Raw genomic sequence first — 57333 nt, 5'->3', positions numbered from 1 at the left:
GTGGAGACGGTGGTCAAGCGCGGCTACCGGCTCGCCTGCGAGTACGAGGCGGGGATGTGAAGCCCACCCTTGTCCTGGCCGCGCACGGGACCCGCAGCGCCGCGGGGGAGGAGACCCTGTCGGCCCTGACGCGGACGGCCGCCAGAGCCCGTCCGGGGCAGCGGGTCGAGCTCAGTTACCTCGAGATCAGCTCGCCCCTGCTGTCCGACGTCCTCGACGCCGTCCGCGGCCCGGTGGTGGTGGTCCCGCTGCTGCTGGCCGGCGGCTACCACGTCCACATCGACCTGCCCAACGTCATCGCCGAGCATCGGCCCGACGCCGTGGTGGCCGGCTGGCTCGGCCCGCACCGGCTGCTGACGTCCGTGCTGGCCCGCAAGCTGGCCCGCGCGGGGCTGCGCGCCACCGACGCCGTCGTGCTCGGCGCGGCCGGCTCCTCCGACCCGGCCGCGCTCGCCGACGTGCGCGCCGCGGCGCACCAGCTCGCGGTACGCCTGGCCCGCCCGGTCACGGCGGCCTTCGCCTCGGCCGGCTCCCCGTCGCTCGAGGAGGCCATGGAGCGGCTCGGCTCGACGCCGGCCGCCCGCGTGGCGATCGCCTCGTACGTGCTGGCGCCCGGCTACTTCCACGACCGTCTGGCCGCGGCGGGTGCCGGGCTGGTGAGCGAGCCGCTGGGTGCCGACCCGGACGTGGCGGCGCTGATCTGGCACCGCTACGACGAGGCCCTGCGCGGCCGCCGCGCCATGCCGCAGAGCGCCCAGGCGTCGTCGCGACACTAGGAGCCCGGCGACCGCGGAGATCGGCTCGGGACGTCAGGCGACCGCGGTGGTGACGGGCTCCAGGCGCAGCTCCCGCACGATCTCCACCGCGCTGGCCTCGCGCGTCGGGCTCGTGTCGGCGCCGACGAGCATCTCGATGTAGGCCCGGTGGAAGCAGCCCGCGATCAGCAACCGGGCGCTGGCCTCCGGGTCGACGTCGGAACGTATCCGCCCCAGCCGCTGCTCGGCCGCCAAATAAGCGGCCAGCGGTGCGGTCTCGGCGTGGGGCCCGAGCCCGTTGTCGCGGATGGCCTGACGGAAGCGGACGGTCACGTTCGGCGACGTGAACGCGGGCAGCGCCGCGCCCTGCACCTCGATGTAGTAGTCAATGCCCGATCGGGCGACAGGAAGGAGATTGTCTGATACGCACCCTTTCCCGATACGATGGGAAAGATCGTGGAGAATGCTGAGCCAGAGCGGGAGCCGGTCCTGAAGCAGGGCAAGGAAGTGGTCCACGGGGCCGCCGGTGCGGTCCTCCCGGACTGAGACGGCCATCTCCAGGATGCGCCGCCGGGTGTCCTGACTTCGTTGGTGCGGATCTACATGGGAAGTCGCCATGGCGTGCCTAACGTGCGCGGTCAGTGGGTAGGCATCACGGCGCGAAGCCGAGTTTTTCGCGATTTATCGGGGTAGCTGGCCTTTAATCTGGGGTCCCAACTTCGGTGCAATCTTGTATGGTCACCGATTATTACCCGAAAGCGTGAAAAATTGTCGGTTTTAATCCCTGAGGGTTAGCTGTCAGTGTCGCGGCAGGCGAGGCAGGCGTTGTCCTCGTGGCGTCAGCTGTCGGTGTCGCGGTCCCGACGCCGCAGGTAACGCTCGAACTCGGCCGCGATCGCGTCCCCGCTGGCCTCGGGCAGCTCGGCGGCGTCCTTGCGCTCCTCCAGCTCCTTGACGTACTCCGCCACCTCGGTGTCCTGGGAGGCCAGCTCGTCGACGCCGCGCTCCCACGCGCGGGCCTCCTCGTCGAGGTCGCCGAGCGGCATCGGGATCTCGAGCACGTCCTCCAGCCGGCGCAGCAGCGCCAGCGTCGCCTTCGGGTTGGGCGGCTGGGCCACGTAGTGCGGCACCGACGCCCACAGCGAGATGGCGTCGAGCCCCGCCTGGCCGAACGCGTGCTGCAGCACTCCGACGATGCCCGTCGGGCCCTCGTAGCGGCTCAGCTCCAGGTTGGTCGAGCGGGCCAGCGTCGCGTCCGTCGCGCCGCCCAGGATGGGCACCGGGCGCGTGTGCGGGGAGTCGTTGAGCAGCGCGCCCAGCATGACGGCCAGCTCCACGCCCAGCTCGCGGCAGATCTCGATGATGTCGGCGCAGAACGAGCGCCAGCGCATGTTGGGCTCGATGCCGCGCAGCAGCACGATGTCGCGCTCCGCACCGGCCGGCCTGGCACGCAGCAGCCGTGTCGTCGGCCACATGATCGACTGCGTCAGCCCGTCGTTCATCTCGACCACGGGCCGGGTCACCTGGAAGTCGTAGTAATCGTCCGGGTCGAGCGCGATGAGCGGCTCGGCCTTCCACGCGGACTCGAGATGGGCGATCACGCCGCTGGAGGCCTCGCCCGCGTCGTTCCACCCCTCGAACGCGGCAATGAGCACCGGGTCGACGAGCTCGGGGAGCCCTTCGAGCTCTATCACGTGTCGCCTCCTCTCGCTGTTGTCGATGGTCGCGACCGCTTCGGCACTCGTTGGCTCGTTCCTCGCTCTCTCGCGCCGACTCTCGCGCCGAGCTCCTTCGCTCCATTGTCCCGCTAAGCCTATGCGGTAAGGAGCCATCGGCGTCACCGATCTCCGAACGCCCGGCTCCCCGCATCGTGCGGGCCTTCCCGCCCGGGACGTCCGTGAACGCGGACCCGCCCAGCCCGCCGCCTCCTGCGCCTTGGGCGCACATGTTCGCCCAAGGCGCAGACCGCCATCCCGCTTCGCATCCATCACTCGTCCCGGCGGCCCGGCGGAGGCAGGAGCCCGCGTCGTCAGCCTTTGCCGTCGGTGGTGTGCACGATCAGCACGTCGCATGAGGCGCGGTGGGACACGCCCGAGGGGACGGATCCGAGCAACCGGCCGGCCAGGCTGTTGAGCCCGCGGTTGCCCACCACGATGAGGTCCGCGCGGTGCCTGCCCGCCAGGGAGATGAGCACGTCCACGGCCTCGCCCTGCCCGGTGGCCAGGACCACGTCGCCGGCGCCCGCCGCGACGGCGTGCTCGCGTGCCGCACGCAACGCGTCATCGGCCGGGGTGGAGCCGCTCACCTTGTACGCGAGCTCGCCGAGCCGATCAGCGGCCGCCGCCCGCTCGCTCTCCCTCATGGGCAGGTAGGCGCAGGCCAGGACAAGTGTGGCGCCGGTCGCCGCGGCCAGGGACGCCGCTGCGGACACGGCCCGGAAGGAGGAGGCGGAACCGTCGGTGCCGACGAGCACGGTGCGGTAGGCCATCGGAGACCTCCTATTGGACGCTGCGTTCAATGAACGGTTTGCAGCCTAGCGCCCCGCCCACCTGCCTTTCCAAACCCACCCCCGCGGGGCCGGCGCACGTGCCCCAAGCGCCGACCCGCTCGGATACCCGCCCGCGTGCTGTGTGCCCGGGCGCGCCGTCCGTCTGGGCGCGCTGCCCGTGGGTGTGCTGTCCATCTGGGCGTCCGGCCCGTCCGTGGAACCTGTCTCGAAGGGTGAGCGCCGAGCATGCATCAGCGCCCTCGATGGGACAGCGCGCCTCTTGCGGGCAATCCACCGCTGACTGGGCAGGACCTTCGGGTGACTCGCCGTGGCGGGACGGCCACCCCATCCGGCGACGAAAGGCAGAAAAGCGATCTACTCGCCCCGGCCTGAGCGGCGGCCCGGAGCGCAGCCGATAAGCTCTACGCCATGAGCGTCTTCCCGTCCTTCCGAGAAGTGTTGTCCCAACGCGTGATCGTCGCCGACGGCGCAATGGGCACGATGCTCCAGGCCCAGGACCCGACCCTCGACGACTTCCACGGTCACGAGGGTTGCAACGAGGTGCTCAACGTCACCCGCCCCGACATCGTCAGGGGCGTCCACGACGCCTACTTCGCCGTCGGCGTCGACTGCGTCGAGACCAACACCTTCGGTGCCAACCTCGCTGCCCTTGGCGAATACGACATTTCCGACCGGGTCTTCGAATACTCCGAGGCGGGCGCCAGGATCGCCCGTGAGGCCGCCGACCACTGGTCCACGCCGGACCAGCCGCGGTTCGTGCTCGGCTCGATGGGCCCCGGCACCAAGCTGCCCACGCTGGGCCACATGCCCTACGCCAGCCTGCGCGACGCGTACCGCGACAACGCGGCCGGCCTGATCGCGGGCGGCGCCGACGCTCTGATCATCGAGACCTGCCAGGACCTCCTCCAGGTCAAGGCCGCCGTCATCGGCGCCAAGCGGGCCGCCGAGGCCTCCGGACGGGACATCCCGATCATCGCCCAGGTCACGATCGAGACCAACGGCGCGATGCTGCTCGGCTCCGAGATCGGCGCCGCGCTGACCGCGATCGAGCCGCTCGGCGTCGACATCATCGGGCTCAACTGCGCGACCGGCCCGGCGGAGATGAGCGAGCACCTGCGCTACCTCGCCCGCCACTCGCGCCTCAAGCTCAGCTGCATGCCCAACGCGGGCCTGCCGGTGCTGACCTCCGACGGCGCCTACTACCCGCTGTCGGCCCAGGAGCTCGCCGACGCGCACGACACCTTCACCCGCGACTACGGCCTGTCCCTGGTCGGCGGCTGCTGCGGCACCACCCCCGAGCACCTGCGCCAGGTCGTCGAGCGGGTCCGCGGCAAGCAGGTGGCGCCGCGCCGCCCGCACCCCGAGCCGGGCGCGTCCTCGCTCTACCAGACCGTGCCGTTCCGCCAGGACACCTCCTACCTGGCCATCGGCGAGCGCTGCAACACCAACGGCTCCAAGGCCTTCCGCGAGGCCATGCTGGCCGGCCGCTGGGACGACTGCGTGGAGATGGCCCGCGACCAGGCCCGCGACGGCGCCCACATGCTCGACCTGTGCGTCGACTACGTCGGCCGCGACGGCGTGTCCGACATGAAGGAGCTGGCCTTCCGCTTCGCCACCGCCTCCACTCTGCCGATCATGCTCGACTCGACCGAGCCGGCGGTGCTGAAGGCCGGGCTGGAGATGCTCGGCGGACGCGCCGCCGTCAACTCCGTCAACTACGAGGACGGCGACGGCCCCGACTCCCGCTTCCAGAAGATCATGCGTCTGGTGCGCGAGCACGGCTCGGCCGTCGTCGCGCTCACCATCGACGAGGAGGGCCAGGCGCGCACCGCCGAGTGGAAGGTACGCGTCGCCACCCGCCTCATCGAGGACCTGACCGGCAACTGGGGCATGCGGGTCGAGGACATCATCGTCGACTGTCTCACCTTCCCCATCGCCACCGGGCAGGAGGAGACCAGGCGCGACGGCCTGGAGACCATCGAGGCCATCCGCGAGCTCAAGCGCCGCTACCCGGGCGTGCAGACCACGCTGGGCCTGTCCAACATCAGCTTCGGCCTCAACCCGGCCGCCCGCATGGTGCTCAACTCGGTGTTCCTCAACGAGTGCGTCAACGCCGGTCTCGACTCCGCCATCGTGCACGCCTCCAAGATCCTGCCGATGGCGCGCATCCCCGACGAGCAGCGCCAGGTCGCGCTCGACATGGTCTACGACCGCCGTCGCGACGGCTACGACCCGCTGCAGCGCTTCATGGACCTGTTCGAGGGCGTCGACGCCGCCGCCATGCGCGCGGGCAAGGCCGAGGAGCTGGCCGCGCTGCCGCTGTGGGAGCGGCTCAAGCGACGCATCATCGACGGCGAGCGCAAGGGCCTGGAGGCCGACCTCGACACGGCGCTCGACCAGCGGCCCGCCCTGGAGATCATTAACGAGGTGCTGCTCGACGGCATGAAGACCGTGGGCGAGCTGTTCGGCTCCGGGCAGATGCAGCTGCCGTTCGTGCTGCAGTCGGCCGAGGTCATGAAGGCCGCCGTCGCCTACCTCGAGCCGCACATGGAGCGCGTCGAGGGCGAGACGAAGGGCCGCATCGTGCTGGCCACCGTCAAGGGCGACGTCCACGACATCGGCAAGAACCTCGTCGACATCATCCTGTCCAACAACGGCTACCAGGTCGTCAACCTCGGCATCAAGCAGCCGGTGTCGGCCATCCTGGAGGCCGCCGACGAGCAGAAGGCCGACGTCATCGGCATGTCGGGCCTGCTGGTGAAGTCGACGGTCATCATGAAGGAGAACCTGGAGGAGATGAACTCCAGGGGCCTGTCGCAGAAATACCCCGTGCTGCTCGGCGGTGCCGCCCTGACCCGCGCCTACGTCGAGCAGGACCTGGCCGAACTGTTCGAGGGCGAGGTGCGCTACGCCCGCGACGCGTTCGAGGGGCTGCGGCTGATGGACGCGTTCATGGCGGTCAAGCGCGGCGTCGCCGGCGCGACGCTGCCGCCGCTGCGCGAGCGGCGCGTCAAGACCGGCGCCGTGCTCACCCGCACCCCGGTCGAGGAGCTGCCCGCCCGCTCCGACGTGGCCGCCGACAACCCCGTGCCGGCGCCGCCGTTCTACGGCGACCGCATCGTCAAGGGCATCTCGCTGAACGACTACTCCGCCTTCCTCGACGAGCGGGCCCTGTTCCTGGGCCAGTGGGGACTCAAGCCCACCAGGGGCGGCAGCGGGCCCGGCTACGAGGAGCTGGTCGAGACCGAGGGCCGGCCGCGGCTGCGCATGTGGCTGGAGCGCATCCAGACCGAGGGCCTGCTGGAGGCGGCCGTCGTCTACGGGCACTTCCCGTGCGTCAGCGACGGCGACTCGCTGATCGTCCTTGACGAGGACGGCCGGGAGCGCACCCGCTTCACGTTCCCGCGCCAGCGCCGTGACCGCCACCTGTGCCTGTCGGACTTCTTCCGGTCCAAGGACTCCGGCGAGGTCGACGTGGTCGGCTTCCAGGTCGTCACCATGGGCTCGAAGATCGCCGAGGCCACGGCCGAGCTGTTCGCCAAGGACGCCTACCGCGACTACCTGGAGCTGCACGGGCTGTCGGTGCAGCTCACCGAGGCCTTGGCCGAATACTGGCACGCCCGGGTCCGCGCGGAGTGGGGCATCGGCGGCGACGAGTCGCTCGACGACATGCTCAAGGTCAACATCCAGGGTTGCCGCTACTCGTTCGGCTACCCGGCCTGCCCCAACCTCGAGGACCAGGTGCAGCTGTTCCAGCTGCTCGATCCCGAGCGGATCGGCGTCACCCTGTCGGAGGAGTTCCAGCTCCACCCCGAGCAGGCCACCTCCGCCCTGGTCGCCCACCACCCCGAGGCCAAGTACTTCAACGTCTGACGCGAGACGGCCGCCCCTCGGGCGGCCTTCCCGCCGACCGCCCGGGTTGTGGATCGCCCGGGTTGCCGGCCGGCGTCCCCCGCTGACCGGCCGCGCCGCTGACCGGGTGCGCCGCTGACCGGGTGCGCCGCTGACCGGGTGCCCCGGCCTGTCGGCGGTGTGTGCTGCCGGTTGTGTGCGCTGTAGGCCGGGCCGCCCCGGCCGGCACGCCGGCGGTGGGCGTCATCGGCGGTGCGCGCCTGGCTGGTCGCTTCGCTGGCCGGTGGCGCCGCGGCCAATCGTCCGCGGGCCGGCCGTGCTGCCGGTGTGTGCGTTATAGGGGCCGCCCCGCTGGCCGGCCGCGACGTTGGCAGGTCGTCCCGCCGGCTGGCTGTGCGCGCCATCGGCTGCGCGCATTGGACAGTCGCGCTGTTGGCCGGGCTGCCCCGACTGTCCGGCGCCCCGGTCTGTTGGCGGCTGTGCGTGCCGCTGGCCAGTTGTGCTGTCGGCCGGTCGCCGCGCCTACCGGGTCCCCGGCCCATCCGTGGCTGTGCGCCCTGTCGGCCGGGCCGCCCTGTCGGCCGGTGCATGGCCGGGCCCGTCCTGTTGACGTCGGCCGGTGGCAGCCTCCACAGGCCCGCCGCTGGACCGGGCCGCCCCGGTCCGTCGGCGGCTGACGTGCCGTCGTGGGTGACGGACGCCCGGATCGGCGGACGAGTCGCCCGGCCGTCCCTGGCCACAGGCGTGCTCGCCGGAGCGGTGTTCGGAGCGGTCGGCACGCCGAAGACGGCGCCGGCGCTCGCACGTCGCCTCCCGCCGGAGGCCCTTGTGAGGGCGGGCCTCTGCTCGTCCGCTGCCGGGGCCCTTGCCGGGGCGGGCCTCGTCCTCCTCCGGTTTCTTGGCCGGAGGCCCTTGCCGAGGCGGGCCTTCGTTCCTCCGCCTCCCCGCCGGAGGCGTCCACCGGGGTGGCGTTCGGTCTTTCGCCACCCGGCCGAACGTGTTCACCCGGGGAACGCGACAATGGCGTGCACGACTCTTACCGATCGGGGGCATATGGAAGCCGTCTTCTTCGACATGGACGGGCTGCTGGTGGACAGCGAGCGGGTCTGGCTGGAGATCGAGACCGAGGTGATGGGCCGGCTCGGCGGGCAGTGGACGCCCGAGCACCAGGCCCACCTCGTCGGCGGCTCCATGGAGCGGACGGTCGGCTACATGCTGGCCGTGTCCGGCTCCGGCGTGCCCGGCGCCACCGTGCGGCAGTGGATGCTCGACGGCATGGTGGCGCGCCTGTCGGACGGGGTGGAGGTGATGCCGGGCGCCTCCGAGCTGCTGGAGGCCGTACGGGCCGAGGGGGTGCCCGTGGGGCTCGTCACGTCCTCGCTGAAGGAGATCGCCGACGCGGTGCTCACGAGCGTCGGCAGGGACCGCTTCGACGTCGTGGTCACCGCTGACGACGTCTCCCGTACCAAGCCGGACCCGGAGCCGTACCTGACGGCCGCGAACCTGCTCGGTGTGGAGCCGGTCCGCTGCGTCGTCCTGGAGGACTCGCCGAACGGCGTGGCAGCGGCCACCGCCGCCGGCTGCGCCGTCGTGGCGGTCCCCGGCCTCCTGCCCGTCGAGCCGGCCCCCGGCCGGATGGTGGTCTCCTCCCTGGAACGGGTCGCGGTCGCCGACCTCAGGGCTCTCCTGACCTTCTGAGGGCCCGTCCCCTAAGGGAAAAGTGGTTCTCGCGGAGGAGGCGACCGGGCGTTCGCGTGCCAGGATGGAATGACGAGACACACATTGAGGGGGCGGCATATGGACATGTTCAACCAGCTCGCTTCGCTTTGGCTGCCGCTGTGTGCCGGTGCGACCGTCGCCGGGCTGGTGTTCAGCTTCATGACGTTCCGCCGCAGGGGGGCGGCCTCGGGGCTGCGGGTGGCGGCATGGGCGTTGCTGCCCATGGCGGCCTACCTGACCGGCGCGTTGCAGACGCTGTGGACCATCGGCACGACCCTGGTGGGGTTCGTCACCGGACTGGTGCTCAACCCGCTGGTCTGGGCCGGCGTGGCGGTCACGGGGCTGTCGGTGGTGCTGTTCGTCGTGTCCGGGGTCCTGCGCGGCAGGAAGCTGTCCGCGGGCAGGAAGAAGTCCGCTTCTGACACTCCGGCGCAACATTCCGTTAAGCCTTCAGCGAACAAGCCGGCCGCCGCGACCAAGCCTCAGCCGGCCGTGAGCGCACCCAAGACGGCGAAGAGCGACGACGACTTTTCGGACATCGAAGAACTTCTCAAACGCCGTGGTATCAGCTGAATCGGGCTTGTGTCACAGTTCTGAGACCTAAACCGGACGTGCCCCAGACATTCCGTTCAAGATCAACACGAATGAGTTTCGCATCAATCACAGATAAGCCACATTGCTGCCTGAGGGACTGGTCAGCGCAGCTCAGGCCATAGATTCTGCCTCCTGAGGTCGCGACTCGCGGTCTAAAGTCAACTCCAATAGACAGCGTCGTCTGGATCCAGGGGGCTATTTCGCATGACCGCGCCGCTAGACGTTTCCGGTTCCGCGGCAGAAGCGCATCCGGAGTCGGTGCTCGCGGGAGCCGGCAAGGCCATCCAGGGGCGATCCCTCACCAGGATCGCCTGGATGCGGCTGAGGCGGGACAAGGTCGCGCTCGCCGGTGGTGTCTTCGTCGTCTTCCTGATCCTGGTGTCGATCTTCTCCTCGCCGATCATCGCCGCCTTCGGGCACCCGCCGCTGGAGTTCCACCAGGACGCCATCGACCAGAGCACGCTCCTGCCCAAGGGCACCTTCGGTGGTGTGAGCAGCGAATACCTGCTCGGCGTCGAGCCGGTCAACGGCCGTGACATCTTCAGCCGCATCGTCGCCGGCGCCGGCATCTCGCTGCTGATCGGCTTCCTCGCCACCCTCGTGTCCGTGCTCATCGGCACGGTCCTAGGCGTTCTGGCAGGCTACTTCGGCGGCTGGGTCGACCAGGTCATCGGCCGGATCATGGACGTCTTCCTCGCCTTCCCGCTGCTGGTCTTCGCCATCGCGCTGGCCGGGGTCGTCCCCGACAAGGGGTTCGGCCTGGAGGGCAATGGGCTGCGCGTGGCGATGCTCGTCTTCATCATCGGGTTCTTCAGCTGGCCCAGCATCGGCCGCATCGTGCGCGGGCAGACCCTGTCGCTGCGCGAGCGGGAGTTCGTGGACGCCGCGCGCAGCCTCGGGGCACGCCACGGCTACATCCTGTTCCGCGAGGTGCTGCCCAACCTGATGGCGCCGATCCTGGTCTACGCGACCCTGCTCATTCCGACCAACATCCTCTTCGAGGCCGCGCTCTCGTTCCTGGGCGTCGGCATCAACCCGCCGACCCCGACCTGGGGCGGCATGCTGTCGGAGGCGGTGCGTTTCTACACACTCCCGCACTTCGTGCTCTTCCCGGGCCTGGCGATCTTCGTTACCGTCCTGGCGTTCAACCTGTTCGGCGACGGGCTGAGGGACGCCTTCGACCCGCGCGCGCACTGAGCTTCGCCAACGCTCCATCCCCCATCTCACTAACAAGGGGTTAGTCAATGAGAAGGAAATCCGCACTGGCGGCAGCCGCGACAGCGGCGCTCGCCTTGGTGCTCTCCGCCTGTGGCGGAGGCGGTGGCCAGCCGCAGCCGGCCCAGACGGCCACTGGTGGTGGCGCCGCCGCGCAACCCGCGGCGAACATCGCCCTGAGTCAGGTGTTCAACGCTTCGACCAAGAAGGGGGGGACGCTGAAGGCGGCGCACTCCTCCGACTGGGACAGCCTCGACCCGGCCGACACCTACTACGGCTACTCCTTCAACTTCGGCCGCCTCTACTGGCGGACGCTGACGATGTACAAGCCGGGACCGGGCCCCGAGGGCGCCACCGTCGTGCCGGACCTGGCCGAGGGCCTCGGCCAGCCGAGCTCCGACGGCAAGACCTGGACGTACAAGATCAAGAGTGGTCTGAAGTACGAGGACGGCTCGCCGATCACCGCCCAGGACGTGGCGTACGCGGTGGCCAGGTCGTTCGACAAGGAGACCTTCACGCACGGCCCCTCCTACCTCAATGAGCTGCTGGACTGGCCGAAGGACTTCAAGGGCGTCTACAAGACCCCCGACGTGGACTACAAGTCGGCCGTCGAGGCGACCGACGACACCACGGTCGTCTTCCACCTGAAGAAGCCGTTCGCGTCGATGGACTACATCGTCCAGATGCCGATGACGGCCCCGGTGCCCAAGGCCAAGGACACCGGCGCGAAGTACCGCGAGCACGTGATCTCCTCCGGCCCGTACAAGTTCGAGAGCGTCCAGGCCGGCAAGAGCCTGGCGCTGGTCCGCAACGACCAGTGGGACGCGGCGACCGACCCCAACCGCCCGGCGCTGCCGGACCGCATCGAGGTCCAGCTCAACGTCAACGCCGATGACCTGGACAACCAGCTCATCTCCGGCAACATCCACCTGGACGTGCCGGGCACCGGTCTGCAGCCGGCCGCGCTGGGCAAGGTCCTGCCGGACCCGGCGCTGAAGGCCCGTACCGACAACCCGGTCCTGCAGCGTCTGTGGTTCGTGTCGGTCATCCCCGACACCAAGCCGCTGGACAACCTCGACTGCCGCAAGGCCGTCATGTGGGCCGCGGACCGCGTCGCCAACCAGACCGCCTTCGGCGGCCCGGTCGCCGGTGGCGACATCGCCACGAACGTCATGCCGCCGCCTATCAAGGGCCAGCAGAAGTTCGACCTGTACCAGACGCCGGAGAACAAGGGCGACGTCACCAAGGCCAAGGAGGCCCTGACGGCCTGCGGCCAGCCCAACGGCTTCTCCACGACCATGTCCTTCCGCTCCGACCGGCCGCGTGAGAAGGCGCTGGCCGAGGCGATGCAGCAGGCCCTGGCCCGGGTCGGGATCAAGTTGACGCTCAAGGGCTTCCCGGCGTCCAGCTACTTCTCCGACTACGCCGGCAACGTCGAGTACGTGAAGAAGAACGGCATCGGCCTGGCCGCCCACGGCTGGGGCTCGGACTGGCCCGACGGCTACGGCTTCCTGCAGGCCATCGTCGACAGCCGCACGATCCGCCCGGCGGGCAACTACAACCTCAGCGTGAAGAACCCTGAGGTGGACAAGCTGATCGACCAGGCCTCGGCGGAACTCGACGCCACGAAGCGCGAGCAGCTCTGGGTCGACGTGGACAAGAAGGTCATGGAGGACGCCTCCATCCTTCCCGTGGTCTGGGCCAAGGCCCTGCTCCTGCGCGGCCAGGGCGTGACGAACATCGCCTACAACGAGGGCCAGCAGGCGTACGACTACATCTTGCTCGGCGTCCAGTAGGCGAGATTCGGGGATCTAACGAAGGCAGGTGAAGGCGGGAGCGGCCTGGCCCGGCGACGGGCCGGGCCGCTCGGCCGGTAGCGGTGCTCACATACATCATCAGACGTCTGATCGGCGCGATCGCGATGCTCATCGTGATCAGCATGGTCACGTTCGGTATCTTCTACATCGTGCCCCAGTGGGCCGGGGCCACGCCGGAGGCCCTCGCCTCGCGGTACGTGGGCCGCGCGGCCACACCGGAGACGGTGCACCTGGTCGCCGAGAAGCTCGGCTTCTACGACCCGGTGGTCGTGCAGTACGGCCGGTTCCTCAAGAGCCTCGTCTTCGGCGCCCAATACGACTACGGCGCGGGGGTCGAGCAATGTCCCGCACCGTGCTTCGGTTATTCCTTCATCAGCGGCCAGCCCGTCTGGCCGGACCTGGTCGACCGGCTGCCGGTGACCTTCTCCCTGGCCATCGGCGCCGCTGCCATTTGGGTGGCGGTCGGCATCGGCGTGGGCGTGCTGTCCGCGCTGCGCCGCGGCAGCTTCTTCGACCGCCTGTCGATGGGCACCGCGCTGGCCGGCGTGTCGCTGCCCATCTTCTTCACCGGCATGATCACCCTGGTCTTCTTCAGCTACGGCCTGGGGTGGACCGCGCCCGGCGGCGCGTACGTCCCCTTCACCCAGAACCCGGCGCTGTGGGCCTACGACCTGCTGCTGCCGTGGATCACGCTGGCGTTCCTGTTCGCGGCCGGCTACGCCCGGCTCACCCGGGCGGGGATGCTCGAGACCATGGGGGAGGACTACATCCGCACCGCCCGCGCCAAGGGCCTGCGCGAGCGGGAGGTCATCGTCAAGCACGGCCTGCGCGCCGCGCTGACGCCGATCCTCACCCTGTTCGGCATCGACTTCGGCCTGCTCATCGGCGGCGCCGTACTCACCGAGACCACCTATACTCTGCCCGGGCTCGGCCAGTACGCCATCCTGGCCATCAGGAACCAGGACCTGCCGCAGGTCATGGGCGTCGTCCTCATGGCCGCGCTGTTCGTCGTGATCGCGAGCCTGATCGTCGACATGCTCTACGCCGTGGTCGACCCGAGGGTGAGGTTGTCGTGAGCTTCCTTGACGTCAAGGATCTGAAGATCCACTTCCCGACCGACGACGGTCTGGTCAAGTCCGTCGACGGGCTGTCCTTCAGCGTCGAACGCGGCAAGACCCTGGGCATCGTGGGCGAGTCCGGCTCCGGCAAGAGCGTGACCAGCCTCGGCGTGCTCGGCCTGCACAAGGGGGGCCGCGCCAGGCTCTCCGGCGAGATCTGGCTCGACGGCGAGGAGCTCATCGGCGCCTCCGCCGAGCACGTGCGTGGGTTGCGTGGCAAGAAGATGGCGATGATCTTCCAGGATCCGCTGTCGTCGATGCACCCCTTCTACACGGTCGGCCACCAGATCATCGAGGCCTACCGCATCCACCACAAGGTCACCAAGCAGGTCGCCCGCAAGCACGCCATCGACATGCTCGGCCGCGTCGGCATCCCCGAGCCGGCCAGGCGCGTCGACGCCTACCCGCACGAGTTCTCCGGCGGCATGCGGCAGCGCGCCATGATCGCGATGGCGCTGTCGTGCGACCCTGAGCTGCTCATCGCGGACGAGCCCACCACCGCGCTCGACGTGACCGTCCAGGCGCAGATCCTCGACCTCATGGTCGACCTGCAGCGCGAGTTCAACTCCGCGCTCATCATCATCACCCACGACCTGGGCGTGGTGGCCCAGGTGTCCGACGACATCCTCGTCATGTACGGCGGCAAGTGCGTCGAGTACGGCTCCGCCGACGACATCTTCTACCGCCCCGAGCACCCCTACACGTGGGGTCTGCTGGGCTCCATGCCCCGCCTCGACCGCGAGCCCACCGAACGGCTGCTGCCGATCAAGGGCTCCCCGCCGTCGCTGATCAACGTGCCGCCCGGCTGCGCCTTCCACCCCCGCTGCCCGTACGCCGAGCGCACCGAGGGCAAGGCGGACACCGAAGTACCCGCCCTGGCCGAGACCGAGGGCGGTCATCTGGTGCGCTGCCACATGAGCAGGACCGAACGGCGGAGCCTGTGGGAGACCGAGATCAAGCCAGTGCTGGAGACCCAGTGAGCGAAACCGAGCTGCTTCTTTCTGTGCAGAACATGGAGAAGCACTTCCCCGTGACGAAGGGCCTGTTCAAAAGGCAGGTCGGCGCGGTCAAGGCGGTCGACGGGATCAGCTTCGACGTGTTCAAGGGCGAGACGCTCGGCCTGGTGGGCGAGTCCGGCTGCGGCAAGTCCACGACCGGCCGGCTGGTCACCAGGCTGCTCGAGCCCACCGCCGGCAAGGTCGTCTTCGAGGGCCAGGACATCACGCACATGCGCCAGGGCAGGCTCCGCCCGCTCCGCCGCGACATGCAGATGATCTTCCAGGACCCGTACTCGTCGCTCAACCCGCGCCACACGGTCGGCGCCATCGTCGGCGCGCCGTTCCGCATCCAGGGCGTCAAGACCGAGCACGGCGTCAAGAAGGCCGTCCAGGACATCCTGGAGCTCGTCGGGCTCAACCCCGAGCACTACAACCGCTACCCGCACGAGTTCTCCGGCGGCCAGCGGCAGCGCATCGGCATCGCCCGCACGCTCGCGCTCAAGCCCAAGCTCATCATCGCCGACGAGCCGGTCTCCGCGCTCGACGTGTCCATCCAGGCCCAGGTCGTCAACCTGCTGGAGGACCTGCAGAACGAGCTCGACCTCACCTACGTCGTGATCGCCCACGACCTGTCGGTGGTGCGCCACATCAGCGACCGCGTCGCCGTCATGTACCTGGGCAAGATCGTCGAGATCGCCGAGCGCAAGCAGCTCTACAGCGCGCCCATGCACCCGTACACGAACGCGCTGCTGTCGGCCGTGCCCGTGCCCGACCCGAAGGCCCGCAAGGAACGCGAGCGCATCCGCCTGGCCGGCGACGTGCCCAGCCCGCTCAACCCGCCACCTGCCTGCCGCTTCCACACTCGCTGCTGGAAGGCGCAGGAGATCTGCAGGACGGTCGAGCCGCCGCTGGAGGAGCTGGCCAGCGGCCACCGCGTCGCCTGCCACTTCCCGGAGAACGCCCCGGAGGTCGCCAAGGAGACCCCGGCCGTGAAGTGAACCCGGCTGGGGCTCAGGACAACGCGCCCGGGGTGATCAGCCCCGTCTCGTAGGCCAGCACCACGGCCTGCACGCGGTCCCGCAGCCCCAGCTTGGTCAGCACGTTGCCGACGTGCGTCTTGACCGTCGTCTCGCTCACGACGAGCTTGGCCGCGATCTCGGCGTTGGACATGCCCTTGGCGATCAGCCGCAGCACCTCCAGCTCCCGCTCGGTCAGCCGGTCCAGCCGCGCCGGCGCGGCCTGCTCGTACGCCGACGGCAGCCGCGCCGCGAACCGGTCCAGCAGCCGCCGTGTCACGCTCGGCGCCACGATCGCGTCCCCGGCCGCCACCACCCGGATCGCCTGCACCAGCTCATCCGGCGGCACGTCCTTCAGCAGGAACCCGGACGCGCCCGACCGCAGCGCCTCCACGATGTATTCGTCCAGGTCGAACGTCGTCAGCACCAGCACCTTCGGCACATGCGCCGAAGGTGCCGCCTCCCTGACGATCCTGCGGGTCGCCTCGATGCCGTCGACCCCGGGCATCCGGATGTCCATGAGCACCACGTCGGGCAGCAGCGCCCGCGTCTGCTCCATCGCGTCCTTGCCGTCCCCGGCCTGGCCCACCACCGTGAGGTCGGGCTCGGCCTCCAGGATCAGGCGGAATCCCGTGCGCAGCAGCGGCTGATCGTCCACCAGCAGCACTCTGATCGTCATTGGCCGTCCTCTAACGGGAACCTTGCCCGCACCTCGAAACCGCCCCCCGGTAACGGACCGATGCTCAGGATTCCACCATAGAGTGCCACGCGTTCGCGAATGCCGACCAGACCATGCCCTGACCGCATGGGCGGATCCGGCGCGCCCTTTCCATCGTCCTCCACCCGTACGTCCAGCTCGCGCGGTTTGTGCCGGACGGTCACCACCGCTTCCGCGCCTGCCCCCGCATGCCGCAGGGCGTTCGTCAGCCCCTCCTGGACCAGCCGGTACGCGGCCAGGTCAACCCCCGCGGGCAGCGGCCGCGGCTCGCCCTCCACCAGCAGCCGCGTCGGCAGCCCCGCCTCCCGCATCTGCTCCACCAGCGCCGGCAGGTCCTGCACGCCCGGCTGCGGGCCCAGCTCGGCCCGGGCGTCGGTACGCAGCACGCCCACGATGTTGCGCATCTCCGCCATCGCCATCCGCCCGGTCTGCTCGATCGCCGACAGCGCCTCGCCCGCCAGCTCCTGATCGGTGGCCAGCACCCGGCGCGCCGCCGCCGCCTGCACGATCATCACGCTGACGTGGTGGGCGACCACGTCGTGCAGCTCGCGCGCGATCCTCGAGCGCTCCTCGGCGCGTGCCGCCCGCGTGTCGGCCGCGTGCGCCCGCTCCAGCCTGGCCGCCCGGTCCTTCAGCTCCTCCAGGTACGCCCGGCGCAACCGCAGGCTGCGGCCCGCGCCCCACACCGCCACCAGCACCACCACGACCATCACGTGGTCGGTGAAGCTCGCCGCCAGGGCCGGGCCGGTCGCCGCCCCGAAGGCGTACGCCGCCAGCGCCGCCGCCAGCCCGCCCAGCGCCATCGCCAGGCCCCGATGCGAGGCCACGGAATACAGCAGCACCATGCCCGCCAGGCCCGGCACGCCACTGCCGTACCCGGCCGCCGTCAGCACCGCCTCCGGCGCCAGCCCCGCGCACAGCGCCGCCAGCGGCCACCGCCGGCGGGCCGCAACCGGCACGCACGCCAGCACCACCAGCGCCGCCCCGACCACGTCCGGCGGGCGCACGCCCTCCACCGGCAGGCCGCCGGCCGCGAGGTGGCCGGGGTCGTAGAGCACGAACAACACGACCGACGCGACGGCCACCACCCCGGCTAGGACCGTGTCGTGGAGCCTGGTTCGGTCGATGCGCACCGCTTCACTGTAAGACCAGGTGAGAGACCACAACCTCCTCCCTCGGGAGGATTAACCCGCACGCGCCTGTTCGCCTCCGCCCCACCCACCCCGGCGTCGTTCGGCTCGGCTGCGCCGCCTCGCGCCGTGCACGCCTCAGGCCGAACGGAGACGCGCCGGCCGGGCTCGGTCGCTCAGGGGGCCGGACAGCCGGGCGGCCAGGGCCGTTACAGCTCGTCGGTGGCCGCGCGGCGGTTGCTGCGGACCGTGTCGCCGGGCCGGCGGTCGGGGACCGGGGGAGGGGTGCCGCCGAACTCCGGGCACAGCGCCTGGTGGTCGCACCAGTCGCACAGCCGGCTGCGCCGGGCGCGCCACTCGCCGGTCTCCATGGACCGCTCGATCGCCGCCCACAACGCCATCACCTTGCGCTCGGTGGCCAGCAGGTCGGCCTCGTCCGGCGCGTACCGCAACACCTCGCCGGCCCCGCCCAGGTAGACCAGCTGCAGCAGCCGTGGCACCTCGCCGCGCAGCCGCCACAACACCAGCGCGTAGAACTTCATCTGGAACAGCGCCTTGGCCTCGAAGTCCGGCCCCGGCGCGCTGCCCGTCTTGTAGTCGACCACCCGGACCTCGCCGGTCGGCGCCACGTCGAGCCGGTCGACGTAGCCGCGCAACATCAGCCCGCCGTCCAGGACCGCTTCCACGTAGAGCTCGCGCTCGGCCGGCTCCAGCCGCGTCGGGTCCTCCAGCGTGAAGTAGCGCTCCAGCATGCCGCGTGCCTGCGCCAGCCACTCGCCCTGCTCGGCGTCGTCGGTGAACATCTCCGCGTATTGCGGGTCGTCCGCCAGCAGCCGCGTCCACTGCGGCTCCAGCAGCTCCAGCGCCGCCCGCACCGAGCGGTGCGAGGCCGGCAGGTCGTAGAGGCGCTCCAGGACCGCGTGGACCACCGTGCCGCGCACCGCCGCCTGCGAGGGTTTTTCCGGCAGCTGGTCGATCACCCGGAAGCGATAGAGCAGGGGACAGGTCATGAAATCGCCCGCCCGGGACGGGGAGAGAGCTCCGATGATCACCGGCTCGGTCAACGTCATGCACCGCACTCTAGGTCACGACCCCGACAGAATAGCCCTCGCGAAACCAGGATCACGCGCCGCGGCGCGTAGCATCAAGGCAGCGACACCACGTACCGGTGGGAGGACCGCGACCTGGCGGGACCCCGGCGGCAAGGACGTACAAGGAGTGCGGTGAGCGAGCAAAGCCCGCGGCGGGAGTTCTCCGGTCTTCCGATGGGGAGGCCGTTCGGCATTCCGGTGTACGTATCGTGGACGTGGTTCCTCGTGGCCGCCTTCATCACCGTGATGTTCGCGCCGCAATTCCGCGAGATGCTGCCCGAGCTCGGCAACACGGCCTCCTACGTGGCCGCGTTCGTGTTCGCGGTGCTGCTGTACGTCTCGGTGCTGCTGCACGAGCTGGCCCACAGCGTCCTGGCCAAGTGGTACGGCCTTCCGGTGCGCAGGATCACGCTCTACCTCCTCGGTGGCGTGTCGGAGATCGAGAAGGAGCCGCCCACACCGGGCAAGGAGTTCATGGTGGCCGGGGCCGGACCGGCGCTGTCGCTCGGGCTGGCCGGTCTCGGCGCGCTCGCCGACGTCTATGTGATCAACAGCGGCGGCATCCCCGAGCTGCTCATCCGGCAGCTGTGGTGGGCCAACCTCATCGTCGGCGTGTTCAACCTGCTGCCAGGGCTGCCGCTCGACGGCGGGCGGATGCTGCGCGCCGGCGTGTGGAAGATCGCCGGCAATCCCGGCACCGGCACGGTCATCGCCGCCTGGGGCGGCCGGGTGCTGGCCGTGCTGCTGGTCGCCGGGCCGCTCGCGATGGCGCTGTCGAGCGACCAGGAGATCGACTTCACCACCCTGCTGTGGCCGCTGGTGCTGGCCTCGTTCATCTGGATGGGGGCCACGCAATCGCTGCGCGTCGCCAAGATCAGGGCCAGGATCCCGCAGGTCAACGCCCGCGCCCTGGCTCGCAGGGCGATCCCGGTGACCGCGGAGACGCCGCTGTCCGAGGCGTTGCGGCAGGCGGCCGAGAACGGGGCGGGCGCCCTCGTCGTGGTCGACCACGACGGCAAGCCCGTGGCGATCGTGAACGAGGCCGCCGTGCAGGCCACCCCCGAGCACCGCCGCCCCTGGGTGAACGTCGCCTCCCTCGCCAAGTCCATCGAGCCCGCCATGGTGCTCGACGCCGACCTGGTCGGCGAGCCGCTCATCGACGCCATGCGGGAGACCCCGGGCAGCGAATATCTGCTCGTGGAGCGCGGCGGCGCGATCTTCGGCGTGCTCGCCACGGCCGATGTGAACCGGGTTTTCACCGGCGTCTGATTTGTCCCACTCGTTTAAGCGGCGGCCCCGGGCTAGGGTCGTGTCCAGCAGTTTCGGGCGGGCCGGTTCGGACTCCGGCGATTTCTGCGATGCGACGGCTGGCCGATAGTGTTCGGTTTGGCCAAACTTGCACAGTTAAGGGGTTTGTTGCGGTCGACCGGTTCACCGAATCGAGATGACGGGGCCGCGACACGCCCTCGCCGTCTGGGTATGCGTATGGCTGGTGGGCCAGCACGGCAGTGCGGGTGCCGTAACATCGCCGGCTTCCGGGGAGGAGAGTTGAGTGACCGAGCGCAGCGAGGGCACCAATGAGCGCAGCACGGTCGTCATGAGGGAGGACGCATGACCGACCAAGGCTTCGGAATGGTGCGTCCGCTTCCTGGAAATGGACTGGTCGCCTACGTGGGCGGGCTGCTGCTGGTGTGCGACCCGGACGAGGCCACCGCCGACGGCCTGCTCGAAGCGCTGCGCGAGACGGCCGCCTCCGGCGGCGACGGCAGGGCGCTGGCCCGCCGCGCCGCGCAGGTCCTTGCGGCCAACATGGCCGGCGACCCGGCCACCTGCGCGGTCGCGGGAGCCGTGAGCGGCGGCGTGGCCGTGCTCGTCAGCGGCTCGGCGTCGGCCACCATCGCCACCTCGTCCGGCGAGACGCGGCTGGCCGGCAGCGACTCCCTGACGTGGGCCGACCGGCTCGTGACCGGCACCGTCGAACGGGTCGAGCTGAGCCTGCCCGGCGCCGGCAGCCCTCACCCCGCCGTCCGCTTCGAGGGCGGCGTCGTCCACGGCGGCGGCCTCGTCGGCGACCTCACCGACCAGCCGTCCGAGCCCGCCCCGTCCCGGCCGCTGACCAGCGAGATGCCCGCCACGGCCTTCCACATGGAGGCCGACCTCATCCAGCCGCCGGCGCAACAGCAGGTCGAGCGGCCGCCATACCCGCTGGCCGACCAGCCGCCGATCGTGCAGGGGCCGCCTTCGGGCCCGCAGCCCGCGCCGCCGGCCGTGGAGCAGCCACCGCCCTACCAGCCGCCGCAGGACCAGCCTCAGCCGTCGTACGCGCCGCACCAGGAGCAGTCCCCCTTCCAGGGCTCGCAGGACCAGCCTCCCTACCATGGCCCGCAGGACCAGCCTCCCTTCCATGGCCAGCAGGACCAGTTCCCCTTCCCGGGCCCGCAGGACCAGCCGCCCTTCCACCCGCCGCAGGATCAGCCACCGCCCCTGCCGGAGCCGCAGCAGCAGTTCCCGTCCTACGACGAGCAGCCGCCCTCAGGAAACGGCGCCGCAGAGCCGGTTCAGCAGCACATGGGCCCGCCGGACCACTTCGACCAGCCGCCGCCCGTGCTCGGCCCGCCCGACCACTTCGACCACCCGGGGCCGCCGCCGCAGGAGCAGCAGCAACAGCCCGAGCACGGCGACCGCCCGCTGGTCTACGGGGTCGACTGCAAGAACGACCACTTCAACGACCCCCGCGTCCCCTACTGCGCCGTCTGCGGCATCGCCCTGGTCCAGCGCACCCTCGTCCCCTACAAAGGGCCGCGCCCCTCGCTCGGCGTCCTCATCCTGGACGACGGGACCGCGCTGCCACTGGAATCCGACTACCTGCTCGGGCGCGACCCCGAGCGGGCCCCCGAGGTGGCCGGCGGCACCGCCAGGCCCGCCAAGGTGACCAGCCCGGACGGGTCGGTGTCACGACGGCACCTGCGGGTGGCGCTGGACGGGTGGGACGTCAACCTGGTGGACCTGGGCTCCGTCAACGGCACCCAGATCCAGCCGCCCGGCGATCCCAACTTCTACGACATCCCGCCGAACGAGCCCGTCACCATCGCCCCGGGGACCACGGTCCGCGTAGGCGTCTCCCGCACCCTCCGCTTCGAGGCGCACCGCGGGTAGGGCCGCGAGCTCGTCACGCCAACCGCGTCCCTGGATCTTCGGGTCCCGGGACGCGGGCGTTCGCGGGCTGTCGCGCCCAGGGACACCACGCGTTCGCGGCCCGGCGGGCACCGCTGGGGACGGCCCGGTGCCTACCCGTCCGGCCGTGCCCGGCGCGTGCTCCCTGCCGAGTGCCCGCCGCCACGCCCTGTCCCCGTGCCCTGCTCCCTGTCCCCGTGCCTGCTCCCCGGACCGGTGCCGCGGCCCCTCCTGCCCGATGCCTGCCGCCGGCCCGGCGTCTGCCGGCCGGTCGGGCGGGATCCGACGTGGCTCGCTGAAGGGTGCCGGTGCAAGGGCCGGTGAGCGGGCAGGCGTCCGTTCAGCGGGCCGGTTGGTGGCGTGGCGTACCCCCGCGGGGCCGGGATGCGGGGCCGAGGGTGGAGGCGGCCACTGGGTGTGGGGGAGGGGCGGGGACGTTCAGGGAGTGGGCGGGGACAGGAATTCGCGGGCGCCCCGCAGTCGGGTGCGGAGCCGCCGCTGCGTCGCCGTGCAGTCCAGGCGGACGTCGTACGGCCCCGGCAGGGGAGTGTCGGCGCGGCGGCCGGTGGGCAGGCGGGCGGGGTCGAGGCCGTCCCTGCGGGCGATCAGCACGCCCAGCTCGTGGCGGCTCAGCGCGTCCGGGCCCGCCACGTGCCACATGCCCGCCTCCCCGCGGACCGCCAGCTCCAGGAGAGCCGCCGCGAGGTCGGCGACGTGCACCGGGCATCTCACGTCGTCGGTGAACAACACCCCGTCCCCGCGCCCCTCGGCGAGCGAGCGCACGAGCGCCTCGTGCGGGGACGCCCCGTGACCGATGATCAGTGACGTCCGGGCGATCGCGGCGCCGGGCAGCACGGCCCGTACGGCCGTCTCGGCGGCCGCCTTGGCGGCGCCGTACGGGTTGACCGGGTCGGGTGTGCACGTCTCGTCGTAGCGGGGCGCGGAGCCCGAGAAGACGGCGTCGCTGGAGACGTGCACCAGCCGCCCGCCCGCCGCCGCCACGGCCAGGGCGAGGTGCGCCGCGCCGTCCGCCGTGGCCGTCCAGTCCCGCTGCCGGTACGCCGCGTTGATCGTCACCTCCGGCCGGAACGCCCCCACGACGGCCGCGGCGTCCGCACGCGAACACACGTCCAGGGGCAGCCACGCGACCCCGGGGAGCTCTCCGGGGCGGGTCAGGTATGTCGCGCCCACGTCATGACCTGCGGCCGCGCACAACCGTACGAGCTCGCTCCCGAGAAAACCGCTTCCGCCGGCGATGAGAATCCGCACGCTTCGCCCCCTCTGTCCATTTTGTCCCCAGCGCAACAACGTTTTTCCTCAGCCCATTGGCACACAAATGCGACAAGCCTACGAGGGTGTCCGTGGGGGCAGCCCGAAAAAACCCGGCCGCCAACCCGTGATCGCGACAGCCGGCGGCCGGAGACCCCGCGATCCCAGGGGTTCCGGGGATGGAGGGGCCGCCGCGGCGGCGGGCCCCGCCCGGGACGAGTGGCGCACGGGTGATTTCCGCCGTCCCGGAAAATGTCTCGATCAACGTAGATAAATCGCCAAAAATGCGAAAAATCCTCAAAAAGAAACGTGACAGGAACGGCGTTGCGCCGGCATTACCCACGCATGGCACTTTCGGCAACCGGCCATCCCTTTCCCAGCGATCCGGCCGCCCTCAACCCTAGGCCCGCGGAAAGCGCTAGGCAGGCCGGAAGGCCCGGATGCCCCGCAGCAGCCGTACCGCCGCCTCCAGCCCGCTGGCGGCCTCCAGCGCCCGCCCCGCGGCCGTCGCGAACCGGCCGAGCAGGTGCTCGTCCCCGTCGTCGAACCCGCGCCCCGCGACCCACACGAACGTGTGCTCGCGCGCCACCACCGGCACGGGGCTGGCGAGGAAGCCCGGCTCGCCCACGGCCGCGTCCCGCGGCAGGCGCAACGTCCTGGCCGACACCGCCAGCTCCTTCAGCACCCCCGATTCGGCCAGCCACCGGCCCACCCGCAGCGGATCCCCGGGAGGGGTGTGCACATGGACCGGCAGCGCCTCCCGCCGCAGCGCGTCCACGCGGACGAAGCCCGCGTAGGCGGTGCCGGCGACGGCGGCGGCGCCGCGCGCCAGCCGCGCGACGAGGTCCTCGGCCTGCAGACAGGAGAAGTCGGCGACGAGTTCACGCATGGCGACATCGACACGGTTGTACGGCATCGCGATGATCCCTCAAGCAGAGGCGGCGAGATCGCGCGGCCCGGTCGCGCGACACTCGAGTGCGGGTGTCCCGACTATCACTCCCGATGGAGCCGTTGACTAGCCCTCAACAGGAAATTTGGATTTTTGCCCATTTCGGTCCCCGGGCGGGACCCTCCGTATGGTCCGGCTACGAGGAGCGAAGCCGCGCCCACGCCACGTCGTCGGCCCGCCCGCCGCCCGCCTTCGGGAACAGCTCCCGGTGCACGCCCTCCCTGCGGAAACCCGCACGTTCCAGCACCCGCTGCGAGGCCGTGTTCCCCGCCTCGGTCCCGGCCACGATCCGGTGCAGCGCCGTGTTCGCGAACGCCCACTCCACCAGCAGGTTGACCGCCCGCGTCATGACCCCCTTGCCCCGGAACTCCGGCACCAGCGAATAGCCGATCATCGCCTGTCCCAGTGCCGGCGCCACCTGCGTCAGCTGCACGTGCCCCGCGAACGCCCCGGACGCCGCGTCCCTGACGGCCAGCTCGATCCTCTGCCCCGACACCCACCAGTATCCGGTGTAGCGGCAGCGCCGCTCGTCGTCCTCCATGGTGCTCGGCGGCCCAATGAAGTAGGCCGCCACGCTCGGCTCGGTCACCATCCGGTGGAAGTCCCCGGCGTCCTCGGCCGTCAGCGGCTCCAGCCGCACCACGCCGTCCGACAGCCGCCCGCCCTCGAAGAACGGCAGGTACGGCTCCACCGCCTCCACCGGGTCGCCCTTCAGCCTGGCGAAGGCCACCATGTCGACGTACCGGCCGTCGCGCAGCCGCCTGGCCTCCCGCCTGCGCCCCTCCTCGCGGAAGCCGGACTTGTACGCCACCCGCACGCTCGCCACGTTCTCCACCGCGGCCTGCAGCTCGACCCGGCGGATCCCGTGGTCGAACGCCCAGTCCGTGACCGCCCTGGCGGCCGTCGTGGCCACGTCCCTGCCCCGCGCCCACGGCGCCACCACGTAGCCGATCTCGGCCACGCCCGAGTGGTCCGGCGGCCGGACGCCGATGGAGCCGGCGTACCGGCCGTTCTCCGTGATCGCGAACTCCGCGCCGCCGGCCTCCCACTTCGCGGCCGCCATCGCGAAGTAGTCGCGCACGTCCTCCGGCCCGTACGGCGACGGAAGCACCGGCAGGAACCACGCCGTCACCGGATCGTTGCAGGTCTTCACGATCGCGTCGGCGTCGCCCTCCACGGGTGGCCGCAGGACAAGGGGACCGGTGGAGATCATGTCGCGGGGGAGCATCCCCCATAGATATCGCGCGTCCGGACGCGCTCGAAAGCCCTATAACCTTGCCGCCATGGGTTTCCGCAGGCATGGGCCTTTCCAGGCGGGGGATCAGGTACAGCTCACCGACCCCAAGAACAAGCGCCACACGATCACGCTCAAAGAGGACGGCGTCTTCCACACCCACAAGGGCGCCATCCCGCACAGCGACCTGATCGGGCAGCCTGAAGGCTCCGTCGTGCGCTCCTCCGGCGGCACCCAATACCTCGCCTTCCGCCACCTGCTGCAGGACTACACGCTCGCCATGCCGCGCGGCGCGGCCGTCATCTACCCCAAGGACGCCTCCATGATCGTCGGCATGGCCGACATCTTCCCCGGCGCCCGGGTGATCGAGGCCGGGGTCGGCTCGGGCGCGCTGACGTGCTTCCTGCTGCGGGCCGTCGGCCCCGACGGGCACGTGACCTCCTACGAGCGGCGGGAGGAGTTCGCCGACGTGGCCCGCAAGAACGTCGAGAAGTTCTACGGTGGGCCCATGGACGACAACTGGCGGCTCGTCGTCGGTGACCTGGTCCACTCCATCGACGAGGTCGACGTCGACCGCGTCATCCTCGACATGCTCGCCCCGTGGGAGTGCGTCGACGCCGCCGCGAAGGCGCTCACGCCAGGCGGCGTGATCTGCTGCTACGTCGCCACGACGACGCAGATGTCCAAGACGGTCGAGACGATCCGCGATCACGGGTGTTTCACCGAGCCGCATGCGTGGGAGACCCTGGTTCGCGACTGGCATGTCGAAGGGCTCGCGGTAAGACCGGATCATCGGATGATCGGCCACACGGGCTTCCTCGTCACCGCCCGCCGCATGGCGGACGGGGTGACGCCCCCGCCGCGACGCCGTCGACCGAAGGGGACCACTGAAGAACTATGACAATTTGGCCACGAGGGTGCGTTCGTGCGTGACACGGGAACAGATTGCCATGTTCCTATGCTGGGAGTATTAAACGCACTATTGAGGATTATTCACCGAACACTGAATGTCACTCTACGAACACTGCCCGGCCAGGTTACGGAGGGGCCCGAGATAGGTAAGGTCCTAAGTAGTCGCCCTCGACTGGGAAGGAGGTGACGGGGCGTGGCAGCTCGCGATGATGCTGAGGCTCGAGCCGCGCAGCGCGAACGGGAGGTCGCTGATCTTTCAACACAGGTCTCCTTCCTCCAGGAGGAGATCACCGCGCTGAGGCGGAAACTGGCCGAGTCACCCCGTCAGGCCAGGGTCCTCGAAGAGCGTCTCCATGAGGCACAGGCGAACCTCGCGGCCGTGACCGGCCAGAACGAACGCCTGGTAGCCACACTCAAGGAGGCCAGGGACCAGATCGTCGCTCTCAAGGAGGAGGTCGACCGGCTGGCGCAGCCGCCATCCGGCTTCGGCACCTTCCTCGAGGCCAGAGAAGACGGCACGATCGAGGTGTTCACCGGCGGCCGCAAGCTGCGGGTGAACGTCAGCCCCGCCGTCGACGTCGACTCGCTGCGGCGTGGCCAGGAGGTCATGCTCAACGAGGCGCTCAACGTGGTCGAAGCACTCGGCTACGAAGAGGTCGGCGAGATCGTGATGCTCAAAGAACTGCTCGACGAGGGCAAGCGGGCCTTGGTCATCTCGCACGCCGACGAAGAACGCGTCGTGCGGCTGGCTGAGTCGCTGGTCGGCCAGCCCATCAGGGCCGGCGACTCGCTCCTGCTCGAACCTCGCTCCGGCTACGTCTACGAGCGCATACCCAAGTCCGAAGTCGAAGAGCTCGTGCTCGAAGAGGTCCCCGACATCTCCTACGAGGAGATCGGCGGCCTCAGCAGGCAGATCGAGCAGATCAGGGACGCCATCGAGCTGCCCTACCTGCACGCCGACCTGTTCCGCGAGCACAAGCTGCGGCCCCCCAAGGGCGTGCTGCTCTACGGCCCGCCCGGTTGCGGCAAGACGCTCATCGCCAAGGCCGTCGCCAACTCCCTGGCCAAGCAGGTCGCGGAGAAGACCGGCCAGTCAGGCAAGAGCTTCTTCCTCAACATCAAGGGACCGGAGCTGCTCAACAAGTACGTCGGCGAGACCGAGCGGCACATCCGCCTGGTCTTCCAGCGCGCCCGTGAGAAGGCCTCCGAGGGCACCCCGGTGATCGTGTTCTTCGACGAGATGGACTCGATCTTCCGCACCCGCGGCTCCGGCGTGTCGTCCGACGTCGAGAACACCATCGTCCCCCAGCTGCTGTCGGAGATCGACGGCGTGGAGGGCCTGGAGAACGTCATCGTCATCGGCGCCTCCAACCGCGAAGACATGATCGACCCCGCGATCCTGCGGCCCGGCCGCCTGGACGTCAAGATCAAGATCGAGCGGCCGGACGCCGAGGCGGCCAAGGACATCTTCTCCAAATACCTGGTCACCGACCTGCCGCTGCACCCCGACGACCTGGCGGAGCACTCCGGCTCCCGCGAGGCGACGATCGGCGGCATGATCCAGAGCGTCGTCGAGCGCATGTACACCGAGAGCGAGGAAAACCGCTTCCTCGAGGTGACCTACGCCAACGGCGACAAGGAAGTCCTCTACTTCAAGGACTTCAACTCCGGAGCGATGATCCAGAACATCGTCGACCGGGGCAAGAAGATGGCCATCAAGCAGTTCCTCGAAAGCGGCCAGAAGGGCCTGCGGGTGCAGCACCTGCTCACGGCCTGCGTGGACGAGTTCTCCGAGAACGAGGACCTGCCCAACACCACCAACCCCGACGACTGGGCCCGCATCTCCGGCAAGAAGGGCGAGCGGATCGTCTACATCCGCACGCTCGTCTCCGGCAAGCAGGGCACCGAGGCCGGCCGTTCCATCGACACCGTCGCCAACACCGGCCAATACCTGTAACACCACCACCGAAGAGCGGGAGGGCCGGGCGGCCCTCCCGCTCTCGTGTGCGACACGGCCGATACGCATGCGCGGCCCGCCGATCAGGCGCACACTGGGCCTGTGACCGTGGTGAAACACGTAGACGTGCACGTCGAAGGCGTCGTGCGAGGCGTCGGCTTCCGGCCCTTCGTGCGCTCCCTCGCCACCCGCCTCGGCCTCGCCGGGCGCGTCCGGGGCGACGTCACCGGTGTGCACATCGAGATCGAAGGCGCCCTCGCCGGAGTCGAAGAGTTCCTGACCGCGCTCGAACGCGACGCGCCCGCCCTGTCGGCCATCGAACGCGTCACCGTCGTCCGCGGCGAGCCTGCCGGGCACCGCGGCTTCACCATCGCCCCCGGCGACCTGACCGGCCCGCGCCGCGCCCCCGTCCTCGCCGACACCGCCCCGTGCGACGACTGCCTGCGCGAACTCGCCGACCCCGCCGACCGCAGGCACCGCTACCCGTTCATCGCCTGCGCCGCCTGCGGCCCCCGCTACACCATCGCCCGCACCGCCCTCTGCGACCCGCCGCACACCGGCATGGCCGGCCACCCCCTGTGCCCCGCCTGCGCCGCCGAGTTCGACGACGCCGGCAGCCGGCGCTTCCACGCCCCCGCCACAGGCTGCCCCTCCTGCGGGCCCCGCCTGCGGCTCCTGGACGACCGGGGCGCCGACCTGAGCGCCGACCCCGTCGCCCGCGCCGTCACCCTCCTGCGCGCCGGCCGCGTCGTCGCCGTCACCGGGCTCGGCGGTTGCCACCTCGCCGTGCCGGCCGCCCACGAGCACGCCGCCGCCACCCTGCGCGGCCGCCGGCACCGCGACGACGCGCCGTTCGCCGTCATGGCCGCCGACCTCGCCCAGGCACGCCGGCTGTGCGAGATCGACGATGCCGCCGCCGAGCTGCTCGCCGGCCGCGCCCGGCCCATCGTGCTGCTGCCCCGCCTCCCGGGCGCACCCGTCGCCGCCGCCGTCGCGCCCGGCCACCGCACCCTCGGCCTCGTGCTCCCGTACACGGCGCTGCACCACCTCCTGCTCGCCGAACTCGGTGAACCCCTGGCCGTGACCGTCTCAGGCGAGCCCCGCCCGCACACCGACGCCGACGCCTTCCTCACCCACGACGGCCCCGTCCACCTCCACGCCGGCGACTCCATCGTGCGGCGCATGTCCGGCGAGGTCACCGTGCTGCGCCGGGCCCGCGGATACGCCCCCGAGCCGCTCCCGCTGCGGCACCGCGTCCCCCGGCCCGTCCTCGCCTGCGGCGCCGAGCTCAACAGCACCTTCTGCCTGGCCACGGAACGGCGGGCGTTCCTCTCCCCGCACCTCGGCCACCTGGACGACCCCGGCACCCTCCGCGCCTTCACCGAGGACATCGACCACTTCTGCGGCCTGTTCGGCATCCGGCCGGACGTCGTCGCCTGCGACCTGCACCCCGGATACCCGTCCACCCGGCACGCCCAGCACATCCCCGGCGTCGACCTCGTCGGCGTCCAGCACCACCACGCCCACATCGCCTCCTGCCTCGCCGACAACGGCGACCCGGGACCCGTGATCGGCGTCGCCTTCGACGACCTCGGCCACGGGCCCGACGGCGCCCTGTGGGGCGGCGAGTTCCTCCGCGCCGACCTCGCCCGCTACGAACGCCTCGGCCGGCTCACGCCCGTCCCCCTGCCCGCCGGCGCGCTCAGGCAGCCCTGGCGCATGGCCGCCGCCTACCTCCGCCACGACCACCCCGGGCTCGCCGTCGTACGCCGCCACGCCGCCCTGTGGGCCGACGTGCTCGCCCAACAGGACGCCCCCCTCACCTCCAGCGCCGCCCGCCTCTTCGACGCCGTCTACGCCCTGCTCGGCGTCCGCGACGCCGTCACCTACGACGGGCAATCGGCCACCGAACTCGAACACCACGCCGACCCCACGGAAACCGGCGCCTACCCGGCCGCCGTCACCCCCGGCGACCTGCTGGCCGTCGACGGCCGCGACCTCATCCACGCCGCCGCCGAGGACCTCACGGCCGGGGTGCCCACGCCTGTCATCGCGGGCCGTTTCCACAACGGCGTCGCCGACGCCATCGCCCGCGCCTGCCAGACGCTCCGGCAGGCCACCGGCCTGTCCGCGGTCGCCCTGTCCGGCAGCGTCTTCCAGAACGCGCTGCTGCTCGAACGCACCGTGGAGCGGCTGCGCGCCGCCGGCTTCCGGGTCCTCAGGCACGTCCGCGTGCCGCCCCACGACGGCGGCCTCAGCCTCGGCCAGGCCGCCGTGGCCGCCGCCCGCGACCGCGCCTGACCGCCGGCTCCTAGCATGGCGATCATGGAGTTTCTCAACCCCGGCCGCGCCCCCTACACGGCGCGCGAGCGCGACCTCATCGGGACCGCGCACGCCCGCCAGGCCCGCGCCCACTTCGACCGGCACCCCGCCTACCGGCCCACCCCCGTCCACACCCTGCCCGGGCTGGCGGGCACCCGGGCCGTCCACGTCAAGGACGAGAGCGGCCGCATGGGGCTGGGCAGCTTCAAAGCGCTCGGCGGCGCCTACGCCGTGCACCTCCTCACCGAGCGGCACGGCGGCGGCACCCCCGTCGTCTGCGCCAGCGCCGGCAACCACGGGATCTCCGTCGCCTCCGGCGCGCGCGAAGCCGGCGTCGGCTGCGCCGTCTACCTCAGCCACGACGTGCCCGAGACGTTCGCCCAGCGGCTGCGCGCGCTCGGCGCCGACGTGCGGCGCGACGGCGACGACTACGAAGCCGCCATGGCCGCCGCCCAGCGGGCCGCGCACGACCACGGGTGGCGGCTCGTCGCCGACAGCTCATGGGAGGGCTACACCGAGGTGCCCCTCGACGTCATGCGCGGCTACACGGTCCTGTTCGACGAACTCACCGGCCCCGGCGCGCCTCTGGAGGCGCCCACCCACGTGTTCGTGCAGGCAGGCGTCGGTGGCCTGGCCGCCGCGGCCGCCGGATACGTCCGCGACCGCTGGGGTGAGCAACCGAAGATCGTCGTCGTGGAGCCCGAAGGCGCGCCCTGCCTGATCGAAAGCGCCAGAGCCGGACGCCCCGTGCGCGTCCAAGGCTCCCACACCGACCTCGGCAGACTCGACTGCCGCGAACCCTCCCTCATCGCCCACCGGCTCCTCAGCCGCCTCGCCGACCTCTATCTGACCATCTCCGACGACCAGGCCGACGCCGCCGCCCGCCTGCTCGCCCAGCACGGGGCCGCTCTGTCCGCCTGCGGCGCGGCCGGAGCCGCAGGGCTGCTCCGCGTCACTCGCGCAGGCCGCGCCGCGCTCGGCCTCGACGCCGTGTCACGCGTGTTGCTCGTGGGAACGGAGGGATCAGTGGAACCGAAGTGATCCGCGTTACGTCAAAGATGGCGTGCATTCCCCCAACCGGCCCAAGCACGCTCGGGAGGACGGCCGGTTGGCCGAGCTCGACCTCCTGCGCTTCATCGCGGCTCTCGCGGTCGTCGCGTTCCACTACCTGGTCGCGTACGCCTCCGTCTGGGGCGACCGGCCCGCCGAGCTCTTCCCCGCGCTGGCCCCCATCGCCGGGCTCGGCATCCTCGGCGTCGAACTGTTCTTCATCATCAGCGGGTTCGTCATCCTCATGACCGTCTGGGGGCGCGGGCTCGGCGGATTCGCCAGGTCCCGGCTCGTCCGCCTCTACCCCGCGTACTGGCTGAGCCTCGGCGCCGTCGCCGCCCTCTACGGGCTCACCGGCGCCAAAGCACTCGATCCAAAACTTTCCCCAGGCGAATACCTGCTGAACGCCACCATGTTCCAGCGGCTCTTCAAGATCACCGATGCCAGCGGCGTCTACTGGTCGCTGTGGGCCGAGCTCCGCTTCTACCTGCTGATGGCCATCCTCGTGATCATCGGCGTCACGTACGGGCGCGTGCTGGCGTTCGCCGGCCTCTGGCTGGCCGCCGCGCTGGCCGTCAAAGTGCTCGGGCACACCGGGATTCTCGACAATCCCGTCCTCGACGAGATCGTCATGCCCGACTACGCCCCCTACTTCGTGGCCGGCATGAGCCTGTACCTCGTGCGCAAACACGGCAACGCCTGGCTGCCCTGGCTCTACGTCGCCGCCGCCTACGGCATGTCGATCGACTCCGCGCTGGCCCGCGTGCACCGGCGCATCGACGCCGCCGGGTTCAAGAACATGCCTGTCACCGACACCAGCGTGATCATCACCATCACCGTGATCTTCGCGGTGATGGCGCTCGCCGCGCTCGGCGTCCTACGGCTCAAACCGTCCAAAACGCTCACCGCGCTCGGTGGCACCACATACCCTCTTTACCTCTTCCATGGCGTCGTCGCCGTCGCCCTCATCCCCGTGCTCACCGGCGACCTGCCCCCCTGGGCCGTCGCCGTCACGGCCACGCTGACGGCCATCCTGCTGTCGTATCTGGTCTACTCCTTTGCCGAACGCCCCATCCAGCGGCTACTCAAGCCCCGCAGACCCGCACAAACCCCAACAGCTCCGGCCGTACAGGTGGAAAAGGCGTCGGTGCCATAACTCTGTGACCCTGGGGCACTGTGAAGGGCATAGGCTCGGGCATATAAACGGCGGATAGACAGATCCGGACGAACAGAGGGTGTTGCATGACGGTGCGTCGGGTGATGGGCATCGAGACCGAGTACGGCATCTCCGTACCCGGCCAGCCAGGCGCCAACGCGATGGTGACCTCCTCACAGGTCGTGAACGCCTACCTGGCCGCCTCGGCGGCCCGCGCGCGCAGGGCACGATGGGACTTCGAAGAAGAAAACCCGCTGCGCGACGCGCGCGGCTTCGACCTGGCCAGAGAGGTCGCCGACCAAAGCCAGCTCACCGACGAGGACCTCGGACTCGCCAACGTCATCCTCACCAACGGCGCCCGGCTCTACGTCGACCACGCCCACCCCGAGTACTCCTCGCCCGAATGCACCAACCCCCGCGCCGCCGTCATCTGGGACAAAGCCGGAGAACGCGTCATGTACGACGCCGCCACGCGTGCCTCCGCCATCCCCTCCAACGCGCCCATCCAGCTCTACAAGAACAACACCGACGCCAAAGGCGCCTCCTACGGGTGCCACGAGAACTACCTCATGCGGCGCGCCACCCCCTTCGCCGACATCGTCCGCCACCTCACCCCCTTCTTCGTCTCCCGGCAAGTCGTCGTCGGCGCCGGCAAAGTGGGCATCGGCCAGGACTCCCGCGGCGAAGGCTTCCAGATCAGCCAGCGCGCCGACTTCTTCGAAGTCGAAGTCGGCCTCGAGACCACACTCAAGCGCCCCATCATCAACACGCGCGACGAACCCCACGCCGACCCCGAGAAATACCGGCGACTCCACGTGATCATCGGCGACGCCAACATGTCCGAGATCTCCACCTACCTCAAACTCGGCTCCACCGCGCTCGTCCTCGCGATGATCGAAGAAGGCTTCCTCACCCGCGACCTCGCCGTCGAAAGCCCCGTACAGGCACTGCGGGCCGTCTCGCACGACCCCAGCTGCAAGTACGAGATCCCCATGCGCGACGGGCGCAAGCTCACCGCCGTCCAGCTCCAGATGGAATACCTCGAGCAGGCCCGCAAATACGTCGAAGAGCGCGGCACCGCCCAAGACGAGATGAACAAGGACATCCTCGACCGCTGGGAATCCGTCCTGACCCGCCTCGCCGAAGACCCCATGCAGCTCTCCCACGAACTCGACTGGGTCGCCAAACTCGAACTCCTCGAGGGCTACCGCAGCCGCGACGGCCTCGCCTGGTCCCACCCCAGACTCCAGCTCGTCGACCTCCAATACTCCGACATCCGGCCCGACCGCGGCCTCTACAACCGGCTCGTCGCCCGCGGCCGCATGCAACGCCTCGTCACCGAAGACGAAGTCCAGCGCGCCGTCGAAAACCCGCCCAGCGACACCCGCGCCTACTTCCGCGGCCGATGCCTGCGCCAATACAGCGAATCCGTCGCCGCCGCCTCCTGGGACTCCGTCATCTTCGACATCCCCGGCCGCGAATCGCTGCAGCGCGTACCGACGCTCGAGCCCTTGCGCGGCACCAAGGCCCACGTCGGCGAACTGTTCGACCGCTGCAAGACCGCCGCCGACCTCGTCGCCGCGCTCACCGGCGGAGACTGACACCTCCCTCAGAGCAGCAGGCCGATCCCCAGCGTCAGCGTGCCCGCCGCCAGGCACGCGCCGCCGGCGAACGTCAGCCAGATCAGCCTGCTCGGCTTCGTGTCCGTGGGGCGCACCACCGACAGGAAGAAGCCCAGCGGCATCAAAATGGGCGCTGCCACGATCAGCGTGCGCGTCAGCGCCTTCACGGCCTCCGGCAGGCTCGCCTGGTCGACGTACAGCATCGCCACGAGGCTGAACAGGACCAGGACGCCCGCATGCGCGTGGCCGGCCCGCCACAGGCCCCGGCGGACCGGGTTGTCCAAGTAGCCCGGGACGTTGCGCATCAGGAACTTCAGCAACGTGACGCCGCCGAAGGCGACTCCGGGGACTGTGATGAGGAGCACACCCGCGGTGCTCAGCGACGAAGGGGACATCTCAACCTCCTTGTGGGTACGGCATCCCAGTATTGGATAGGAACGCTATCTAGTCAAGCCGACAAGATCGCTGGGCGATCGGCGCGAAATGTCGGCTGGTTCGGGGAAGATATGCCTAGAGGCAGTCCCCCAAGTGGAGGTAGGACATGGCTACCAAGGACACCGGCGGTCAGAAGCAGACCGGGCGCCGCGAGGCCGAGGTCGAGGAGACCCAGGCTGCGGAGGCGTCTGACGTTCAGGAGCGGCAGGAGAAGCTCACTGACGACGTCGACTCGATCCTGGACGAAATAGACGAAGTTCTCGAAGAGAACGCAGAGGAGTTCGTGCGCTCTTACGTCCAAAAGGGCGGAGAGTAGGGCAAAACGGACAGACGAAAGGGGTAAGTCGGGTGGAACCGCCGGACGGATCTAAGCAGTGTCCGGACTGTGGGGAGACCAAGGCGGTCTCCGAGTTCGGGCGCAATAAGCGCATGGCTGATGGGCTCGCGCGATATTGCAAGGTCTGTTTCAGAAGGCGTTCCACTCAGAGTTATCGAAAGCGCATGGCCGAGCAAGGGAAGATCGTGCGCGATCGGGTGCAGGTTCCCGATGGTCATAAATACTGCGCTCGGTGTGCGGAGATTAAGCCCAGGACCGAGTTCGGCAGCAACAAGGCCAGCAAGGACGGGGTGACCACCTACTGCAAGCCGTGTCATGCCGTCGTTACCCGCGACAATAAAATCAAGAAATACGGCAGTGAGCGGAACTATCTGCTCCAGTACCGTTACGGGATTACCGAGGACGACTTCGAGCGCATGCTCGCCCAGCAGGGCGGGCTCTGCGCCATCTGCCGGGTCGTTCCGGGCACGTTCGTCGATCACAGTCACGAGACCGGGCAGGTCCGGGGCGTTCTCTGTTTCAACTGCAACAACGGGCTCGGCCACTTCGGCGACAACACCATGCTGCTGGAGTTGGCCGCCCTCTTTCTGGACGGGGAGGTTCTCTGGCCGGATTTCGTCATTCTGCCGGAGCAGCGTGACGGTGGTTCCGTGGCGCGGACGCGGACTTATCACCTGTCGCAGCGTTATCGGTTGCGGCATGAGGATGTCGAGAAGATGGTGGCGGCGCAGCACGGGTTGTGTGTGGTGTGCCGGGACCGGCCGCCGGAGCATGTGGATCATTGTCATCGGACCGGTGACGTGCGGTATGCGTTGTGTTTGCCGTGCAATACCGGGATCGGGCAGTTCAGGGATGATCCGGCGGTGGTGTGGCGGGCGCATTCGTATGTGGAGGCGGCCTCGCCGGATCATTATGAGGAGGTGGCGGTCTCGGAGGAGGAGTTGGCGGAGTTGATCCGGGCCGAGGAGGAGCTCCGTTCCGATTTCTATTCCAGGGCCACCCGCGTGGGCTGAGGGCCGGTTATTTGTCCGGCATGGTGTAGTCGACGGCTACGCCGAGGAGCCGGACCGGGCGGGTGAGGTCGAAGCGGTCGAGGATGGCGACGGCTGTGCGCGCCAGGATGTCGGGGTCGGCGGTGGGGGTGGGGAGCTTCGACTGGCGGGTGCGGGTCAGGAACGGGGTGAAGCGGACTTTGACGGAGACGCGGATCACCTCGCGGCCTGCGGTGGCGGCGTCATGGGCGACGTGTTCGGCGAGGGCGGTGACGTGGCGGGTGATCTCGGTCTTGTCGGTGAGGTCGTGGGGGAAGGTGGTTTCGCGGCTGTGGCCGCGGGCGATCCAGGGTGTGGTGACGACTTCGGCTTCGCCTTTGCCGAGGGCGAGGTAGCGGTACCAGGGGCCGTTGGTGGGGCCGAAGGCGCCGGCGAGTGCGGCGGGGTCGGCGGCGGCGAGGTCGGCGACGGTGTGCAGGCCGAGGGCGGCGAGTTTTTTGGAGGTCTTGGCGCCGATGCCCCAGAGGGCGTCGGTGGGGCGGGCGTTCATGATCTCGGCCCAGTTGTCGCTGGTGAGGCGGTAGATCCCGGCGGGTTTGGCGAAGCCGGAGGCGAGTTTGGCCTGGTGTTTGTTGTCGCCGATGCCGACGGAGCAGGACAGGTCGGTGCGGGCGCGTACGGCGTCCTGGAGGCCGGCGGCGAGGGCTTCTGGGTCGTCGGTGGTGGCGCCGATGAAGGCTTCGTCCCAGCCCCAGACTTCGACGCGGACGGGGAATTCGCGCAGGACGGCCATGACGCGTTCTGAGGCGGCTTCGTAGGCGGGCGGGTCGCTGGGCAGGAAGATCGCGTCGGGGCAGCGTTTGAGTGCGGTGCGGAGCGGCATGCCGGAGTGGATGCCGTGTTCGCGGGCTTCGTAGGTGGCGGTGGCGGCGACGGTGCGGGGCTGGGTGGGGTCGCCGCTGCCGCCGACGACGACGGGTTTGCCGCGGAGTTCGGGGTGGCGGAGGATTTCGACGGCGGCGATGAACTGGTCGAGGTCGACGTGCAGGATCCAGTCCCTGGTGGGGCTGGATGGCCTGGTGGTCATGGTGTCCAGTATGGCGTGTGAGGGGCGGAGGGCCACGCTGCGCGGTTTCAGACGGCCCGCTGGTGGTCGGTGGTGTGGAGTGTCTCGTCGCGGTGGATGAGGCTGCGGCGGGGCACGGCCCAGGCGCGGGTGCCGATGGGGGTTCGTCGCCTTCGGGGACGACGGCCTGGATGAGGCCGCCGGGATGCCGCCGCTGGGGACGAACGGTGTGAAGTCGTTGAACGTCCACAGGCTGATGAGCAGCAGGTTCGTCAGGATGTGGCGGCGGATGCGGGGAAGACGACGTCGCGGGGCTGCTGCAGCACGCCGGCGTCGGCGAGGCGGGCGGTTTCGAGGTGTGCGGGGGGCACGTTCTCGAGTGCGGCGGCGTACAACATCATCGAGAACGCGGTGCCGCGCCACACGTCGAAGATGATGATCGACAGCAGCGGGTGGTCGAGCAGCCAGGCGAATCCGGGGGTGTGCAGCAGGGCGTTGAGTGTTCCTTCGTCGCGGTCGAGCAGTGCGAACCACAGGAAGCCGACGACAGTGCTGGGCGGGATCCACGACAGCAGGACGACGCCTTCGACGAGGCGGCGCACGGGGCCGGTGCGGGTGCGCAGGATCCCGGCCAGGGTGAAGCCGAGCCCGGCCTGGCCGATGATGGCGGAGCCGCCGACGTACAGGACGGTCAGCCACAGCGAGGTGAGGAAGCGGGGGTCTTCGAGCGCGCCGGTGTAGTTGCCGAGGCCGACGACCTGGGGGTTGGCGGCCGCCAGGCCGGTGAGCCCGAGGTAGATGGTCCACAAAGCGGGGAAGACGAGGAAGACGGCGATGAGGGCGAGGGCGGGCAGGACGACGCGATCGCCCTGCCTGTGCCCAGTCGTGCGGCGTCAGCCGCTGACGTTGGCCGCGCCACCGACCAGTCCCTGCAGTTTGTCCTGGTAGGCGGCGGCCGCCTCGTCGGCGCTCTTGCCGCTGACGACGGCGGCGGTGGCCTCCTGCAGGGCGGTGGACACCTGCGGGTAGACGGCCAGGCCGGGCCGGTAGGCGGTGACGGGCAGCACCTCGTCGGCGATGTACTTGAGCATCGGGTCGGCGGTGAGCACCTCGGTGTTGACGTCGGTGCGGGAGCTGATCCGCACCTGCCCGGCCAGCTGCGTCTTCGTCGCCTCGGCGGAGTGCATGAAGGCCAGCAGTTCCCAGGCGAGTCTGGGGTTTTTGGAGAACGGGTTGAGCACGCGTACGGCGCCGCCGGACATGCTGACGTGGTCCTGGCCGCGGATGCCGGCGCCGGGCTGCTTGGCGGGGATCTTGGCGTAGCCGACGACCTGGTCGCGGTCCTTCATGGGGGCGACGCCGGCGGTGGGTTCGACGACGGAGCGCCAGAAGTAGTCGCTCTCGGCGAGGATGCCGATCTTGCCTTGCGCGAACTGGGCGAAGGATTTGTCGCGGCCTTTGGCCTCTTGCTGGAGTTTGGGGTCGCCGAGGCCGCTGGCGCCGTAGATCTGCTGGTAGAAGCCGAGGACGTCCTTGACGGCCTGCGAGGCGCCGGTCCACTTGCCGTCGGCGTAGATCTCGGCGCCGGCGCCGGCCAGCAGCGGGAGCACGCCTTGCATGGTGGTGGCCTCCCCCATGGCGGTGCCGGCGTTGATCTGGATGGGGACGGGCACGCCGGCGGCTTTGAGCTTGTTTCCGGCGTCGAGGATGTCCTGCCAGCTCGTGGGCTCCCACGTCTCGGGCAGCCCGGCCTTGTTGAAGAGGGTCTTGTTGTAGAACAGGACGCGGCCGTCCGTGCCTTGCGGCAGGCCGTACTTCTTGCCGTCGAAGATGCCCAGCCCCTGCACGGCCTGCGGGATCTGCGACCAGCCCTCCCACTGCTCGACGGTGGGACCGCCGACCTCGGCCAGCGGCTTGATGTAGCCGGCCTGGGCGAACTCGCCGACCCAGATGCCGTCGACGTCGATGACGTCGGCGCCGGCCTTCGACTTCAGGTCGAGCGCGAGCTTCGTCTTGTACTGCTCGTCGTCGACGCCGCTGGGCTGGAACAGCACTTTGACGTTCTTGTGGGTCTTCTCGAACTCGGGGATCACCCAGTTCTTGATCCAGGTGGCCGACTCGGAGTTCTTGCCGCCCTGGATGGAGTTGGCGGCGATGGTGAGCGTGATGCTCCCTGGGTCGGAGCCGGTGCCGGTGCCGCAGGAGGTGAGCGCGAGGACGGCGGTGGCGGCGATCACCGCAGGCCGGCGGGGGAATCGCATGTCGGCCTCCTGTTCAGGACGTGCAGACATACCGACAATCGCATGGGCCGTTGGCGGCGTAAAGAAACGATCTGGACACGGGGTCCGGTGTTCCAGGCGGTCGCGCGGGTGTGGGTTCGCCGTGAGCTGATCGTGGGAAGTGCAGACAGCAGCACAACATGAGTAGGGTCGCCCTAGGAACACTGACGTTTGGGAGGGAGTCGCGTGGCATCGCACAGGGATCTGCCCGCCGGCTTGGTGGACCATCTTTTCCGTAACACCGGAAGCTCCTCGTTCACGGAGTTCGTGAGCTCTTATGCGCCGGAGTTGCTGCCACAGCGGGATCAGGTTCTGGCCACTCCGATCGGCGACCAGGTTCCGCACGCGACCACGATCGTGGCCGCCACCTTCGCCGGTGGCGTGGTCATGGCGGGCGACCGGCGGGCGACGTCGGGCAACATCATCTCGCAGCGTGACGTGGAGAAGGTGTTCCGCGCCGACGAATACTCCTGCATGGGCATCGCGGGCACGGCGAGCACGGGCATCGAGTTCGCCCGGTTGTTCCGCGTGGAGCTGGAGCACTACGAGAAGCTCGAAGGCCTGGGCATGTCGGTGAAGGGCAAGGCCAACCGGCTGGCCACCATGATCAGGGGCAACCTGGCCATGGCCATGCAAGGGCTGGTGGTGGTGCCGCTGTTCGCCGCCTACGACCCGGACAAGGACGAGGGGCGCATCTTCAGCTACGACGTGGCGGGCGGGCCTTACGAGCGGGAGAGGTTCGACGCGATCGGCTCGGGCTCGATCTTCGCCCGCGGGTCGCTGAAGAAGCTCTATCGTGACGGGGCGTCGGCGGACGACATGGCGATGACGCTGATCCAGGCGCTTTATGACGCGGCCGACGACGACTCCGCGACCGGCGGTCCCGACGTGACGAGGAAGATCTGGCCGATCGTGGCGGTGATCGACGCCGACGGTTTCCGCCGGCTGAGCGAGGAGCAGATCTCCGGCTACGTCGACCAGATGCTGGCAGCCCGATTGATCTCGCCCGACGGCCCCATCGCCCCGCTGCGCTAGAAAGGACCACCGCCCGTGTCCATGCCTTTTGGATATGCGTCCCCTGAGCAGATCATGCGGGACAAGGCCGATTACGCGCGCAAGGGCATCGCGCGGGGCCGTTCCGTCGTCGTGCTGCAGTACGTCGACGGGTTGTTGTTCGTGGCGCCCAACCCGTCGCGGGCGCTGCACAAGATCAGCGAGATTTACGACCGCATCGGGTTCGCGGCCGTGGGCCGCTACAACGAGTTCGAGGAGCTGCGGCGAGGCGGCATCCGCTACGCCGACATCAACGGCTTCACCTACGACCGCACCGACGTGACCGGCCGCGGCCTGGCCAACCTCTATGCCTCCAACCTGGGCCGCATCTTCACCGAGTCGATCAAGTCGCTCGAGGTGGAGGTCGTGATCGCCGAGGTCGGCGAGACCCCGGAGAGCGATGCGATCTACCGGTTGACGTTCGACGGGTCGGTGTTCGACGAGCACGGTTTCGCGGCCATGGGCGGCCAGGCGGAGGCGGTGGTCAACCGGCTGAAGGAGCGTTACCGGGAGTCGATGTCGCTGGCCGACGCGCTGGAGGTGGCGTTGTCGGCGCTGACGGAGCCGGGAGGGGAGCGGCCGCCGGTGGGGCAGCTGGAGGTTGCGGTGCTCGACCGTAACCGGGAGCACCGCAAGTTCCTGCGGCTGACGGGCGCCCGCCTGGAGCGCCTGCTCGGCCAGAGCTCCGCCACCACCACGCCCGAGACCCCGCCGTCAACTCCGCTCGAGACCCCGCCGTCCGACGCCCCGCCCCCCACCGGCCCTGAGGGGCCCGTGGACGACGGCTCGTCGCCCCTGTAAGGGCTTCCGGCGCCCACCGGGGCCGTCGCTCGATCGGCGGGTCCCGGTGGGTGGCCGTGCCGTGTCCGGCAACCGGCCGATCCGTCGGCGGAAGGGCGCACGTGCTCCGGACGGTGGCTGCGCTCGGCGTGCGTGGGGCACTGCGGAAGGGCGCACGTCGTCCGGACGGCGGCTTTGCATGCCGTGCGCGGGGCGGTTGCGCCTGCGGCCTTCGTGGGACAGCGGGCTCTGAGGGCCCGTGGACGACGGCTCGTCGCCCTGTAGGCGTACCGCGTTCCGCTTGGGTCGCTGTCCGGCCGGTCGGCCGCTCGAGGGCAGGCAGGCCCAGGTCGGCGGTCCGGCGGCGGCGGCGCAGGCCGACGGGTTTTCGACATGGCGGGTTTCCGAGCTGCGGGATGGCGGGTCGCGGGGGGACGGGTGCGTTGAGCGGGGGAGAGGCGCGGCGTAGCGGGTGGGGCATGTGCCGGACGCCGCACCGGCCGACGATGTGATCTGTATCACTATGATTTGCCCGAACTGTCCGGCGTGATCCGGAATCTCAGAATCTGTGAACACTTCCCTGCGCGCCCTCCTGGCCGGCGGCGCGGCCGCTGCGGTGATGCTGACGTCGGGCGTGGCCGCCCACGCCGCCGCCACCGCGTACCCGGACTACAAGGCGCCCAAGACCTTCGGCACCTCGTTCCAGCCCGACCCGGAGCACGACTTCACCAAGGGCATCCACTCCCGCCGCAACGGCATCCTGCGCGGCTGGATCACCGACGTGCGGGCCGACGTGGCCGAGTACGAGCCGATCAAGTGGAAGAAGGGCACCCACACCGAGGGGCATTTCGTGGGCCCGCCCGAGGGCGACGCCATGGCGTACGCCTCGCCCATCGCCAAGGACGTGTTGTTCCTGTCGGCGTACGGCTGCAAGTCGTCGATGGGCGACCTGACCGTGAGCAGGAAGACCGGCTTGGGCAGCAAGAAGTGCTCCAGGGCCACGCTGATCAAGCGGCACGGCCGCATGCCGCTGCCCGCGCTCATCACCGTGCACAAGGGCAGGATCGTCAAGGTTCAGGAGATCTTTACCCCCTGACGGGGCGCGGCACCGGCACCCGCGCCCCGTGGGGGCGGGCGCGGGACGGAGCATCCTGTACGGGCGCGGCGGAAAACACCTGAGAAGATCTCTCCCGCTGGCCGACCCATGGGCATAGTGTGAGGTGATGGATCGTCGCATCTTCGGGCTGGAGAACGAGTACGGCGTGACCTGCACGTTCCGGGGACAGCGCAGGCTGTCGCCCGACGAGGTCGCGCGCTACTTGTTCCGGCGGGTCGTGTCCTGGGGCCGATCGAGCAACGTCTTCCTCCGCAACGGCGCACGTCTGTATCTGGACGTGGGCAGCCATCCTGAGTACGCAACACCCGAGTGTGACAACGTCATCGAGCTCGTCACCCACGACAAGGCGGGCGAGCGCATCCTCGAGGGCCTCCTCGTCGACGCCGAGAAACGGCTGCGCGAGGAGGGCATCGCGGGTGACATCTACCTGTTCAAGAACAACACGGACTCGGCCGGCAACTCCTACGGCTGCCACGAGAACTACCTGGTCGGCAGGCACGGGGAGTTCGGGCGGCTGGCGGACGTGCTGATCCCGTTCCTGGTGACGCGGCAGATCGTGTGCGGCGCCGGCAAGGTGCTGCAGACGCCCCGCGGCGCCGTCTATTGCGTGTCGCAGCGGGCCGAGCACATCTGGGAGGGCGTGTCCAGCGCCACCACCCGGTCCCGGCCCATCATCAACACCCGTGACGAGCCGCACGCCGACGCCGAGCGGTTCCGCCGCCTGCACGTCATCGTGGGCGACTCGAACATGAGCGAGACCACCATGCTGCTCAAGGTCGGCGCCACCGACCTGGTGCTGCGCATGATCGAGTCCGGCACGGTGATGCGCGACCTGTCGCTGGAGAACCCGATCAGGGCCATCCGCGAGGTCTCCCACGACATGACCGGCCGGCGCCGGGTGCGGCTGGCCAACGGGCGTGAGGCGTCGAGCCTGGAGATCCAGCAGGAATATCTGTCGAAGGCGAAGGACTTCGTCGACCGGCGCGGCGGCGACGCCATCGCGCACCGGGTGCTGGAGCTGTGGGAGCGTACGCTGCGCGCGGTCGACACCGGCGACCTCGACCTGGTCTCGCGGGAGATCGACTGGGTGACGAAATACCAGCTGATCGAGCGTTACCGCAAGAAGTACGACCTGCCGCTGTCGTCGCCGCGGGTGGCGCAGCTGGACCTCGCCTACCACGACGTGCACCGCAAGCGCGGCCTGTTCTACCTGCTGCAGAAGCGCGGCTCGGTGGAGCGGGTGGCGTCTGACCTGAAGATCTTCGAGGCCAAGTCGGTGCCGCCGCAGACGACCAGGGCGCGGCTGCGGGGCGAGTTCATCCGCAAGGCGCAGGAGAAGCGCCGCGACTTCACCGTCGACTGGGTGCATCTCAAGCTGAACGACCAGGCGCAGCGCACGGTGCTGTGCAAGGACCCGTTCCGCAGCGTGGACGAGCGGGTGGACAAGCTCATCGCCGGGATGTAGCGATCGGTTTACCTCGGCCCTACCTGGGAGTCGGGTAGGGTGACGCGAATCTGCCGTCTTTCCGAGGGAAGCGCATGCGCCGCGTTCTGGCCTCTTTGGCCGTCATGCCGTTGATCTTGTTCGCCGCCGCGTGCGGCTCCGAAGAGAGCCCCGCGACCAGCGCCTCCGCCTCCGCAGGGGCGAAGGTCACTGTCGGCGGGAACGTGGGCGCCAAGCCCACGGTGACCTTCCCCTCGGGGTCGCCCGCGACCACGTCGTCGTACGAGGTGATCCAGCCGGGCACCGGCGCCGCCGTCAAGACCGGCGACAAGGTGATCGTCAACCTGACCGTCTACAACTGGGACGGCAAGGGCAACGCCGTCCAGGGCTCCTCGTACGACACGAAGGCGCCCGAGACGATCCCGGTCAACCAGCAGCTGCCGAAGGTGCTGCAGGAGGGCTTCACCAAGGTCAAGCACGGCGGCCGGCTGCTGGCCGTGCTGGCGAACGACGCGGTCGCCCAGCCGCAGCAGACCGCGCCGGCCGAGCCGACCAAGGTGTTCGTGTTCGACGTGGTCGGCACGCAGCCGCCTGCGCTGAAGGCCGCCACCGGCAAGGAGACCGGCCAGAGCCTCAAGGGCGTCAAGGTCGACAACCCGGGCGGTGAGAAGGCGCCCACGCTGACCACGAAGACCAGCGACAAGCCGTCCGACAAGCTCGTCGTCAAGACGATCATCGAGGGCACCGGCGCCAAGGTGCAGCCCAACCAGACGCTGACCGTGCACTACACGGGCAAGATCTGGGGCACCGACAAGCAGTTCGACTCCAGCTGGGAGCGGGGCGAGCCGGCCGAGTTCCCGCTCAGCGGGGTGATCCAGGGATGGCAGCAGGGGCTGGCCGGAGTGCCGGTCGGCAGCCGGGTCGTGTTGAGCATCCCGCCGAACCTGGGCTACGGCGACCAGGCGCAGCAGAACATCCCCGCGAAGAGCACGCTGGTGTTCGTCGTGGACGTTCTCGCCGCCTACTGACCGTCCGGCTCGTGAGACACGCGGCCGGGTGCCCCTGCCACTGAGGGGTGCCCCCGGCCGCGCCCGGGGGCCCGATACCCGTGCCGTGGTATCCGGCGGAGATCAGGCAGCGGCGCTCATGCGGCACCGCGGCGGGCTGTGCGGCATGGTGCGGGTGCATCGGGGCGACATTCCGGGCATGGGGGATATTTCTGGAGCTGGCTGACGGGTGATCTGGCCTCGCGGTAGCATCGCGAGGCCCGGCGGCGCAGCGCCGCCAGGGCCGCTTCGCGTGGGAGGATCGATGCTCCGCCGTGCCGTCGCACCGCTCCTGATGGCGTGCCTGATGGCGGCGGGCTGCACGGGTGAGCCGGCGGGGAGCCCGGAGCTGAAGGTGGGCGGCGCGTTCGGCGCCCGGCCCACGATCGCCTTCCCCGACGGCCGGCCGGCGGCCGGGCTGCAGGTGGACGAGCTGGCCACCGGCAAGGGCGCGCGGCTGCGGCAGGATGACGTGGCGATCGTCCAGTACACCGCGCACGTGTGGGACGGCGGCAAGAACCGCCTGGTCGACTCCAGCTTCAACCGCGGCGCCCCCGCGGCGTTCCCTGTGGGGCGGCTGCTGCCGGGCCTGGACCGGGCGTTGCAGGGCCGCACCGTCGGCAGCCGGGTGATCGCGGCCATCCCGCCCGACCAGGGCTTCGGCCCCAACCCGCCGACCGGCGTCCAGCCGGCCGACGAGCTGTTCTATGTCGTCGACATCCTCGGCGCCCACCCCAAGGGCGCCTCGATCGACGGCCGCGGCGGCTCGCTGGCGGGCGTGCGCGTCACCGGCGGCGCCCGCCCGAGGCTGACGGTTCCTGCGACCGCGCCGCCCGCCCGGTTCGCCGCCAAGGTGCTCGACCGCGGCGCCGGGCGCAGGACGCGGGCCGGGCAGCTCGTGGTCGTCCAGTACGCGGGCGCCGTCTGGAGCCGCCGCCGGGTCTTCGACACGACCTGGACGACGGGGCAGCCGAAGGCGTTCAGGATCGGCGACGGCACCGTGATCAAGGCCTGGGACCAGGCGCTGGTCGGTGTCCCGGCCGGCAGCCGCGTCCTGATGATCGTCCCGCCCGCGTACGGGTACGGCGCCCCGGGCCACCCCGCGTACGGGATCAAGGGCTCCGACACCCTCGTCTTCGTGGTCGACGTTCTGGCCGCGTACTGACGGCGAAATAGACTCCGCTTGTGGGTGACCGGAGGGAGCCGACCATCAGACACAGCACCGACGACCTCGAGGCGCTGGCCCTGCTGCACGACCCCGTACGCCGCAGCCTCTACGAGGCTGTCACCGCCGGCGGCGGCGACGTGGGCAGGGGAGAGGCGGCCGAGGCGGCGGGCGTGTCCAGGACGCTGGCCGGGCACCACCTGGACAAGCTCGTCGAGGCGGGCCTGCTGGAGAGCGGGTTCCGGCAGCAGGAGAAGAAGGGCCCCGGCAGCGGCCGTCCCGCCAAGGTCTACCGCAGGGCCAGGGGCGAGCGGTCGGTGAGCCTGCCGCCGCGCGACTACGCCACCCTCGCCTCCGCCCTGGCCGACGTCGTGGACCTGCTCGGCGCCGAGGAGCAGGCCGAGGAGGCGGCGCGGCGCGCGGGCGAGCGCATGGCCGGGCGGCACGCCGGGCAGCCGGTGGAGCAGGTGCTGGGGGAGCGCGGCTACGAGCCCTACGAGGAGGCCGGGGTGGTGCGGCTGCGCAACTGCCCGTTCCACGCCCTGGCCGAGGAGCAGCCGCTGCTGGTGTGCTCCATGAACCTGGCCCTGTGCCAGGGGCTGCTCCAGGGGCTCGGTGACGACCCGGCCAGGGCGAGGCTGGATCCGCGGCCGGGAGAGTGCTGCGTCTCCCTTTCTAAAACAAATGAAGATTGACATAGAAGGGGGAGGGGTGGTGTGCTGACGTCATGCATCTCGCTGAGCTGAACCTCGCCCACCTGCGCGCCCCCATCGACTCCGCCGAGCTCGCCGAGTTCGTCGCCCTGCTCGAACCCATCAACGCCATCGCCGACGAAGCCCCCGGATTCGTGTGGCGGCTGAAGGAGAGCGAGACCGACCCCACCGCCACCGTCGTGCACGACTACGGCGACTACCTGCTGATCAACTTCTCGGTGTGGGAGTCGCTCGACTCGTTGTGGAACTACGTCTACCGCAGCCCCCACTTGGGCGTGCTGCGCCGCCGCAGGGAGTGGTTCCTGCGCATGGCGGAGCCCTACATGGTGATGTGGTGGATCCCCGAGGGGCACATCCCCTCGCTGGCCGAGGGCATGGCGCGGCTCGAACGCCTCAAGGCGGAGGGCCCCAGCCCCGAGGCGTTCACGTTCAAGGACTCCTACGCCAGCAGCGAGGCCGTCAGCCTGCCCGCCGCCGCCGAGGCCACGAAGTAGGCCAGGTCCTCCTCCAGGCCCCGGCCCATCGTCGACAGCTTGACCGGCGAGCCGCGCAGCGCCTCGTGCAGCCCGTCCACCGGCACCGGCACCAGCCGGTGCCGCACGGCCAGCAGCTCGGCCTGGTCCCTGACCCGCTCGCCGAAGTCGCCGGGCAGCTCCGGCACCGGCACGTCCGCCGGGCACAGCGCCACCCGGCCGTAGGCGGTCAGCGAGTGGTGGGAGACGCCGTAGTGGCGCTCGCGCCGGTCGCCCTCGCTGACCCGCAGCGCCGCCACCGGCCGCCCCCGCAGCACCCCGGCCGCGTTGACCGCCTCGCCCGCCGATACGCCCGAGAAGCCCCACTTGGTGCCCGTGCCGAGGTTGCCGGGGCCCTGGGTGACGATCGCGACGTCGGCCTCCAGCACGTGCCTGGCCGCCAGCAGCCCCGTGTGCACGGTGACCGCCTCCACGTCGCCGCCGAACGCCTGCCCGACCGTCACCACGCCCGCCAGCCAGCCGATCTCGCGCAGCCGCGCCGCCGCCATCGAGAACCACACCGGCAGCGCGCCGCCGTCCTGCATCACGTACGCCACCCGCGTGCCGGGCGCGGCCTCGTACAGGCCGCACAGGATCGGCGCCAGCGCCGAGTGCAGGTCGGCCACCACCACCGGCATGTCATCCAGGGCGTCGGCCTCCCGCAACACGTCGTGATGCGGGGAGTCCTGCTCGTCCGCGCCCAGCACCGTGGCCTGCAGCGGGGTGTAGCGGGCCTTCACCAGGTGCCCCGGCCCGACGGGATCTTGCGGCAAACGGTTCGGGACGGCCACCACCATGGCGTAACCTCCCGTACCGAGACCCATCGCGAGCGCGGTCGTGTTGAGCAGCACCTCGTCGCCGGGTTCCGGGCGGCCCACCAACGGCGGGTACGCGAGCGCCCGGCACTCCCCCTCGGGGACGGCGACGTCCAGCTCCACCGCTCCCGGCCACTCGCGTCGGATCCGTACGACCTCGCCCTTGCGCCATCTGATCACGGGGGCAGGGTAGCGTCATGAAGGAGGAGTGAGGCAGATGTCGCGCCGGAAAACGGAACGGTTGCTCAATCTGGTGATCTGCCTGCTCGCCACCCGGCGCCCGCTGTCGGCCGAGCAGATCCGCCAAGCCGTGCCCGGCTACGACCGGGACGGCGACGAGGCGTTCCAGCGCATGTTCGAACGCGACAAGAACGAGCTGCGCGAGATCGGCATCCCCATCGACGTGGTGCGCGACCCGTGGGAGGACGAGCCGGGCTACCGGATCGAGCGGCAGTCGTACGAGCTGCCCGAGATCACCCTGGAGCCCGACGAGGCCGCCGTGCTCGGCCTGGCCGCGCAGGTGTGGCAGCGTGCCAGCCTGGCCGAGGCCGCCTCCGGGGCGCTGCTGAAGCTGCGCGCCGGCGGCGTGTCCACCGACCAGCCCGTCGGCACCGGAGCCCTGGAGCTGCGGGTCGACACCCGCGACCCGGCCTTCCCCGCGCTGTGGGACGCCGTGCGCGACCGGCGCGTGGTGCGCTTCGACTACCGCGGCGCCGGCAGCGAGAGCGTGCGCAGCCGCACCGTGGAGCCGTGGGGCGTGGTCAGCCGCCGCGGCAAGTGGTATCTGGCGGGGTTCGACCGCGACCGGCAGGCGCCGCGCGCCTTCCGGCTCAGCCGCATCACCGGGCAGGTCGCCGCGCTCGGCAAGGCGGGCGTCGTGCAGGTGCCCGAAGGCATCGACCTGCGGGCCATGGTCGGCTTCCCCGACGAGCCTATGGACGAGCGCGTCGCCGTCGTACGCGTGCGCCAGGGGGCGTGCGAGGGGTTGCGGCAGCTGGCCAGGGCCGTGCACCTGGGCATCGACGGGTGGGACGAGGCCGAGCTGGCCTTCACCGACCCCGAACGGCTCGCCGGGTGGATGGCCAGCCTCGGCCCCGACGTCGAGGTCGTCGAGCCGCCGGACGCCCGCGAGGCCGTCATCCGCAGACTGAAGGGGGCAATGGCGTGAGCGAGCGGAGCGAGCGAACAATCAGACGCAGCAGCGGCCCGCTCATGCGACCGACGAAGGAGGGCGCATGAGTGGGTCGGCGGATCGGCTGCCGAGGTTGCTGGCGCTGGTGCCGTACCTGATGTCCCATCCGGGGGCGCAGGTCGGCGAGGTGGCCGCGGTGTTCGGGCTGAGCGAGAAGCAGCTCATCGACGACCTGCAGCTCGTATGGATGTGCGGGCTGCCCGGCCACACCCCCGGCGACCTGATCGACGTGTCCTGGGACGGCGGCGAGATCCTCATCGACAACGCCGACACCATCGCCAGGCCGCTGCGGCTCGGCATCGACGAGGCCAGCGCCCTGCTGGTCGCGCTGCGCATGCTGGCCGCCACCCCCGAGCTCGCCGAGGTGCAGGCCGGCAGCGACGCGCTGCCCCGGGTGATGGCCAAGCTGGAACGGGCCGCCGGCGAGGGCGCCGCCACGGTCAGCAGCCAGGTCGCCGTCGACGTGGACGCCGCCCCCGACGCGCTGCCGCGCGTGCGCGAAGGGCTGAAGCGGGGGCGCAGGCTGTCGCTGCGCTACTACGTGCCCGGGCGCGACGAGGTGACGCCGCGCGAGGTCGACCCCACCCGGGTCGTGGTCGTCGACGGCCGCGCCTACCTGGAGGGCTGGTGCTACCGGGCCGAGGCGATGCGGCTGTTCAGGCTCGACCGCATGCTCGGCGTGGACGTCCTTGACGTGCCCGCCGACCCGCCGGCGGAGGCCGAGCCCATCGACGTGACCCAGGGCGTCTTCCGGCCCTCGCCGACCGACGAGCTGGTCGAGCTGGAGGTCAGCGCCGCCGGGCGGTGGGTGGCCGAGTACTACCCGTGCGAGCAGGTCACCGAGCTGGGCGAAGGGCGGCTGCGGGTGGCGCTGCGGGCCCGCGACGACGACTGGATACTCAAGCTGGCGCTGCGGCTGGGCGACACCGGCAGGGTCGTCTCGCCGCCTCGGATGGCCGAGACCGTGCGCCGCGAGGCCGAGCGCGCCCTGGCCCTGTACGCTCACCGGTCATGACGTGGATCTTCGTGGCGGCCGGGCTCGTACTGGCCGGACTGGCCGTGCTGGGGGTCGCCGGAGCCAGGGTCGTGGCCGCGGCACGTGGGCTCAACAGGGAAATCGCTCAAGTTAACGAGCAATTCAGAATGAAACAGGACCTCAAGGGATGAGGCAGAGCCGCTGGCAGCGTACGATCGGGGGGAAGAACAGCACTCTGCTCACCATGAAGGACGTCACATGAACTTGGGAGCTCCAGAGATCATCCTGATCCTGGTGGCGCTGGTCCTCCTCTTCGGGGCCAAGAAGCTGCCGGACCTCGCCCGTGGCGTCGGACGGTCCCTGCGCATCTTCAAGGCGGAGACCAGCAAGATGACCGAGGACGACGACGACAAGCCGACGGTCGTGCAGGCCACGCCCGAGCCCCAGCAGGCGCCCGCGCCTCCGCAGCAGATCCCGGCCGCGCCGGTGATCTCCGCCGAGGAGCAGGCCCGCCGGCTCGAGGAGGAGGCCGCGCGGCTGCGGGCCGGCGCGCAGGCCGACAAGCGTCCCTGACCCCCGCCCCCTCGTCCCCAGGACTGCTTAGATGGCGCTGCTGAAACGATCGGGCCCCAGGCCGAAGCCGGAGCCGGACCCAGAAGGCCGGATGCCGCTCATGGAGCACCTGCGTGAGCTGCGCAACCGGCTGCTCATCGCATTCGCCGCGATCGCGGTCGGCCTGATCGTCGGCTGGATCGTCTCGGGGCCTGTGTGGGAGCTGCTCAAGGAGCCCTACTGCGCGACTCCTCAATCGCGCCAGCTCAACGGGGCGTGCAGTCTCACCTACAACGGCATCTTCTCGTCGTTCTTCATCACGCTGAAGGTCTCGTTGATGGTCGGCCTCGTGGTGTCCTCGCCCGCCTGGCTCTACCAGATCTGGGCGTTCGTCACCCCGGCGCTCTACCGCACCGAGAAGCGCTACACGCTGACGTTCCTGGCGCTGGCCATCCCGCTGTTCGCGCTGGGCGCGGGGCTGTCCTACTTCATCATGGACACCGCCCTGGGGTTCCTGCTGGGGTTCTCGCTCGACGGCACGGTCGCCACGATCTCCATCGACGACTACCTCGACTACGTCCTGATCATGCTCATGATCTTCGGGGTGTCGTTCGAGCTGCCGCTGCTGCTGGTGTTCCTCAACGTCATCGGGGTGCTGTCGCACGCGACCGTCTCCAAGCACCGGCGGCTGGTCATCTTCCTGATGTTCGTGTTCGGCGCCGTCGTCACGCCGGGCGGCGACCCGATCACCATGATGGCGCTGGCGGCGCCGATGATCGTGCTGTTCATGGCGGCCGAGCTGTTCATGTACCTGCGGGAGAAGCGGCAGCCGGAGAGCGAGTTCGCCCACCTGTCCGACGACGAGGCCTCGCCGCTGCCGGAGGACACGCCGCTCGACGACGACCCTGAGGACAAAGAGGACTCCGGTTCGGTCCGATGACGGCTGACGGGCCTCGGGAGCCCTCCCGGCCAGAAGAGGATTCCGGTTCCGCCCGATAGGCGATAGGTTCCGGGCGTGTCCCCGCAACTCGCCCTGCTCGTCAACCCGGCCGCCCGCGGCGGCCGGACGCTGCGCATGCTCGAGCCCGTGGCGCGCCGGCTGCGTGCCGGCGGAGCCGAGCTGTCGGTGATCGTCGGCGTCGACGCCGCCGATGCGCTCGAACGCGCCTGCACGGCCGTCGCCGAACGCCCTGACGCGCTCGTCGCCTTCGGCGGCGACGGCCTCGTCCATCTCGCCGTGCAGGCCGTGGCCGGCACCGACGTGCCGCTCGGGATCATCCCCGCGGGCACCGGCAACGACATCGCGGCCGCGCTCGGCCTGCCGTGCAAGGACCCCGTCATGGCGGCCCGCGTCGTGCTGCGCATGAAGTCGCGGCTGGTCGACGTGGCCCGCCTCCGCGCGGGAGGCGCCGAGGAACTGTTCGCGGGGGTGGTGTGCTGCGGGTTCGACTCGCGGGTCAACGAGCGGGCCAACCGGCTCACCTGGCCGCCCGGGATGGCCAAGTACGTGGTCGCGATGCTGGAGGAACTGCGCTCGTTCCGGCCCATCCCGTTCCGGGTCACCTTCGACGGGGACGAGGTGGTGGAGCAGGAGGCCATGCTGGTGGCCGTGGCCAACACGCGCTCGTACGGGGCGGGGATGCGGGTGTGCCCGGACGCGCTGCCCGACGACGGGCTGCTGGACGTGATGATGGTGGGCGCGATCTCCAAGGGGGAGTTCCTGCGGGTGTTCCCGAGCGTGTACCGGGGGACGCACGTCGGGCATCGCGCCGTGTCGGTGCGGCGGGTGCGCAGCGTGCGGCTGGAGGCCCTCGACGTGGTGGCGTACGCGGACGGGGAACGGATCGGGCCGGTGCCGCTGGAGTGCGAGGTGCGGCCGGGGGCGCTGCGGGTCATCGTTTAAGATCTACAATGTAAAGGCGCCGGGATGGTCCGGAACGATGCCGCTGGGTGCTCCTGGCCCGCGGCGGGGGGAGGGGCGGGAATGGGCGGGACGGACCGGAATGGCGATTTCGGTAGGCTGACGGGTATGACAACGCCAGCGGAACGTTACGCGGCCTTCCGTCAGAAGCACGGGGACGAAGGGGCCGCTCTCAGATCGTTCCGAGGTCTCTACGACTTCGAGCTGGACGACTTCCAGCTCGACGCCTGCCGGGCCCTGGAAGCCGGCGACGGCGTCCTGGTGGCGGCGCCCACGGGGTCGGGCAAGACGGTGGTCGGCGAGTTCGCCGTGCACCTGGCCTTGGAGCAGGGCCGCAAGTGCTTCTACACCACCCCCATCAAGGCGTTGTCCAACCAGAAGTACAACGACCTGGTCAAACGCTACGGCACCGCCAAGGTCGGCCTGCTGACCGGCGACAACAGCATCAACGGCGACGCCCCCATCGTGGTCATGACCACCGAGGTGCTGCGCAACATGCTCTACGCCGGGTCCGCCACGCTGGGCGGGCTCGGTTTCGTCGTCATGGACGAGGTCCACTACCTGGCCGACCGGTTCCGCGGCGCGGTGTGGGAAGAGGTCATCATCCACCTGCCGGAGTCGGTCCGGCTGGTGGCGCTGTCGGCGACGGTGAGCAACGCCGAGGAGTTCGGCGAGTGGATGGGCGAGGTGCGCGGCGACACCACGGTCATCGTCGACGAGGTCCGGCCGGTGCCGCTGTGGCAGCACATGATGGTGGGCAACCGCCTCTACGACATGTTCATGAACGACGACCTGACGCCGCGCATCAACCCCACCTTGATGAGGGTGACCAAGGACGCCGAGCGGCTGACCGCGGGCCGGGGCCGGCGCGGCTACGGCCGGCCGCAGCGGTCCCGGCCGCCGGACCGCGTGCAGGTCATCGAGAAGCTGGACGCCGAAGGGCTGCTGCCGGCGATCACGTTCATCTTCTCCCGCGCCGGTTGCGACGCGGCGGTGCAGCAGTGCCTGTACGCCGGGATCCGGCTCACCACCGACCGCGAGCGGCACGAGATCAGGCAGCTCGTCGATGAGCGCACCGCGCACCTGCCCGACGAGGACCTGGCGGTGCTGGGCTTCCTGGAGTGGCGCGACTGCCTGGAGCGCGGCCTGGCGGCGCACCACGCGGGCATGCTGCCGGCCTTCAAGGAGGTCGTGGAGGAGCTGTTCACCCGCGGGCTGGTCAAGGCGGTCTTCGCCACGGAGACCCTCGCCCTCGGCATCAACATGCCGGCCCGGAGCGTGGTGATCGAGAAGCTGGACAAGTGGAACGGCGAGTCCCACGCCGACCTGACGCCCGGCGAGTACACCCAGCTGACCGGGCGGGCCGGGCGGCGCGGCATCGACGTCGAGGGCCACGCCGTGGTGCTGTGGCAGACGGGCATGGACCCGCTGTCGGTGGCGGGCCTGGCCGGCACCCGGACCTACCCGCTGCGTTCCAGCTTCCAGCCGTCGTACAACATGGCCGTCAACCTGGTCGGCCAGTTCGGCAGGGAGCGGGCGCGCACGCTGCTGGAGGAGTCGTTCGCGCAGTTCCAGGCCGACCGGGCGGTCGTGGGCCTGGCCAAGCAGCTGCGCAAGCACGAGGAGGCCCTGGAGGGCTACCAGGAGGCCATGACGTGCCACCTGGGTGACTTCCCCGAATACGCGGCGCTGCGCCGCCGCCTGTCCGATCGGGAGGCCGAGCTGGCCAGGCAGCGGGGCGCCGCCCGGCGCGCCGCGGCGGTGCGGTCGCTGGAGGCGCTGGAGCCCGGGGACGTCATCCGGGTGCCCGGCGGGCGGCGGGCCGGTCTGGCGATCGTGCTCGACCCGGGGCGCAACCCGCGCGGCCGCGCCGCCGGGACGGGGCCCACCCCGCTCGTGCTGACGATCGGCAAGCAGGTCAAAAAGCTCGACCCGGCCGACTTCCCGGTGCCGGTCGAGCCCTTGGAGAAGCTGCGCATCCCGAAGAACTTCAACGGCCGCTCGCCGAAGGAACGCGCCAACCTCGTCTCCACGCTGCTGGCCAAGATGGGCGATCGTGACCTGGGCAAGCCGGCCAGGGCCCGCGACCACACCGTGGAGGACGAGGAGGTCAACGAGCTGCGCCGGCGCATCCGCCAGCACCCGTGCCACGGCTGCGACGAGCGCGAGGATCACGCCCGCTGGGCCGAGCGCTACTACAAGCTGCTGCGCGAGACCGAAGGGCTGCGCCGCCGCGTCGAGGGCCGCTCGCACGTGATCTCCCGTACGTTCGACCGCATCTGCTCGGTGCTGGAGCAGCTCGGCTACCTCGACGGCGAGACGGTCACCGACGAGGGCCGCCGCCTGGGCCGCATCTACACCGAGCTGGACCTGCTGACCGCCGAGAGCCTGCGCAAGGGGCTGTGGGAGGAGCTGGAGCCGGCCGAGCTGGCGGCCTGCGTGTCGGCGCTGGTGTTCGAGTCACGGGCCGCCGACGACGCCCGCCGTCCCAAGATCCCCGCAGGGCGGGCCCAGGACGCGCTGACGTCGATGATCCGGCTGTGGGGGGAGCTGGAGGGCATCGAGTCCGACCACGGGCTGTCCACCATCAGGGAGCCCGACCTGGGGTTCGCCTGGGCGGCGTTCCGCTGGACGAAGGGGCACAGCCTGGACGCGGTGCTCATGGACGGCATCAACGGCAACGAGCTGGCCGCCGGCGACTTCGTACGGTGGATCAAGCAGCTGATGGACCTGCTCGGCCAGCTCGGGAACGCGGCCCCGCCCGGCAGCAAGATCAAGCAGACCGCCGTCAAGGCCGTGGACGGCATGCGGCGCGGGGTGGTGGCCTACTCCTCGCTCACCTGAGCGTGCTCTTGGCCGCCCGGTCGTGCTAGTCGTCGTGGCGGAGTCCGAGGACCATCACCACCAGGCCCAGCAGGCCTGTCGCGGTGGCGACGGCGGCCAGCGTGCCGCCGTCGAACCACAGGTGCAGCAGGCCGAAGCTCTTGTCGAAGAAGTGCTCGGCGATGAGCGCGCCAAAGCCCTGAATCATGAGGATGATGCCGAGGAAGGTCATGCACCGATCGTGGCAGCCGTAGCGGAAGGTGCCATCGAACCAAAGTATCGGCCGCCCTACTCCTTGGAACCAGTGCCGAGACGCACCTTTGGCGGTTACATTACCTTATTTAGCTGTTTCCTGCATTTACATCTAATTTAACCGGAATGCGGAATCGCCTTTCTGGGCTGCTTCGACGGGTCAAGTCTCTTTTGCACCGACGAATATCTCGTGATTTATTTGCATTTGAGTGCTAGCGTCCGATTTGTGAATGTGTCGGCCATCCAACGGGGGAGGAATCATGGCTAACACGCAGTTCACGCGAGTCGGGTTCCAAGAAGGATGGGGTTGCCGCCGACGGCGGTGGCGCAGACGCCGCTGCTGCTGGGGCAGACGCCGTAAGTGGTGGTGGGGGTGGTAAACACACCCCGTGAGGGCCGGCGGCTGAGCCGCCGGCTCTCTTTCGTCGCCTCCGGCCGTGAACTCGCTCCGGCGATCACTCTGCGCCGCACCTTCCGCGAGTTCTGGCCGGACACCCGCGGGTTGCGCCGGCTGTTCGCGGCCGGTGTGGTGCTCGCCATCGTCGCGGCGCTGTGTGAGGTCGCCGCGATCCGGCTGTTCGGCCACATCACGGACGAAGTGCTCGCCACCCGGGAGCTGGGGGCGTTCTGGGTTCCCGCGGTCAGCTGGCTCGGGCTCGCCGCGGTCGCGGGGGTCGCGTCCTTCGCCGGCTCGTACGTCACCGCGCTCGGCGCCGAACGTTTCCTGCTGGGACTGCGCGACCGGGTGTTCGCCCACATCCAGAAGCTCGCGCCGGACTTCTCCGAGAAGCGGCGCCTCGGCGACCTCATGGCCCGGCTCACCGACGACGTCGAGGCCATCGAGGAACTCGTCGGCTCCGGGCTGGTCAAAGCGCTCACCGCGGCCGCCGGCGCCGTGTTCTTCGCCGGGGCCGCCTTCCTCATCCGGTGGGACCTCGCGCTCGTCACCTTCGCCCTGATTCCGGCGTTCCTGCTGGTGTCGAGGGCATTCGCGGCCAGGTTCAGAACGGCCGCGGCCCGCGAGCGGTACAGCAACGGCGCCATGAACAGCGTCCTGGAGGAAGGGCTGGCCAACCAGCCGCTGGTGCAGGCGTACAACCGGCAGCCGGCCGAGGCCCGCCGCCTGCACACCGAGGGACGCACGTGGCTGCGCGCCAACATGGCGCAGGCCTGGCTGTCCGGCCTGTACGGTCCCGCCGTCCAGGTCATCGAGACCGTCTGCCTGATCGTCATTCTCGGGGTCGGCGCGTGGGAGATCGCCGCCGGCCGGCTGACCATCGGTGGCCTGCTCGCCTTCGCCGCGTACCTGGCCCTGCTCTACCCGGCCGTGCAGAGCCTCGGCGAGCTGGCCCTGACGGTGTCCGAGGCGGCCGCGGGATCCGACCGGATCATCGAGATCCTGCGGACCAAGCCCGCCGTCACCGACGCTCCCGGCGCCGTTGCCGCGGGAACCCGGGGACGCTGCCGAGGGCGGGTCGACTTCGAGCGGGTCGGCTTCACCTACCCGGGGCGGGGACGGCCGGTGCTGCGGGAGGTGTCCTTCGCCGCCGAGCCCGGCGAACTGCTCGTGCTCACCGGGCCCAGCGGGGCGGGCAAGTCCACGCTGGCCAAGCTGCTGCTGCGCTTCTACGACCCGGACGCGGGACGCATCCTGCTCGACGGCGCCGACATCCGCGGCCTCACCCG

At 70.3% G+C, this 57333-nt stretch carries 51 protein-coding genes (2 of these 51 cut by a window edge); 36 read left to right on the top strand and 15 right to left on the bottom strand.

Annotation, left to right across the window (positions count from 1 at the left end; genetic code table 11):
- Window positions 1-60, top strand: the final stretch of a protein-coding gene (locus tag EDD27_RS23115) for a uroporphyrinogen-III synthase (protein ID WP_127934222.1). The gene continues 1107 nt to the left of window position 1, outside the view; 60 of the gene's 1167 nt are visible here — the last part of the coding sequence; the start codon falls outside the window, past its left edge; it ends in the stop codon at window positions 58-60.
- Entirely contained in the window at window positions 57-776 is a 720-nt protein-coding gene (locus EDD27_RS23110) for a sirohydrochlorin chelatase (RefSeq protein ID WP_127934221.1), read from the top strand. The genes EDD27_RS23115 and EDD27_RS23110 overlap by 4 nt, the downstream gene beginning before the upstream one ends.
- Window positions 777-809: 33 nt before the next feature.
- Here EDD27_RS23110 and EDD27_RS23105 read toward each other — a convergent pair whose 3' ends face one another.
- The 3 genes from EDD27_RS23105 to EDD27_RS23095 all read right to left on the bottom strand — a co-directional run bounded on the left by EDD27_RS23105 (window position 810) and on the right by EDD27_RS23095 (window position 3243).
- Entirely contained in the window at window positions 810-1310 is a 501-nt protein-coding gene (locus EDD27_RS23105; RefSeq protein ID WP_127934220.1) for a TetR family transcriptional regulator C-terminal domain-containing protein, read from the bottom strand.
- Between the two features lie 284 nt (window positions 1311-1594).
- Complete coding sequence (locus EDD27_RS23100) at window positions 1595-2449, bottom strand: PAC2 family protein (protein ID WP_127934219.1); 855 nt, start codon at window positions 2447-2449, stop codon at window positions 1595-1597.
- A gap of 335 nt (window positions 2450-2784) precedes the next feature.
- Window positions 2785-3243, bottom strand: coding sequence for a universal stress protein (locus EDD27_RS23095; protein ID WP_127934218.1), 459 nt, complete (start codon window positions 3241-3243; stop codon window positions 2785-2787).
- A 429-nt stretch (window positions 3244-3672) separates the two neighbouring features.
- On the opposite strand from EDD27_RS23095, the gene metH reads away from it, so the two are divergent.
- From metH to EDD27_RS23055, 8 genes are all read left to right on the top strand, one after another.
- Complete coding sequence (gene metH / locus EDD27_RS23090) at window positions 3673-7137, top strand: methionine synthase (protein WP_127934217.1); 3465 nt, start codon at window positions 3673-3675, stop codon at window positions 7135-7137.
- Between the two features lie 1032 nt (window positions 7138-8169).
- Window positions 8170-8814, top strand: coding sequence for an HAD family hydrolase (locus EDD27_RS23085; protein WP_127934216.1), 645 nt, complete (start codon window positions 8170-8172; stop codon window positions 8812-8814).
- 99 nt (window positions 8815-8913) lie between these two features.
- Entirely contained in the window at window positions 8914-9408 is a 495-nt protein-coding gene (locus EDD27_RS23080) for a cellulose synthase (protein ID WP_127934215.1), read from the top strand.
- A 225-nt stretch (window positions 9409-9633) separates the two neighbouring features.
- The gene (locus EDD27_RS23075) at window positions 9634-10626 is read left to right on the top strand and encodes an ABC transporter permease (RefSeq protein ID WP_127934214.1); all 993 of its coding nucleotides are present in this window, start codon (window positions 9634-9636) and stop codon (window positions 10624-10626) included.
- A 47-nt stretch (window positions 10627-10673) separates the two neighbouring features.
- The gene (locus tag EDD27_RS23070; protein ID WP_164903759.1) at window positions 10674-12440 is read left to right on the top strand and encodes an ABC transporter substrate-binding protein; all 1767 of its coding nucleotides are present in this window, start codon (window positions 10674-10676) and stop codon (window positions 12438-12440) included.
- A gap of 83 nt (window positions 12441-12523) precedes the next feature.
- The gene (locus EDD27_RS23065; protein ID WP_127934213.1) at window positions 12524-13537 is read left to right on the top strand and encodes an ABC transporter permease; all 1014 of its coding nucleotides are present in this window, start codon (window positions 12524-12526) and stop codon (window positions 13535-13537) included.
- Window positions 13534-14559 carry an ABC transporter ATP-binding protein gene (locus EDD27_RS23060; protein ID WP_127934212.1) on the top strand — a complete coding sequence of 342 codons (1026 nt, stop codon included), beginning with the start codon at window positions 13534-13536 and terminating at the stop codon, window positions 14557-14559. Before EDD27_RS23065 ends, EDD27_RS23060 begins: the two co-directional genes overlap by 4 nt.
- A 32-nt stretch (window positions 14560-14591) precedes the next feature.
- On the top strand, window positions 14592-15575 hold the full coding sequence (locus tag EDD27_RS23055; protein WP_241564834.1) for an ABC transporter ATP-binding protein: 984 nt from the start codon (window positions 14592-14594) through the stop codon (window positions 15573-15575).
- A 13-nt stretch (window positions 15576-15588) separates the two neighbouring features.
- Here EDD27_RS23055 and EDD27_RS23050 read toward each other — a convergent pair whose 3' ends face one another.
- The 3 genes from EDD27_RS23050 to EDD27_RS23040 all read right to left on the bottom strand — a co-directional run bounded on the left by EDD27_RS23050 (window position 15589) and on the right by EDD27_RS23040 (window position 18511).
- The gene (locus EDD27_RS23050) at window positions 15589-16272 is read right to left on the bottom strand and encodes a response regulator (protein WP_127934210.1); all 684 of its coding nucleotides are present in this window, start codon (window positions 16270-16272) and stop codon (window positions 15589-15591) included.
- Window positions 16269-17444, bottom strand: coding sequence for a sensor histidine kinase (locus EDD27_RS23045; protein ID WP_127934209.1), 1176 nt, complete (start codon window positions 17442-17444; stop codon window positions 16269-16271). Before EDD27_RS23045 ends, EDD27_RS23050 begins: the two co-directional genes overlap by 4 nt.
- A 206-nt stretch (window positions 17445-17650) precedes the next feature.
- Window positions 17651-18511: a RecB family exonuclease gene (locus EDD27_RS23040; RefSeq protein ID WP_127934208.1), complete on the bottom strand. Its 861-nt coding sequence runs from the start codon at window positions 18509-18511 to the stop codon at window positions 17651-17653.
- A 153-nt stretch (window positions 18512-18664) separates the two neighbouring features.
- Between EDD27_RS23040 and EDD27_RS23035 the strand changes: the two genes are divergently transcribed.
- Together EDD27_RS23035 and EDD27_RS23030 are read left to right on the top strand one after the other, a co-directional pair.
- Window positions 18665-19801 carry a site-2 protease family protein gene (locus EDD27_RS23035; protein ID WP_127934207.1) on the top strand — a complete coding sequence of 379 codons (1137 nt, stop codon included), beginning with the start codon at window positions 18665-18667 and terminating at the stop codon, window positions 19799-19801.
- A gap of 342 nt (window positions 19802-20143) precedes the next feature.
- Window positions 20144-21688 (top strand): FHA domain-containing protein, encoded by a 1545-nt coding sequence (locus tag EDD27_RS23030; RefSeq protein ID WP_127934206.1) that lies wholly within the window; start codon window positions 20144-20146, stop codon window positions 21686-21688.
- A gap of 456 nt (window positions 21689-22144) precedes the next feature.
- Here EDD27_RS23030 and EDD27_RS23025 read toward each other — a convergent pair whose 3' ends face one another.
- The 3 genes from EDD27_RS23025 to EDD27_RS23015 form a co-directional block, all read right to left on the bottom strand.
- The gene (locus tag EDD27_RS23025) at window positions 22145-22975 is read right to left on the bottom strand and encodes a sugar nucleotide-binding protein (RefSeq protein ID WP_127934205.1); all 831 of its coding nucleotides are present in this window, start codon (window positions 22973-22975) and stop codon (window positions 22145-22147) included.
- Between the two features lie 418 nt (window positions 22976-23393).
- Complete coding sequence (locus EDD27_RS23020; RefSeq protein WP_127934204.1) at window positions 23394-23891, bottom strand: hypothetical protein; 498 nt, start codon at window positions 23889-23891, stop codon at window positions 23394-23396.
- Window positions 23892-24060: 169 nt separating this feature from the next.
- Window positions 24061-25152, bottom strand: a complete 1092-nt coding sequence (locus EDD27_RS23015; RefSeq protein ID WP_127934203.1) for a GNAT family N-acetyltransferase — start codon at window positions 25150-25152, stop codon at window positions 24061-24063.
- A 55-nt stretch (window positions 25153-25207) separates the two neighbouring features.
- Here EDD27_RS23015 and EDD27_RS23010 point away from each other — a divergent pair, with 55 nt between their 5' ends.
- From EDD27_RS23010 to dop, 6 genes are all read left to right on the top strand, one after another.
- Window positions 25208-26059 (top strand): tRNA (adenine-N1)-methyltransferase, encoded by an 852-nt coding sequence (locus EDD27_RS23010; protein WP_127934202.1) that lies wholly within the window; start codon window positions 25208-25210, stop codon window positions 26057-26059.
- A gap of 204 nt (window positions 26060-26263) precedes the next feature.
- A complete protein-coding gene (arc, locus tag EDD27_RS23005) occupies window positions 26264-28027 on the top strand; it encodes a proteasome ATPase (protein WP_127934201.1) in 1764 nt (587 codons plus the stop codon).
- Window positions 28028-28129: 102 nt separating this feature from the next.
- Entirely contained in the window at window positions 28130-30328 is a 2199-nt protein-coding gene (gene hypF / locus EDD27_RS23000; protein ID WP_206641612.1) for a carbamoyltransferase HypF, read from the top strand.
- Window positions 30329-30352: 24 nt separating this feature from the next.
- Entirely contained in the window at window positions 30353-31390 is a 1038-nt protein-coding gene (locus EDD27_RS22995) for a pyridoxal-phosphate dependent enzyme (protein WP_127934200.1), read from the top strand.
- A 22-nt stretch (window positions 31391-31412) separates the two neighbouring features.
- The gene (locus EDD27_RS22990) at window positions 31413-32555 is read left to right on the top strand and encodes an acyltransferase family protein (protein WP_127934199.1); all 1143 of its coding nucleotides are present in this window, start codon (window positions 31413-31415) and stop codon (window positions 32553-32555) included.
- Between the two features lie 86 nt (window positions 32556-32641).
- A complete protein-coding gene (gene dop, locus EDD27_RS22985) occupies window positions 32642-34156 on the top strand; it encodes a depupylase/deamidase Dop (protein WP_127934198.1) in 1515 nt (504 codons plus the stop codon).
- An 8-nt stretch (window positions 34157-34164) separates the two neighbouring features.
- Here dop and EDD27_RS22980 read toward each other — a convergent pair whose 3' ends face one another.
- On the bottom strand, window positions 34165-34572 hold the full coding sequence (locus EDD27_RS22980) for a hypothetical protein (RefSeq protein WP_127934197.1): 408 nt from the start codon (window positions 34570-34572) through the stop codon (window positions 34165-34167).
- Window positions 34573-34718: 146 nt separating this feature from the next.
- On the opposite strand from EDD27_RS22980, the gene EDD27_RS22975 reads away from it, so the two are divergent.
- Window positions 34719-34928 carry a ubiquitin-like protein Pup gene (locus EDD27_RS22975; RefSeq protein WP_127934196.1) on the top strand — a complete coding sequence of 70 codons (210 nt, stop codon included), beginning with the start codon at window positions 34719-34721 and terminating at the stop codon, window positions 34926-34928.
- 185 nt (window positions 34929-35113) lie between these two features.
- The gene (locus EDD27_RS22970; RefSeq protein WP_164903758.1) at window positions 35114-35962 is read left to right on the top strand and encodes an endonuclease VII domain-containing protein; all 849 of its coding nucleotides are present in this window, start codon (window positions 35114-35116) and stop codon (window positions 35960-35962) included.
- A 7-nt stretch (window positions 35963-35969) separates the two neighbouring features.
- Here the strand turns inward: EDD27_RS22970 and EDD27_RS22965 are convergent, their stop codons facing one another.
- The 3 genes from EDD27_RS22965 to EDD27_RS22955 all read right to left on the bottom strand — a co-directional run bounded on the left by EDD27_RS22965 (window position 35970) and on the right by EDD27_RS22955 (window position 39268).
- Window positions 35970-37028 carry a DNA polymerase IV gene (locus EDD27_RS22965; protein WP_127940891.1) on the bottom strand — a complete coding sequence of 353 codons (1059 nt, stop codon included), beginning with the start codon at window positions 37026-37028 and terminating at the stop codon, window positions 35970-35972.
- Between the two features lie 251 nt (window positions 37029-37279).
- Window positions 37280-37816 (bottom strand): carbohydrate ABC transporter permease, encoded by a 537-nt coding sequence (locus EDD27_RS22960; RefSeq protein ID WP_241564204.1) that lies wholly within the window; start codon window positions 37814-37816, stop codon window positions 37280-37282.
- An 84-nt stretch (window positions 37817-37900) separates the two neighbouring features.
- A complete protein-coding gene (locus EDD27_RS22955) occupies window positions 37901-39268 on the bottom strand; it encodes an extracellular solute-binding protein (protein ID WP_127934194.1) in 1368 nt (455 codons plus the stop codon).
- A gap of 204 nt (window positions 39269-39472) precedes the next feature.
- Here EDD27_RS22955 and prcB point away from each other — a divergent pair, with 204 nt between their 5' ends.
- The 8 genes from prcB to EDD27_RS22915 all read left to right on the top strand — a co-directional run bounded on the left by prcB (window position 39473) and on the right by EDD27_RS22915 (window position 47098).
- Window positions 39473-40321, top strand: coding sequence for a proteasome subunit beta (gene prcB, locus EDD27_RS22950; protein WP_127934193.1), 849 nt, complete (start codon window positions 39473-39475; stop codon window positions 40319-40321).
- Between the two features lie 21 nt (window positions 40322-40342).
- Window positions 40343-41140: a proteasome subunit alpha gene (prcA, locus tag EDD27_RS22945; RefSeq protein WP_127940890.1), complete on the top strand. Its 798-nt coding sequence runs from the start codon at window positions 40343-40345 to the stop codon at window positions 41138-41140.
- Window positions 41141-41687: 547 nt separating this feature from the next.
- Window positions 41688-42215, top strand: coding sequence for a hypothetical protein (locus tag EDD27_RS22940; RefSeq protein ID WP_241564203.1), 528 nt, complete (start codon window positions 41688-41690; stop codon window positions 42213-42215).
- Window positions 42216-42342: 127 nt separating this feature from the next.
- Window positions 42343-43701 carry a Pup--protein ligase gene (gene pafA, locus EDD27_RS22935; protein ID WP_127934192.1) on the top strand — a complete coding sequence of 453 codons (1359 nt, stop codon included), beginning with the start codon at window positions 42343-42345 and terminating at the stop codon, window positions 43699-43701.
- A 74-nt stretch (window positions 43702-43775) separates the two neighbouring features.
- Window positions 43776-44708 carry an FKBP-type peptidyl-prolyl cis-trans isomerase gene (locus EDD27_RS22930; protein WP_127934191.1) on the top strand — a complete coding sequence of 311 codons (933 nt, stop codon included), beginning with the start codon at window positions 43776-43778 and terminating at the stop codon, window positions 44706-44708.
- 283 nt (window positions 44709-44991) lie between these two features.
- Entirely contained in the window at window positions 44992-45891 is a 900-nt protein-coding gene (locus EDD27_RS22925) for an FKBP-type peptidyl-prolyl cis-trans isomerase (protein WP_127934190.1), read from the top strand.
- A 20-nt stretch (window positions 45892-45911) separates the two neighbouring features.
- Window positions 45912-46586 carry a helix-turn-helix transcriptional regulator gene (locus tag EDD27_RS22920; RefSeq protein ID WP_241564202.1) on the top strand — a complete coding sequence of 225 codons (675 nt, stop codon included), beginning with the start codon at window positions 45912-45914 and terminating at the stop codon, window positions 46584-46586.
- A gap of 32 nt (window positions 46587-46618) precedes the next feature.
- A complete protein-coding gene (locus tag EDD27_RS22915) occupies window positions 46619-47098 on the top strand; it encodes a DUF3291 domain-containing protein (protein ID WP_127934189.1) in 480 nt (159 codons plus the stop codon).
- On the opposite strand, the gene EDD27_RS22910 is transcribed toward EDD27_RS22915, so the two are convergent.
- Window positions 47044-48111: a DUF3866 family protein gene (locus EDD27_RS22910; RefSeq protein ID WP_127934188.1), complete on the bottom strand. Its 1068-nt coding sequence runs from the start codon at window positions 48109-48111 to the stop codon at window positions 47044-47046. The two genes, EDD27_RS22915 and EDD27_RS22910, sit on opposite strands and share 55 nt — an antisense overlap.
- A gap of 37 nt (window positions 48112-48148) precedes the next feature.
- On the opposite strand from EDD27_RS22910, the gene EDD27_RS22905 reads away from it, so the two are divergent.
- The 7 genes from EDD27_RS22905 to EDD27_RS22880 all read left to right on the top strand — a co-directional run bounded on the left by EDD27_RS22905 (window position 48149) and on the right by EDD27_RS22880 (window position 55416).
- The gene (locus tag EDD27_RS22905; RefSeq protein ID WP_127934187.1) at window positions 48149-49099 is read left to right on the top strand and encodes a helix-turn-helix transcriptional regulator; all 951 of its coding nucleotides are present in this window, start codon (window positions 48149-48151) and stop codon (window positions 49097-49099) included.
- Between the two features lie 67 nt (window positions 49100-49166).
- Window positions 49167-50138 carry a helix-turn-helix transcriptional regulator gene (locus tag EDD27_RS22900; RefSeq protein ID WP_127934186.1) on the top strand — a complete coding sequence of 324 codons (972 nt, stop codon included), beginning with the start codon at window positions 49167-49169 and terminating at the stop codon, window positions 50136-50138.
- Window positions 50135-50290 (top strand): hypothetical protein, encoded by a 156-nt coding sequence (locus EDD27_RS54520; RefSeq protein WP_164903757.1) that lies wholly within the window; start codon window positions 50135-50137, stop codon window positions 50288-50290. The genes EDD27_RS22900 and EDD27_RS54520 overlap by 4 nt, the downstream gene beginning before the upstream one ends.
- 67 nt (window positions 50291-50357) lie before the next feature.
- Window positions 50358-50672, top strand: coding sequence for a Sec-independent protein translocase subunit TatA (gene tatA / locus EDD27_RS22895; RefSeq protein WP_127934185.1), 315 nt, complete (start codon window positions 50358-50360; stop codon window positions 50670-50672).
- 31 nt (window positions 50673-50703) lie between these two features.
- Window positions 50704-51591: a twin-arginine translocase subunit TatC gene (gene tatC, locus EDD27_RS22890; protein ID WP_241564201.1), complete on the top strand. Its 888-nt coding sequence runs from the start codon at window positions 50704-50706 to the stop codon at window positions 51589-51591.
- Between the two features lie 75 nt (window positions 51592-51666).
- Window positions 51667-52554 (top strand): YegS/Rv2252/BmrU family lipid kinase, encoded by an 888-nt coding sequence (locus tag EDD27_RS22885; protein WP_127934184.1) that lies wholly within the window; start codon window positions 51667-51669, stop codon window positions 52552-52554.
- A gap of 126 nt (window positions 52555-52680) precedes the next feature.
- Window positions 52681-55416, top strand: a complete 2736-nt coding sequence (locus tag EDD27_RS22880; protein WP_127934183.1) for a DEAD/DEAH box helicase — start codon at window positions 52681-52683, stop codon at window positions 55414-55416.
- A 25-nt stretch (window positions 55417-55441) separates the two neighbouring features.
- Here EDD27_RS22880 and EDD27_RS22875 read toward each other — a convergent pair whose 3' ends face one another.
- Window positions 55442-55627, bottom strand: a complete 186-nt coding sequence (locus EDD27_RS22875) for a hypothetical protein (RefSeq protein ID WP_127934182.1) — start codon at window positions 55625-55627, stop codon at window positions 55442-55444.
- A 393-nt stretch (window positions 55628-56020) separates the two neighbouring features.
- On the opposite strand from EDD27_RS22875, the gene EDD27_RS22870 reads away from it, so the two are divergent.
- Window positions 56021-57333, top strand: the 5' portion of a protein-coding gene (locus EDD27_RS22870; RefSeq protein WP_241564200.1) for an ABC transporter ATP-binding protein. Its footprint extends 712 nt past the window's final position; 1313 of the gene's 2025 nt are visible here — the first part of the coding sequence; it begins with the start codon at window positions 56021-56023; its stop codon lies beyond the right edge, outside the window.

This window comes from Nonomuraea polychroma (assembly GCF_004011505.1).
GTDB lineage: Bacteria > Actinomycetota > Actinomycetes > Streptosporangiales > Streptosporangiaceae > Nonomuraea > Nonomuraea polychroma.
This window is presented reverse-complemented; position numbering and strand designations above follow the sequence as displayed.

Excerpts from the sequence above, each read along its gene's own strand:
- EDD27_RS23105 (WP_127934220.1), bottom strand. The coding sequence starts at position 1,310 with ATGGCCGTCTCAGTCCGGGAGGACCGCACCGGCGGCCCCGTGGACCAC.
- EDD27_RS23095 (WP_127934218.1), bottom strand. The coding sequence starts at position 3,243 with ATGGCCTACCGCACCGTGCTCGTCGGCACCGACGGTTCCGCCTCCTCC.
- metH (WP_127934217.1), top strand. The coding sequence starts at position 3,673 with ATGAGCGTCTTCCCGTCCTTCCGAGAAGTGTTGTCCCAACGCGTGATC.
- EDD27_RS23085 (WP_127934216.1), top strand. The coding sequence starts at position 8,170 with ATGGAAGCCGTCTTCTTCGACATGGACGGGCTGCTGGTGGACAGCGAG.
- EDD27_RS23080 (WP_127934215.1), top strand. The coding sequence starts at position 8,914 with ATGGACATGTTCAACCAGCTCGCTTCGCTTTGGCTGCCGCTGTGTGCC.
- EDD27_RS23075 (WP_127934214.1), top strand. The coding sequence starts at position 9,634 with ATGACCGCGCCGCTAGACGTTTCCGGTTCCGCGGCAGAAGCGCATCCG.
- EDD27_RS23070 (WP_164903759.1), top strand. The coding sequence starts at position 10,674 with ATGAGAAGGAAATCCGCACTGGCGGCAGCCGCGACAGCGGCGCTCGCC.
- EDD27_RS23055 (WP_241564834.1), top strand. The coding sequence starts at position 14,592 with ATGGAGAAGCACTTCCCCGTGACGAAGGGCCTGTTCAAAAGGCAGGTC.
- EDD27_RS23050 (WP_127934210.1), bottom strand. The coding sequence starts at position 16,272 with ATGACGATCAGAGTGCTGCTGGTGGACGATCAGCCGCTGCTGCGCACG.
- EDD27_RS23040 (WP_127934208.1), bottom strand. The coding sequence starts at position 18,511 with ATGACGTTGACCGAGCCGGTGATCATCGGAGCTCTCTCCCCGTCCCGG.
- EDD27_RS23030 (WP_127934206.1), top strand. The coding sequence starts at position 20,144 with ATGACCGACCAAGGCTTCGGAATGGTGCGTCCGCTTCCTGGAAATGGA.
- EDD27_RS23020 (WP_127934204.1), bottom strand. The coding sequence starts at position 23,891 with ATGCCGTACAACCGTGTCGATGTCGCCATGCGTGAACTCGTCGCCGAC.
- EDD27_RS23015 (WP_127934203.1), bottom strand. The coding sequence starts at position 25,152 with ATGCTCCCCCGCGACATGATCTCCACCGGTCCCCTTGTCCTGCGGCCA.
- EDD27_RS23010 (WP_127934202.1), top strand. The coding sequence starts at position 25,208 with ATGGGTTTCCGCAGGCATGGGCCTTTCCAGGCGGGGGATCAGGTACAG.
- EDD27_RS22995 (WP_127934200.1), top strand. The coding sequence starts at position 30,353 with ATGGAGTTTCTCAACCCCGGCCGCGCCCCCTACACGGCGCGCGAGCGC.
- dop (WP_127934198.1), top strand. The coding sequence starts at position 32,642 with ATGACGGTGCGTCGGGTGATGGGCATCGAGACCGAGTACGGCATCTCC.
- EDD27_RS22980 (WP_127934197.1), bottom strand. The coding sequence starts at position 34,572 with ATGTCCCCTTCGTCGCTGAGCACCGCGGGTGTGCTCCTCATCACAGTC.
- EDD27_RS22975 (WP_127934196.1), top strand. The coding sequence starts at position 34,719 with ATGGCTACCAAGGACACCGGCGGTCAGAAGCAGACCGGGCGCCGCGAG.
- EDD27_RS22970 (WP_164903758.1), top strand. The coding sequence starts at position 35,114 with ATGGCCGAGCAAGGGAAGATCGTGCGCGATCGGGTGCAGGTTCCCGAT.
- EDD27_RS22965 (WP_127940891.1), bottom strand. The coding sequence starts at position 37,028 with ATGACCACCAGGCCATCCAGCCCCACCAGGGACTGGATCCTGCACGTC.
- EDD27_RS22955 (WP_127934194.1), bottom strand. The coding sequence starts at position 39,268 with ATGCGATTCCCCCGCCGGCCTGCGGTGATCGCCGCCACCGCCGTCCTC.
- prcA (WP_127940890.1), top strand. The coding sequence starts at position 40,343 with ATGCCTTTTGGATATGCGTCCCCTGAGCAGATCATGCGGGACAAGGCC.
- pafA (WP_127934192.1), top strand. The coding sequence starts at position 42,343 with ATGGATCGTCGCATCTTCGGGCTGGAGAACGAGTACGGCGTGACCTGC.
- EDD27_RS22930 (WP_127934191.1), top strand. The coding sequence starts at position 43,776 with ATGCGCCGCGTTCTGGCCTCTTTGGCCGTCATGCCGTTGATCTTGTTC.
- EDD27_RS22925 (WP_127934190.1), top strand. The coding sequence starts at position 44,992 with ATGCTCCGCCGTGCCGTCGCACCGCTCCTGATGGCGTGCCTGATGGCG.
- EDD27_RS22915 (WP_127934189.1), top strand. The coding sequence starts at position 46,619 with ATGCATCTCGCTGAGCTGAACCTCGCCCACCTGCGCGCCCCCATCGAC.
- EDD27_RS22905 (WP_127934187.1), top strand. The coding sequence starts at position 48,149 with ATGTCGCGCCGGAAAACGGAACGGTTGCTCAATCTGGTGATCTGCCTG.
- EDD27_RS22900 (WP_127934186.1), top strand. The coding sequence starts at position 49,167 with ATGAGTGGGTCGGCGGATCGGCTGCCGAGGTTGCTGGCGCTGGTGCCG.
- EDD27_RS54520 (WP_164903757.1), top strand. The coding sequence starts at position 50,135 with ATGACGTGGATCTTCGTGGCGGCCGGGCTCGTACTGGCCGGACTGGCC.
- tatA (WP_127934185.1), top strand. The coding sequence starts at position 50,358 with ATGAACTTGGGAGCTCCAGAGATCATCCTGATCCTGGTGGCGCTGGTC.
- tatC (WP_241564201.1), top strand. The coding sequence starts at position 50,704 with ATGGCGCTGCTGAAACGATCGGGCCCCAGGCCGAAGCCGGAGCCGGAC.
- EDD27_RS22880 (WP_127934183.1), top strand. The coding sequence starts at position 52,681 with ATGACAACGCCAGCGGAACGTTACGCGGCCTTCCGTCAGAAGCACGGG.
- EDD27_RS22875 (WP_127934182.1), bottom strand. The coding sequence starts at position 55,627 with ATGACCTTCCTCGGCATCATCCTCATGATTCAGGGCTTTGGCGCGCTC.